The 47,093-nt window shown below is 60.6% G+C and carries 34 protein-coding genes, 1 tRNA gene and 1 riboswitch; of the genes, 16 read left to right on the forward strand and 19 right to left on the reverse strand.

The genetic code is table 11. From position 1 onward, the window contains the following. The 7 genes from ACTO3O_RS05540 to ACTO3O_RS05570 form a co-directional block, all read right to left on the reverse strand. Nucleotides 1–238 (reverse strand): hypothetical protein (locus tag ACTO3O_RS05540; protein ID WP_482596545.1); only part of this gene is annotated, 238 nt, incomplete at its 3' end. A 438-nt stretch (nucleotides 239–676) separates the two neighbouring features. Continuing rightward, the gene (locus tag ACTO3O_RS05545) at nucleotides 677–1,681 is read right to left on the reverse strand and encodes a WG repeat-containing protein (protein WP_294594205.1); all 1,005 of its coding nucleotides are present in this window, start codon (nucleotides 1,679–1,681) and stop codon (nucleotides 677–679) included. A gap of 199 nt (nucleotides 1,682–1,880) precedes the next feature. Continuing rightward, nucleotides 1,881–3,272 (reverse strand): MFS transporter, encoded by a 1,392-nt coding sequence (locus ACTO3O_RS05550; RefSeq protein WP_297831929.1) that lies wholly within the window; start codon nucleotides 3,270–3,272, stop codon nucleotides 1,881–1,883. Between the two features lie 586 nt (nucleotides 3,273–3,858). Further along, nucleotides 3,859–5,901 (reverse strand): tetratricopeptide repeat protein, encoded by a 2,043-nt coding sequence (locus ACTO3O_RS05555; protein WP_297831926.1) that lies wholly within the window; start codon nucleotides 5,899–5,901, stop codon nucleotides 3,859–3,861. Between the two features lie 361 nt (nucleotides 5,902–6,262). Next, the gene (gene mnmL / locus ACTO3O_RS05560) at nucleotides 6,263–7,216 is read right to left on the reverse strand and encodes a tRNA modification radical SAM protein MnmL/YtqA (RefSeq protein ID WP_294593932.1); all 954 of its coding nucleotides are present in this window, start codon (nucleotides 7,214–7,216) and stop codon (nucleotides 6,263–6,265) included. A 15-nt stretch (nucleotides 7,217–7,231) separates the two neighbouring features. Next, on the reverse strand, nucleotides 7,232–7,900 hold the full coding sequence (locus ACTO3O_RS05565) for a DNA alkylation repair protein (protein ID WP_297831922.1): 669 nt from the start codon (nucleotides 7,898–7,900) through the stop codon (nucleotides 7,232–7,234). A gap of 15 nt (nucleotides 7,901–7,915) precedes the next feature. Continuing rightward, a complete protein-coding gene (locus tag ACTO3O_RS05570; RefSeq protein WP_297831919.1) occupies nucleotides 7,916–8,935 on the reverse strand; it encodes a DHH family phosphoesterase in 1,020 nt (339 codons plus the stop codon). A 769-nt stretch (nucleotides 8,936–9,704) separates the two neighbouring features. Here ACTO3O_RS05570 and ACTO3O_RS05575 point away from each other — a divergent pair. The 7 genes from ACTO3O_RS05575 to ACTO3O_RS05605 all read left to right on the forward strand — a co-directional run bounded on the left by ACTO3O_RS05575 (nucleotide 9,705) and on the right by ACTO3O_RS05605 (nucleotide 16,175). Beyond that, nucleotides 9,705–9,908 carry a DUF4492 domain-containing protein gene (locus tag ACTO3O_RS05575; RefSeq protein ID WP_294593938.1) on the forward strand — a complete coding sequence of 68 codons (204 nt, stop codon included), beginning with the start codon at nucleotides 9,705–9,707 and terminating at the stop codon, nucleotides 9,906–9,908. 37 nt (nucleotides 9,909–9,945) lie between these two features. Further along, the gene (locus ACTO3O_RS05580; RefSeq protein ID WP_297832347.1) at nucleotides 9,946–11,469 is read left to right on the forward strand and encodes a cytochrome ubiquinol oxidase subunit I; all 1,524 of its coding nucleotides are present in this window, start codon (nucleotides 9,946–9,948) and stop codon (nucleotides 11,467–11,469) included. 403 nt (nucleotides 11,470–11,872) lie between these two features. Continuing rightward, on the forward strand, nucleotides 11,873–13,021 hold the full coding sequence (locus tag ACTO3O_RS05585) for a cytochrome d ubiquinol oxidase subunit II (RefSeq protein ID WP_297832349.1): 1,149 nt from the start codon (nucleotides 11,873–11,875) through the stop codon (nucleotides 13,019–13,021). Nucleotides 13,022–13,023: 2 nt separating this feature from the next. Next, entirely contained in the window at nucleotides 13,024–13,605 is a 582-nt protein-coding gene (locus ACTO3O_RS05590; protein WP_297832351.1) for a hypothetical protein, read from the forward strand. 146 nt (nucleotides 13,606–13,751) lie between these two features. Further along, on the forward strand, nucleotides 13,752–14,138 hold the full coding sequence (locus tag ACTO3O_RS05595) for a TraR/DksA family transcriptional regulator (protein WP_294593946.1): 387 nt from the start codon (nucleotides 13,752–13,754) through the stop codon (nucleotides 14,136–14,138). Nucleotides 14,139–14,313: 175 nt separating this feature from the next. Further along, nucleotides 14,314–15,582 carry an exo-beta-N-acetylmuramidase NamZ family protein gene (locus tag ACTO3O_RS05600; RefSeq protein ID WP_297832354.1) on the forward strand — a complete coding sequence of 423 codons (1,269 nt, stop codon included), beginning with the start codon at nucleotides 14,314–14,316 and terminating at the stop codon, nucleotides 15,580–15,582. A gap of 119 nt (nucleotides 15,583–15,701) precedes the next feature. Then, a complete protein-coding gene (locus ACTO3O_RS05605) occupies nucleotides 15,702–16,175 on the forward strand; it encodes a hypothetical protein (RefSeq protein ID WP_298081102.1) in 474 nt (157 codons plus the stop codon). A gap of 1,236 nt (nucleotides 16,176–17,411) precedes the next feature. Here ACTO3O_RS05605 and ACTO3O_RS05610 read toward each other — a convergent pair. The 3 genes from ACTO3O_RS05610 to ACTO3O_RS05620 form a co-directional block, all read right to left on the reverse strand. Next, a complete protein-coding gene (locus ACTO3O_RS05610; RefSeq protein ID WP_297831545.1) occupies nucleotides 17,412–18,170 on the reverse strand; it encodes a hypothetical protein in 759 nt (252 codons plus the stop codon). Nucleotides 18,171–18,612: 442 nt separating this feature from the next. Next, nucleotides 18,613–19,830 carry a class I SAM-dependent rRNA methyltransferase gene (locus ACTO3O_RS05615; protein ID WP_297831542.1) on the reverse strand — a complete coding sequence of 406 codons (1,218 nt, stop codon included), beginning with the start codon at nucleotides 19,828–19,830 and terminating at the stop codon, nucleotides 18,613–18,615. Between the two features lie 65 nt (nucleotides 19,831–19,895). Continuing rightward, entirely contained in the window at nucleotides 19,896–20,597 is a 702-nt protein-coding gene (locus ACTO3O_RS05620; RefSeq protein ID WP_297831539.1) for a 3'-5' exonuclease, read from the reverse strand. A 155-nt stretch (nucleotides 20,598–20,752) separates the two neighbouring features. Between ACTO3O_RS05620 and glsB the strand changes: the two genes are divergently transcribed. Next, a complete protein-coding gene (glsB, locus tag ACTO3O_RS05625; protein ID WP_297626362.1) occupies nucleotides 20,753–21,658 on the forward strand; it encodes a glycine N(alpha)-acyltransferase GlsB in 906 nt (301 codons plus the stop codon). 823 nt (nucleotides 21,659–22,481) lie between these two features. Here glsB and ACTO3O_RS05630 read toward each other — a convergent pair. After that, nucleotides 22,482–25,163: a valine--tRNA ligase gene (locus ACTO3O_RS05630; RefSeq protein WP_297831536.1), complete on the reverse strand. Its 2,682-nt coding sequence runs from the start codon at nucleotides 25,161–25,163 to the stop codon at nucleotides 22,482–22,484. Between the two features lie 208 nt (nucleotides 25,164–25,371). Here ACTO3O_RS05630 and lon point away from each other — a divergent pair, with 208 nt between their 5' ends. Further along, a complete protein-coding gene (gene lon / locus ACTO3O_RS05635) occupies nucleotides 25,372–27,795 on the forward strand; it encodes an endopeptidase La (RefSeq protein ID WP_297831532.1) in 2,424 nt (807 codons plus the stop codon). A 1,491-nt stretch (nucleotides 27,796–29,286) separates the two neighbouring features. Here lon and ACTO3O_RS05640 read toward each other — a convergent pair. The 3 genes from ACTO3O_RS05640 to ACTO3O_RS05650 all read right to left on the reverse strand — a co-directional run bounded on the left by ACTO3O_RS05640 (nucleotide 29,287) and on the right by ACTO3O_RS05650 (nucleotide 30,889). Beyond that, on the reverse strand, nucleotides 29,287–29,436 hold the full coding sequence (locus tag ACTO3O_RS05640; RefSeq protein ID WP_482596550.1) for a hypothetical protein: 150 nt from the start codon (nucleotides 29,434–29,436) through the stop codon (nucleotides 29,287–29,289). Between the two features lie 107 nt (nucleotides 29,437–29,543). After that, complete coding sequence (locus ACTO3O_RS05645) at nucleotides 29,544–30,293, reverse strand: DNA/RNA non-specific endonuclease (RefSeq protein WP_298081176.1); 750 nt, start codon at nucleotides 30,291–30,293, stop codon at nucleotides 29,544–29,546. 134 nt (nucleotides 30,294–30,427) lie between these two features. After that, nucleotides 30,428–30,889, reverse strand: coding sequence for a hypothetical protein (locus ACTO3O_RS05650; RefSeq protein ID WP_298081199.1), 462 nt, complete (start codon nucleotides 30,887–30,889; stop codon nucleotides 30,428–30,430). A 1,023-nt stretch (nucleotides 30,890–31,912) separates the two neighbouring features. On the opposite strand from ACTO3O_RS05650, the gene ACTO3O_RS05655 reads away from it, so the two are divergent. Both ACTO3O_RS05655 and ACTO3O_RS05660 read left to right on the forward strand, forming a co-directional pair. Continuing rightward, nucleotides 31,913–33,184, forward strand: a complete 1,272-nt coding sequence (locus tag ACTO3O_RS05655) for an anaerobic sulfatase maturase (RefSeq protein ID WP_294594794.1) — start codon at nucleotides 31,913–31,915, stop codon at nucleotides 33,182–33,184. A gap of 245 nt (nucleotides 33,185–33,429) precedes the next feature. Further along, nucleotides 33,430–34,038 carry a hypothetical protein gene (locus ACTO3O_RS05660; RefSeq protein ID WP_294594796.1) on the forward strand — a complete coding sequence of 203 codons (609 nt, stop codon included), beginning with the start codon at nucleotides 33,430–33,432 and terminating at the stop codon, nucleotides 34,036–34,038. A 1,880-nt stretch (nucleotides 34,039–35,918) separates the two neighbouring features. Here ACTO3O_RS05660 and ACTO3O_RS05665 read toward each other — a convergent pair. From ACTO3O_RS05665 to rsmH, 3 genes are read right to left on the reverse strand one after another with little or no spacing between them, the layout of a single operon-like run. Continuing rightward, nucleotides 35,919–38,114, reverse strand: coding sequence for a penicillin-binding protein (locus ACTO3O_RS05665; RefSeq protein WP_297831401.1), 2,196 nt, complete (start codon nucleotides 38,112–38,114; stop codon nucleotides 35,919–35,921). A 23-nt stretch (nucleotides 38,115–38,137) separates the two neighbouring features. Beyond that, nucleotides 38,138–38,650, reverse strand: a complete 513-nt coding sequence (locus ACTO3O_RS05670; protein ID WP_297831404.1) for an FtsL-like putative cell division protein — start codon at nucleotides 38,648–38,650, stop codon at nucleotides 38,138–38,140. A gap of 34 nt (nucleotides 38,651–38,684) precedes the next feature. Then, nucleotides 38,685–39,608, reverse strand: a complete 924-nt coding sequence (gene rsmH, locus ACTO3O_RS05675) for a 16S rRNA (cytosine(1402)-N(4))-methyltransferase RsmH (protein ID WP_297831406.1) — start codon at nucleotides 39,606–39,608, stop codon at nucleotides 38,685–38,687. A 134-nt stretch (nucleotides 39,609–39,742) separates the two neighbouring features. Then, nucleotides 39,743–39,943, forward strand: a riboswitch (cobalamin riboswitch). Nucleotides 39,944–40,196: 253 nt separating this feature from the next. On the opposite strand from rsmH, the gene ACTO3O_RS05680 reads away from it, so the two are divergent. Both ACTO3O_RS05680 and ACTO3O_RS05685 read left to right on the forward strand, forming a co-directional pair. After that, nucleotides 40,197–41,243: a DUF5074 domain-containing protein gene (locus ACTO3O_RS05680; protein ID WP_367270613.1), complete on the forward strand. Its 1,047-nt coding sequence runs from the start codon at nucleotides 40,197–40,199 to the stop codon at nucleotides 41,241–41,243. Continuing rightward, complete coding sequence (locus ACTO3O_RS05685; protein WP_297831408.1) at nucleotides 41,240–43,312, forward strand: TonB-dependent receptor; 2,073 nt, start codon at nucleotides 41,240–41,242, stop codon at nucleotides 43,310–43,312. Before ACTO3O_RS05680 ends, ACTO3O_RS05685 begins: the two co-directional genes overlap by 4 nt. A 470-nt stretch (nucleotides 43,313–43,782) precedes the next feature. Here ACTO3O_RS05685 and ACTO3O_RS05690 read toward each other — a convergent pair. After that, nucleotides 43,783–43,856, reverse strand: a tRNA-Thr gene (locus tag ACTO3O_RS05690). 151 nt (nucleotides 43,857–44,007) lie between these two features. On the opposite strand from ACTO3O_RS05690, the gene obgE reads away from it, so the two are divergent. Then, nucleotides 44,008–45,018 (forward strand): GTPase ObgE, encoded by a 1,011-nt coding sequence (gene obgE / locus ACTO3O_RS05695; protein WP_294594682.1) that lies wholly within the window; start codon nucleotides 44,008–44,010, stop codon nucleotides 45,016–45,018. On the opposite strand, the gene ftcD is transcribed toward obgE, so the two are convergent. Next, nucleotides 45,004–45,957, reverse strand: coding sequence for a glutamate formimidoyltransferase (gene ftcD / locus ACTO3O_RS05700; RefSeq protein ID WP_297831410.1), 954 nt, complete (start codon nucleotides 45,955–45,957; stop codon nucleotides 45,004–45,006). The genes obgE and ftcD overlap by 15 nt on opposite strands. A gap of 104 nt (nucleotides 45,958–46,061) precedes the next feature. Here ftcD and ACTO3O_RS05705 point away from each other — a divergent pair, with 104 nt between their 5' ends. Both ACTO3O_RS05705 and ACTO3O_RS05710 read left to right on the forward strand, forming a co-directional pair. After that, a complete protein-coding gene (locus ACTO3O_RS05705; RefSeq protein ID WP_297831412.1) occupies nucleotides 46,062–46,208 on the forward strand; it encodes a hypothetical protein in 147 nt (48 codons plus the stop codon). After that, the gene (locus ACTO3O_RS05710; RefSeq protein WP_297831414.1) at nucleotides 46,193–46,408 is read left to right on the forward strand and encodes a hypothetical protein; all 216 of its coding nucleotides are present in this window, start codon (nucleotides 46,193–46,195) and stop codon (nucleotides 46,406–46,408) included. Before ACTO3O_RS05705 ends, ACTO3O_RS05710 begins: the two co-directional genes overlap by 16 nt. Nucleotides 46,409–47,093 lie beyond the last annotated feature (685 nt).

Genomic DNA, 47,093 nt, shown 5'->3' on the forward strand with positions numbered 1-47,093 from the left:
CCGCCTCTACCTCCGTTCTTTGTCCGCGCGCCTTGGGAAATCTTGTCAAAACACGCAAGCGAGTTTTGACGATTTCCCTCTTCAGGCGGCGGCGCGCGATTAGTTTGAGGGTACTGTTCTCTTTGTGAACAACCGACGCTGCCAGCGAATCCAGAGGCCGTTTACGGACTATGGTAAGCGGCAAGGAGGAAAACAAGCGCAGCGCAGTTAGCGAGAACAAAAAAACTTTAGAGTGCATCCCTCCGGGATACTTTGGCCGAGTCTACCCGCATGCACAAAACCGCGGCCTTGTTCTTTGTTCCGCGCGCTGGCGGAAGTCTTATTCAAACGCGAACTACGCGTTTGAATGATTTCCTACTTCAGCGGTCGCGCGCGGTTGAGCTTTGTCCCGCCTGAAACTGCCCTAAGCGGGCGGCGTCCGGGTGACCCCGGCGGGACGGAGCGATACTATGTATCGCTTAATCTGCTCAGCCCGATTCTCTGTCCGCACGCCCCCGCCTTAGGAGGGAAATGCTGTGCATTTCCACTGGCAGCCTCTACCCCGTCCTCTGTTCCGCGCGAGATAGCTATACAAATAACAAAAGCATCCTGCCCCTCCCCCGTAACCCTAAAAAAAGAGTAGCCTGCCGTAAAAACAGCAGGCTACTCGTATAGTCAATATGTGCTAATATCCGTCCTATTTCGAAGTCCCGGCTTTCCGGGTCGAAGCGCCGTCGTCGTTCCGATCCCGTTTCGAAGACTTCACGACGGTCAGGTTTTCGAAAGCCCGGATTGCGTCTTCCCGAGATGCGTAGTTGCACGGAACAACCGTCCGACCCTGGATATCCACGATCCCGAATCGCCCGTTGCTTTCCACGACTGCCAACCCGTTCGAAAATGCGGTCGCGCTGTCATAAATAGTGGTGATGAACTCCTGCCCTAAGGTATTCACAAAGCCGTACCGACCGTTCTTCGATACCCGTGCCACCCCGTCGATGAAGTTCGAAATTTCGTCGTATTGCACCGGAATAATCTCATCCCCCATATAAGAGAGGTAGCCGTATTTCCCATCTCGCGAGGCAAAGGCCAAACCGTTTTCATCGAACGGTGCGATTTCCTTATAAATCGGCTGGGCGATCTGGTTCCCGGCGTTGTCGATCATCCCGAAACGTCCGTCTTTGTAAACCAGGGCGATTTTGTTCACGAATTCGTCGATGGCGTTGTACACGCACGGGGCCAGTTCATAGCCCGACATACTGATCAGTCCGCAACGTCCGCGTTTCCACATCTTGGCCACCCCGTCTTCGAAGTCGGTAATGGCGTCGTAGCTCACACTGGCGACTTCACGTCCCGCGCGATTGATCAAGCCGTAGTATCCGTTTTTCTTGACTTTGGCCACCCCGCTCTGGAACGGAGAGATCGAGTCGTAAACCGGGGCCACCACTTCGAGCCCCAAGGTATTCACGAAACCGTACCGGCCGTCGCGTTTCACTTTCGCGAGACCGTCTTCGAACGGCGCGATACTTTCGTAAATCACCGGAGTGAAGACCCGTTTGGTCACATCCATCAGCCCGTATTTCCCGTTCTGTTTGGTTACGGTAATCCCGTCCTGATAAACGCCCGGCTGCATCAAATCGCCTCCCTGACCATAGGCTGCCACCGCCCCGAAAAGCATGGCCAATGAGAGTAATAGATGTTTCATATTAAAAAACTGTATCTGTTTAGTACTGAATCGGAAACGGGGGTCGAAGATGGTCGTTCGACCGCGCATTCCGAGGGCAAAACACAAGAGGTGGGTTCTCCTCTTTCCCGACAAAAGTAGAAAGGATTTTCCAATAAATCAATATCTGCCAAAAATTTTTGTCGGTCTTTGCATCGTGGGTTCTACTGCGGGGGGAGGATCAGTGGGTGATGTTGGGTTGTTGCAGGCCGTAGCTTTTGCGGCGGTCTTCGCTCTTCAGGAGAAGGCCGAAGAGGACGGCGAGGATGCCTAAACACAAGAAGATCAGCATCGGAAAGGTGTAGTCGTACCGGGCGATCTCTTTGCCGTCCACAAGGACCGGAGGGAGTTTGCCCCACCGGTCGAGCACCCAGCCGATCAGGAGGGGGATGCCGGCGAGGCCCCAGTTCTGCATCCAAAAAATCAGGGCGTAGGCGGTTCCGAGTTTGCTTTCGGGGATGATCTTGGCCACGGAGGGCCACATGGCGGAGGGCACCAGGGAGAAGGCGATGCCCAGCAGAATGACGAGGCCGACGGCGAAGCTCCAGTGGTCGAGCCACGGCAGCGAGAAGCCGAAGTAGACGCCGACGAGCATCAGGGCGCCCCAGATCATCATGGAGGCGCCTTTGCCGCGCCGGTCGTAGATGTTCCCGAAGAGGGGGGTCAGGATCAGGGTGCCGACGGGCAGCAACGAAGGAATCAGGCCGGAGTATTCGCCGGCGACGTGGAATTTCTGGACGACGAGGTCGACGGCGAATTTCACGAAGGGGTGCACGGCGGCATAGAACAAGAGGCACAGGAGGGCGATGTACCAGAAAGCGCGGATCCGGAAGATGGAGAAGATGTCGCGGAAACGGAAGCGTTCGTCGTCGCCCAAGGTCTCTTGTGCGCATTCGCGGTCGAGGCGGCGATCCATGCCGATATAGATCAGAAAGGTCAGGAAGCCGAGCAAAAGCAGCACCATTCCGAAGAGGATCGGGGTGCTGACGGAGTTACCGAAGGCGCGGGCGATGGGCAGCGGCAGGGCCAGGGCGAGGAAGGTTCCCATCCGGGCAAAGGCGAGGTTCATGCCGAGGGCGAAGGCGAGTTCTTTCCCTTTGAACCACCGCACGACGATTTTATTGGCGGTGATCCCGATGGTTTCGTAGCCGACGGCGAAGAGGGCGTAGCCGAGCGAAGCCGTGAGCACTTGGAGTTTCATGGTCTTCGGGCCGAAGAACCAGAGGTCGACCAGGCGGGCGGGATCGATAAATCCGATGGCGTAATATTTGACGGCGATGCCGGCGAGCATCACGCCGACGGAGAGGACGCCGGTGAATCGGGCGCCCATTTTGTCGAGCACCATCCCGCCGAAGATCAGCATGAGGAGGAAGATGTTGAACCAGCCGTAGCCGCTGTTGAAGAGGCCGAAGTCGGTGCTGTCCCACTGGAAGAGCTCTTCGAGCAGCCCTTTCAAGGGGGCGAGCACGTCGGCGAGAAAGTAGCCGCAGAACATGGTCAGGGAGACCATGAGCAGGACGGTCCAGCGGGCACGCTTGGATTCGGAGATGTTTTGTCGTAAGGTGTCTACCATCTTTCGTGTTCTATATTATTGTAGGTTCCGTTTCGTTCGGGCCGCTAACCGGCGTCGGACTCTGGTTTCTGCGGGTATTTTGTGGCGAGGCGGGGTGTTGTCGGCCTCGGCTACTCTGGCCCCGGGCTACCGCTATCATACCTCGGGCGAGTTGGTGAGTGGCGGCCGCAGCGGGTACAGTTGGTCGTCTGCTGCCAGCGGGTCTAATGGCATGGATCTCGATTTCGGTGCGGCGTGGCTCAATCCTCATGGCGCACCGTATCGTACCTACGGTTTTCAGTTGCGTTGCCTCTCGGAATAAACAGGCACCCACAGGGTGTTTTATTGGCCGCCTCTACCCTAAGCAACTGGCGCCCTACTCTACTTTTGTTTGACGTTGGCGGGTCGGACGCCCGGGAGGGACGGCAACTCTCGACGCGGAGCGGCGTGTTGCCTTCGGCTTCCTCGTGCTGCCTCGGCAATTCGCAAACTGCGTTTGCATTGCACTCGCTGGCAGCGTCGGTTGTGAACAAAAGGAACCGAAAAAACTTTAGACGGATGCTGACGCCTCCTCAAGCTACCGACGGTACTAATCTCTGTCCGCGCCTCAACGCCCGGTCTTGATGCAGTAGCGTTTCAACACGTCATAGGCTTCCACCAAGCCCAATTCGCCGGCTTTGCTCAAATCCAAACAGCCTTTCTGGGTGTCCTGCATGAATATCTGAACCAAACCGCGGTTATAATAGGCTTCGGCCAGGTACGGAAACCGCTCGATGGCACGCGTATACTGTTCGAATGCCCCCGGAAGATCGCCGCTCTGGCACAACAGATTCCCTAAATTATAGTATATGTGCGGAAGCTCCGGCATCAGCTCCGCCGCCCGACGCAGGTCGACGATCGCTTCGCTGTAGTCGTAGATGCGGCGGGACGAGGTCTGTAGCAGCTGCGCGGCCGGATCCTCGGAACGCACGGCCACCTGCTGCATCACCCGATTCCCCTCCAGCGAGGCGACGAATTCGATCATCTCGGCCTGGGCTGCACCCCGGTTCAGGTAGATCAACGGATTGTCGACGGCCATCCGCTCGGCGCGGCGATAATAGCTCAACCCGGAAGCGTACTGTCGCAGGGCGGTCTGGGTCAAACCGCGCAGGAAGTTGTCTTCCCACTCGACCGGGGTGTCGTTCCGTGCGTCCCACACAGCCAGACTGTCCTCGGGCAAAGCCGCCTCCGCGGCCGAAGCGGTCGTCATCCCGAACCGCCAGCCGGCGGCCACGGCGGCCCGACCGGAACGGCTCCGGGCCAAGGCGGAGGTGTAGCCCTCCAACCGGGCGTTCCGATAATCCCGCGGATTATAAACCCGTGTCGCAGAGTCTTCGGGCAAGACCCAGCCGATCCGGAAGTTGGGTAGCAGGCGCGCCTCTTTCTGCACGTCGCCCCGCATGGAGCGCAGTTCGTTGTTGCCGAAATCGGCGTCGAAGGAGAGCAGTTTGTCGAACTGACGGCTGGTGTCGGCAAAGGAGGCGAAGGTGCTGTCGCTCAATTTCCGCCGGTAGGTTTCGATCTTCTCTTCGGCAATGCGCCGGTCGCGTTCGGCGCCGCGGAAGTCGCGGAGGAGACTTTTCAGCTGAGATCGGGACAAGTAGGCGTTGGCGAAGTCGGGATAGAGTTCGATGGCGCGGGTGTAGTCGTCGATGGCGCCGCGATAGTCGCCGATCCGAATCTTCACGGAGGCGCGGTTATAAAAGACGAGCACGTTGCCGGGGTTATAGCGTGCCACGCGGTCGTAGTCGTCGATGGCGCGGTTGTAGTCGCCGATCTGGCTCCGCAGGATGGCGCGGTTGAAGTAGGTGACGGAGTTGGTGGAGTCGTAGGCGACGGCGCGGTCGAAGTCGGCCAGCGCGCGAATGGGCTGGGACTGGTTGACGTAGGCGTAGGCGCGATAGAAGTAGGCGATGGACAAGGTGCTGTCGATCCGCAAGGCTTCGGTGAGGTCGCGGATCCCTTCGTCGTTCCGCTGTTGGGCCACTTCGAGCAGACCGCGACGCACGAAGCCGTCGGCTTCGTTGGGGTTGATCTCGATGGCGCGGTTGAAGTCGGCGTATGCGCGGGAGGTGTCTTTCAGGTAGAGGTAGCAGGTGCCGCGATTGGTGAGGGCGTTGACGTCGGCGGGCTTCGAGCGCAGGTAGCGCGAGAAGTCGTCCACGGCGTCGCCGAACTGTTGGCTCAGAAAGTAGGTGACGCCGCGGCTGTAATAGGTGGCGGGCATGTTGGGCCGCAACTCGGCGGCGGTGCGGTAGTCCTGCAAGGCGTCGTTGTAGTTCCCCATCCGAGACCGGGTGATGGCGCGGTACTGGTAGGCCATGGTGTAGACGGGGTTGACGGCGAGGGCTTGGGTAAAGTCGGCTTCGGCGCCGATCAGGTCGTCGAGGTTGTATTTGGCGACGCCGCGCAGAAAGTAGCCTTCGTGCTCTTTGGTCTCGGTGCGGAGCAGGAGGTTGAGCATCTCGATGGCGCCGCGGTAGTCGCCGTCGAGAATCAATTCGCGTCCTTTATAGAAAAAGTAGGGCTTGTTGAGCTGTGCGAAGGACTCGCCGAGGCCGAAACTCAGAATGAAAAACCAGAAAACAACGACGGCGAGATTTCTTTTCATACTGCAAAGATAGGCTTTTCGATTCATCTTTTTCCGCACGCTTTTCACGATTTGCCCGGGAGGGTACTGTTCTCTGTGCCGGATGGAACTGCCGCTTTTTGAAAAAAGCGGCACCAAAAACTTTTATGCTAGCTACGCTACTCCTTAGGCTCCGCAGTCCTCATTCTTCGTGATTCTTTTTGGGTCGGGGTTGTAGCGCGCCTAAGGTTTTGCTCGCATTAGCGCGCTACAACTCCCGGCCCAAAGAAAAGGCCGAGAACTGGGCCGCCGGCAGTTTTAGGATGCGTTAGCATCCGTCGAAAGTCTTTTTGGTTCTTTTTCTGAAGAAAAAGAACAATTCGAGGCGGGGCAATGAACAAGGCTACCGGAAAAGGCGGCCCTGCCAGGTGGAACGCTCTTCGAGCCGGGCTTCGAGCAGCTGCAACAAACGCTCGTTCCGCACAGAACCCCACGGAGAAGGCAGAAAATGGTAACGCGGCGGAGCCTCGCCCGCAAAACGCTCGATCACCAGCTCCGGCCGGAGCCGTTCCAACAGGTCGATAAAAAGATCGATATACTCGGGCAGCGTCCGGAACCGATACTGCTCCGGATGTTCGGCATAGTCTCGGGCCATGGCGGTGTCGCGGAAGAGCTGGAGCTGGTGGAATTTGACGGTGTCGAGCGGCAGAGCGTTGATGACCGCGGCCTGAGCGACGAGCATCTCGTCGCTCTCGCCCGGCAGCCCCAAGATGAAATGGGCGCCGCTGTGGATGCCTCGGGCGGCGGTCTGCTCGATGGCCCGAGCGGCGGCGGCGAAGTCGTGCCCGCGGTTCACGCGCCGCAGGGTCTCGTCATAAACCGATTCGACGCCGTATTCCAGAATCACATAATGCCCCGCCGCGGCGAGTTCGGCGAAATAGTCGAGCTTCTCCGCGTCGACGCAGTCGGGACGGGTGCCGACCACGATCCCCGCGATGGCGGGATGGCGCAAGGCTTCGTCGTAAATCGACCGCAGCTCGGCCAGCGGCTTATAGGTATTGGAGTAGCTCTGGAAATAGGCCAGGTAGCGCTGTGCCCGGGGATAGCGGTTGCGGTGGAAGAGGATGCCTTCGTCGATCTGACGCGAGACGGAGTAGCCGCGGTGGCTGTACGAGGGGCTGAAGGCGTCGTTGTTGCAAAAGGCGCAGCCGCCGGTCGAGAGGGTCCCGTCGCGGTTGGGGCAGGTGAAGCCGGCGTCGATGACGACTTTCTGCATCCGGCCGCCGAACAGACGCCGAAAGTAGGCGGAGTAGCTGTGGAACCGGCGGGTGTCGCCCCATGGAAATGTTTCGGACATACCTATTATTATATACTACGGCAGATATTCGATTTGCCAGCGCACTTCGTCGGCGACGCCGGCCGGAAGACGCTCCAGCACGCCGATCACGGCCGGGCGCAGGGCGGGACGGCGACGCCAGGTCTCGCGCAAGGCATAAACGGCGGAGCGTTCGTCGGTATGCGTGCCGAAAGCGGTCGGGTCGGCGAGCAGGGCAGCGAAATTGGCGTCGGTCGCGGCGCCGGCGGTGGCATCGGCCAGACGACCGACCATAAAGAAGGCGGCCAGACGCCTCAACGGGTCGGACTCGTCTCCTGTGGCTGTCGCCCACCGCACGGCGACTGTCCACGCCGCGGGAGACTGCCAAAATAGCTGCATGGCGCTCTGTTCGGCCAGCTCTGTGGAACCGCGCCAGGCGTCGGCCCACTGCTCCATCCGGTCGGCGTCCAGGGTCTGCGGGTCGTCGATGAAGAGGGCGGCGAGTTTCAGCTCCCGCACGTCCTGACGCCACAACAGGGCGGCGAGCTCGGAATCGGATGCATAGGCCGCGGCGGCGTCCCGGATGGTGGGCAGCGAGACGCCGTAGTTCAGTCCGTAGCCGCTCGGCTGGCCGCCATAAGCGCGCATGGCGTCGGTGACGGCGCCGTTCATCTCGATCCGCAGCCGCCGCAGCAGGGCGACCATCTTGTCATTCGTGGTAGGCATCTCGGGCGGGGAGGGTCAGTCTTCGGGGTGGGTTTCGGCCATGGCTTGCTCGAACCGGGCGACGGCTTCGCTCATCGGGCCGTAATAACGCCCGCCGGCTGCATTCCGGTGGCCGCCGCCGTCGAAATAACGACGGGCGAATTGGTCGACGTCGAAGGTTCCTTTGGAACGGAAGGAGAGTTTGATGCAGTCGAGGGTCTCGATGAACATGGCGGAAAACGAGACGATGTCGATCGAGAGGGGCATGTTGACGATCCCTTCGGTGTCGCCGATCTGGTGGTCGAAGCGGGTCTTCTCGGCGCGGGTGAGGGTGATGTAGGCGGTGTGGATGGGGGCGTGGACGCGCATCTTCTCGGAGAGGAGGTAGCCGACCATCCGGAGCCGGTTCTCGCTCTGGGTGTTGAAGACGGCCTGCGACACTTCGATGGGCCGCACGCCGCGTTCGACGAGCACGGCGACGGCGCGGTAGAGTTCCGGGGTGAGGTTCCCGTAGCTGAAGTTCCCGGTGTCGGTGGTCATCCCGACGTAGAGCGGGAGGGCGATCTCGGGGATAATGGCCTCGACGCCGGCCCAAGCGAGGATCAGTTCGTAGACGAGTTGGGCGGTCGACGAGCTGTCGGTGTCGGAAAAGGCGAGCTCGAATTCGGCGGGGTTGAGGTGGTGGTCGATCAGCACGCGGGGGGCGACGATGTTCTCTTCGACGGCGGTGCTCAGTTTGTCGAGCCGCTCGATGCGGTTGAAGTCGGCGCAGATGATCAGGTCGGCGGAGGAGATGTAGGCCCGGACGGCGTCGCAGGCTTCGTTATAGACTTCCACTCGCTCGGATCCGGGGATGAAGTCCAGAAATTTCGGAAAGCGGTTGGGTACAAAAAAACGGACGTCATGGCCGAGGTTCTGCAAAAAACCGCTCAGGGCGAGGCCGGAGCCGATGGCGTCGCCGTCGGGGTTGGTGTGCGACACGACGGCGATGGTGCGGGCGGCGGCACAAAGTCGCTGAAACTGTATTATTTTTGTGCTGTCAAAGGTATTTTTCATATCTTGCTGATGTTTAAACTTTCGTTTATTTGCATCTTACCGGGGGGGTACTGTTCTCTTTGTTCACAAAGAGAACAGTTTTAGGCGGGTCAAAGCTCGACCCGCGCGCGATCGCTGCAGTAGGAAATCATTCAAAGCGTCTTGCGCTTTGAATAAGATTTCCGCCAGCGCGCGGCCAAAGAACGGGGGTAGAGGCTGCCAGTGGAAATGCGTAAGCATTTCCCGTCCACGGGACGTGGGGCCCGCGCGGCCTGAGCGCAGTACCCTCAAACTAAATCGCGCGCCACGCCTTAGGAGGAAAATCGTCAAAATGCGCTTGCGTGTTTTGACAAGATTTCCCCAAGGCGCGCGAACAAAAACAGGGTCGAGACCCTGCGGTTCGAAGAACCGCGCGGGCCGAAGCCTCCCCCCGTGGAGGCCCGCAACTGACGTTGCTGTTGGGCCCCGCTGGCTTCGACCCACTCCTGCTCCGCTACTTTTTCCCACGCGCCCGCGATGGGCAATTGGGGTAGAGGCTGCCAATAAAGGGTGTGTTCGCGCTCCGGGGGAAATTCTGTTCAAAGCGCGAAACGCTTTGAACGATTTCCCTTTTAAGGCGGCGGCGCGCGTTTGGTTTGAGGGTACTGCGCTCAGGCCGCGCGGGCCCCACTTAGTAAGGCAGAGAAAACCCTAACAAAACACCCAACGGGTGCGGGGACGGGCGAAACTACGTTTCGCTGCGGCAGCCTCGGCCCCCTGTCGAACGCGAAACAACAAATATAAGGCAAAAATGACTTGGTTGCGAAAAATAGCGGAGTTCTACTACGACGGATTCCGTGCCATGACGGTCGGGAAGACGCTCTGGGCGGTGATCATCGTCAAACTGGTCATTCTGTTCTTAGTCCTCAAGCTGTTCTTCTTCCCGGACGCGCTCAGCGGGATGGACGACGGACAAAAGGCCGATTTCGTCAGCCGCGAACTGATCGAAAGATAATCCCTATATTCATACCCGAAAACTAAAAATTCAACATATGACACTACTCGACACGGATCTCGGAGCGGTGGTCGACTGGTCGCGGGCCCAGTTCGCGCTGACGGCTATCTACCACTGGTTTTTCGTCCCGCTGACGCTCGGGCTGAGCTTCCTGATCGCTCTCATGGAGACGGTCTACGTCAGGACGGGGGACGAGTTCTGGAAACGGACGACGCGTTTCTGGATGCGGCTTTTCGGTATCAATTTCGCCATCGGGGTGGCCACGGGGCTCATTCTCGAATTCGAGTTCGGAACCAACTGGAGCAACTACTCCTACTTCGTGGGCGATATCTTCGGCGCGCCGCTCGCGATCGAGGGTATCATGGCGTTCTTCCTGGAGTCTACGTTCATCGCGGTGATGTTCTTCGGGTGGAACAAGGTCTCGAGGGGGTTCCACCTGACGGCGACGTGGCTCACGGCGGTCGGGGCGAACCTATCGGCGCTGTGGATTCTGGTGGCGAACGCCTGGATGCAGTATCCGGCGGGGATGAGGTTCAACCCACAGACGGCGCGAAACGAAATGGTGAATTTCTGGGAGGTGCTCTTCTCGCCGGTGGCGATGAACAAGTTCTTCCACACGGTGACGTCGGCGTTCGTGCTGGCGGCGATCTTCGTTATCGGCGTGAGCGCGTGGTATCTGCTCCGCGGGAGGGAGGAGAAAATGGCTCGGAAGAGTATTCGGATGGCGGCGGTCTTCGGGCTGTTCGGGGCGCTCTTCATGCTCTGGACGGGAGACGGATCGGCGATCCAGGTGGCGCGTTACCAGCCGATGAAGCTGGCGGCGATGGAAAACCTCAGGGAGGGACAGGAGCGGGCGCCGCTCACGATCGTGCCGGGGATCGAGGTGCCGGGGATGCTCTCGGTGCTGGCGCACCACTCGGCGGGGGCGTATGTGATCGGCATCGACGACCTGACGGAGGGGAATCCGGAGCGGGGGCTGCCGTCGGGTGAGGAGATGATCGAGCGGGGACGGCGGGCGATCGAGACGTTCGCGGCGTTCAAGGCGGCTCAAAAGGCGGGGGACACGGCGGCGGAGGACTCCATCGCGCGGCTGTTCGACCCGCAGACGGAGGAGGGAAAGGCGTTCGGTGAGGAGTATTTCCGCTATTTCGGCTACGGGTACCTGACGTCGCCGGAGGAGACGGTGCCGAATGTGCCGCTGGTATTCTGGTCGTTCCGCGTGATGGTGGGGCTGGGTATCTGGTTCGTGGTGCTGTTCGCGGGGATGCTGATCCTCGACCGAAAGGGGGCGCTGGCACGCTATCGATGGCCGCTCAGGCTGGCGCTGTGGTCGATTCCGGCGGCGTATGTGGCGTCGCAGGCGGGATGGGTCGTGGCGGAGGTGGGACGCCAGCCGTGGACGATTCAAAACTTGCTGCCGACGGGGGCGGCGGTCTCCAGAATCGAACCGGGGGCGGTGCAAACGACGTTCTGGATATTCGCGGTGCTCTTCACGATCTTGCTCGTCGCGGAAATCGGGATCATGATCAAACAAATCAAACGGGGACCGGCGGATAACTAATATTCATCGGTTATTTTACCGTGTCTACCCGCATGGAACTGTCGCTTTCTTGAAAGAAAGCGACGCAAAGAACTTTTACAGAGGTCGTCCCGGTGGGCCGACCACGGGTTCTCTCCGCCTTGTTTCGTTGGGCTGAGATTTTCAGGCGCGGCGCGCTTAAAGGTAGTTCGCCACATAATAGCGCGCCCGCCGAAAATCCAGCCCAACCAATCGGGCAGACACGGCCAGAGCATCCCGCAGGGATGCGCTTTGAAGTCTTTTTGGTTCTTTTTGCCCGAAGGCTTCCTCGCGCTAACTCGGCATAGCCCGCAAGCGGTCTCTGCTCAAGTAACGCCGCTCGGCTCTTCAGAAAAAGAACAGTACCCTCCCGATAATAGAAAACCGGATAAAGAAAGCATAAGATATGGATACATTTGAACTGTTGCAACACTATTGGTGGTTTCTCGTTTCGCTGTTAGGAGCCCTGCTCGTCTTTCTGCTCTTCGTGCAAGGCGGGCAAAGCCTGCTCTATCGGTTCGGCCGGACGGCGGAAGAAAAAGAGCGGATCGTCGGGTCGCTCGGGAGGAAATGGGAGCTGACCTTCACCACGCTGGTGACCTTCGGAGGGGCCTTTTTCGCCTCGTTCCCGCTCTTCTACTCCACCAGCTTCGGAGGGGCGTTCTACGTCTGGATGGCCATTCTGCTGGTCTTCGTCGTTCAGGCCGTCTCGTACGAATACCGCGCCAAGGCCGGCAACTTCCTCGGGATGAAGACCTACGACGCATTCCTCTTCATCAACGGATGCTGCGGGCCGCTGCTGATCGGGGTGGCCGTCGGGACGTTCTTCACGGGGGCCAACTTCGCGGTCGATACGGCCAACATCGGAAACACGCAGGCCGCGGCGGCGACGGTGTCGCACTGGACGACGCCGTGGAGGGGGCTGGAGGCGGTGCTCGACTACCGGAACCTGGCGCTCGGGATCGCAGTGCTGCTGCTGGCGAGGGCGCTCGGGATGCTCTACCTGATCAACGACCTCGACGACGAGACGATCCGCCGAAGGGCGCGCAGGGAGCTCAGGATCGAGGGGCCGGCGTTCGTGCTCTTCTTCCTGATTTTCCTCGTCAGCATCCTCTGCTCGGCGGGATGGGCGGCCGAGGCGGGCACCGGGGTGATCTCCATAGAGCCGTACAAATACCTCCGCAACCTGCTGGAGATGCCGGCGGTGCTGATCCTTCTGCTGGCGGGGGTGGCGGCGGTACTGACGGGCCTGATCAAGGGGATATTCACGGACAGCCGCAAGGGAATCTGGTTCGCGGGGGCGGGAACGGTGGCGACGGTGCTGGCGCTGCTGCTGACGGCGGGATGGAACGGGACGGCGTACTACCCGTCGCTGGCGGACATGCAGAGCTCGCTGACGATCCGCAACAGCAGCTCGTCGCTCTTCACGTTGCAGGTGATGAGCTGGGTGTCGCTGCTGATTCCGTTCGTGGTGGCTTACATCTGGTATGCGTGGCGGTCGCTGGCGCGGAAGGAGCCGGCGGAGGGAGCGGCGGTCGAAAAGGAGGGGTATTGAGGATGGAACTTGCCGAAATGGCCGAGGCGTTCGACCGTGAGATCGAACGGACGATCCGGGAAAACGGTCTGGATTTCGAGGTGTTCGAGGGAGCGGAACGGCAGGGACTGATCGAACGGCTCTACGCTACGTTTATATCGAATGCCGGACAACAGGCGCGGCCGGGATTCGTGTGGTGTTATCTGAAATACCGGCCCGACGCGATCGACTGTGGCGGAAAAGACCCGTACTGGTCTTTTCCGGAGGTGTTCGGCGGGGAGCGGGTCATGTATCTCTTCATGCCCGACTTCTGGGACAACGATTTTTATGTCTTCAGGGGCAGGATGGAGGATATCCGCACGTTCGTGGGCGACTGCGGGGAGTTGGACGGAGATTACTGCCTGATGTCGGACGACGGAACGGAGCTTTATTGCATAACGCATCACGACCAACTGTTCCACGTCGATGCCCGGAGGTCGCCGCGCAACGAGGAGGGACGAAGGCGGTGGGAAAAACGGGCGGAGGAGCGCAGGCGAAAAATCGAAGAGGCGCGGGAAATCTTAGCGAGATTCGAAAAATCGCAGGACTCGGGAAACTCGGCCTAATTTTTGTACGATTTCTTGTATCGCCGACTCCGGCATGGAAGAGAAGATAAAAAATATAGTATCTTTGTACTAAGCGGGGAGGAGAAAAGCGGGGATGGGGGCGGGATTACGAAATTAACACACTGAAAATTAGGAAGGAAGTCATTATGTCTGGCACGGAAAAAACTCGCTATTCGGACGCCGAACTGGCCGAATTCAAGCAGATCATACTCGAAAAACTCGAAAAGGCGAAGGCGGATTACGACCTGTTGCGGGCGACGATCACGCACACGTCGAGCAACGGAACGGACGATACGTCGCCGACGTTCAAGATTCTGGAAGAGGGGGCGGCGACGCTCTCCAAGGAGGAGTCGGGACGGCTGGCGGCCAGGCAGTACAAGTTTATCCAAAACCTGGAGGCGGCGCTCGTGAGGATCGAAAACAAAACCTATGGGATTTGTCGCGAAACGGGCAAACTGATCCCGAAGGAGCGGCTGCGGGTGGTGCCGCACGCTACGCTGAGTATCGAGGCCAAGGAGAGCGGGGTCAAATAGGGTGCTGAAGAAAATTTGTTGTCTATCCTAACACGGACGGCCATGAAAACCAAACATCAGATCATCATTGCGATCGGGGCGGCGATTCTCGTCCTGCTGCTGGTCTTCTGGAGTGTGATGGCGGAATTGTAACAAAGGCGATCCGCTCGGACTGAAGGCGGAGATTATTCGAAAGATGAAAAACAAAATTCGGGGTATTGCGGCGGCGATGTGGCTCTCGGTGGGCTGCGTCGCCGCCGCTTCGGTTAAAACGGGGATCGAGATACTGAGGGAACGGGGGTTCGATGTGCTGCGGGGGAAGCGGGTCGGGCTGGTGACCAATCCGACGGGGGTGGACGGAAGGCTGGTCTCGACGATCGACATTTTGGACAGTGCGGCACGGAGGGGAACGTTCGAACTGGTGGCGCTATACGGGCCGGAGCATGGGGTGCGGGGGGATGCGGAGGCGGGGCAGGCGGTGGCGTCGGGGGTGGACAAGCGGACGGGGGTGAGGGTGTTCAGCCTGTACGGGCGAACGACGAGGCCGACGAGGGAGATGCTGGAGGGGGTGGAGGTGCTGGTGTTCGACATTCAGGACATCGGGACGCGGAGCTACACGTACATCTCGACGATGGGACGGGTGATGGAGGGGGCGGCGGAGGCGGGGGTGACGGTGGTGGTGCTCGACAGGCCGAATCCGCTGGGAGGATGCCGGGTCGAGGGGCGGGAGGAGATCGAGGCGGGATACGCGTCGTTCGTGAGTGCGTATCCGATACCGTACATTCACGGGATGACGGTGGGCGAGCTGGCGAGGATGCTCGACGGGGAGGGGATGTTGCGGGGAGGGGCGCGGTGCGGGCTGACGGTGATTCCGATGGAGGGGTGGCGACGGGAGATGGGATGGGAGGAGTGCGGGCTGCCGTGGGTGGCGACGTCGCCGCACGTTCCGACGGCGGAGGGGGCGCTCTACTATCCGGCGACGGGGACGATCGGGGAGCTGGGAACGCTCCATATCGGGGTGGGATACACGTTGCCGTTCCGGACGGTGGCGGCGGGGTGGATCGGGGATGCGGAGGGGTTGGCGCGGAGGCTCAACGGGTTGCCGGAGCTGGCGGGATGTCGCTTCCGGCCGATTCACTACCGGCCGTTCTACGGGGCGGACAAGGGGAGGATGATGCACGGGGTGGAGATTTTCCTGCCGAGGGAGGCGGGGGAGGCTGATTCTCTTCTCTTTACGCTGGTTCCTTTCTACATCCTACAGGAGCTGGCGGCGATGGCGCCGGAGCACAAGCCGTTGGAAGAGGCGGCGGAGGGCCGGTTGGCGATGTTCGATAAGGTGCTGGGAACGCGGCTGTTAAGGCGGTTGTTTCTGGAGGCGGGGTGTCGGGTGACGCCGCAGATCAGGGGGTTCTGGAGGCCGTCGAGGGGGTTTCTCGAAAAACGGGAGAAGTATCTGATATACTGACCTTTATTATTATCCTGAATCTGGCCGCCCCGGGCTTCCGCGAGAGAGCCGATGGCGGGCTGAGCTACGTCGGCAGTCACGGGTTCAGCTATTCGTCGTTTGTGAACGGAAGCAATGGGGTGTACTTGGATTTCTACGTGACGTACCTCAATCCCAGCTACGCGAGCAGCCGCGCTTACGGTCTTCAGTTGCGGTGCCTCCCGGACGCACAGGGGGGTGATGACCGGGCCTACCTTTTTCTTTGGTCTGACTTTACGCGGGACGCCACCACGCCGTTGAATGGGACTTTCCCCTATTACTCGGATGGGGTTGTCGGAGAGACCTATGGATCAGGCCATTACAAGGCTACTAACGGTCGTCTCTACAAGGTAAGCACCTCGGGTGCGGGAACCCCGCTCGCCTGGTACCCCGCACCGGGCTACCGCGGTCACGGCGAGGGAGCTCCAAACGGGATGGGCAGTGGGGGTTACAGCTGGTCGTCCGCTGTCAGCGACCTTAACGCCACGTACTTGAATTTCCATGCGACAGGGTTCTATCCCAGCTACGTCAACCACCGTGCCATCGGTTTTCAGTTGCGGTGCCTCTCGGAATAAACGGGACGCGTGCCCGTGGTGGACAAGGGGCTGGAGTTACCCCTATTTGCGTTTTGAGTTGAAACCTGCGGCTCGCAGAGCCGCGCGGGCCGGAGCCACCCCAGGCGTAGGGCCGCAACGTCGCGATGCTCGTTGGGCCCACGCTGGCTCCGACCCGAATCAATGCCAGACTAATGCCTCCCCAACTTCTGTCGGGTTCGTCCTCGCCCTGTTTGCAGCAGTTCGCCGCCCCGTGTCAGCCTCACTGCGACTCCGCTTTCGCTCCGCCGGTGCCGCTTGGCACCCGAAAGATGGCCGGGTCTACTCCTAAACGTCGCCCGCGGCAATTCTTGCCGGATTGGCTCACCGCCAACCAGCAGAATATGCCCTATTAAGCGGGCGGGCGACGGTTTTTTCGTGCAAGGTCGAGTTTTTTCGCGCGCCGTTTGTTCGCGCGCCGGGGGAAATCTTGTCAAAACGTGCCAACACATTTTGACGATTTCCCTTTTTAGGCGTGGCGCGCGGCTGTCCTACAGGAGGGTACTGCCCTTACGCCGGGCGGGCGCACCCTTCGGGTGATTTAATGGCAGCCTCTACCCCCATTCTTTGTCCGCGCGCTGGCGGAAATCTTATTCAAACGCATCACACGCGTTTGAATGATTTCCTACTTCAGCGATCGCGCGCGGATGAGTTTTGTCCCGCCTGAAACTGCCCTGCGCGGGCGGCGGACGGCTAATAAGGCAAAGACAACCCTAACAAAACGCCCGATGGGCGCACCGGCGGGACGGAGCGATACTACGTATCGCTTAATCTGTTCTGCCCAGTTCTTCGATGCGCGCCGGGGAAATCTTGTCAAAACGTGCAAGCAAGTTTTGACGATTTCCCTTTTAAGGCGTGGCGCGCGTTTGGTTTGAGGGGACTGTTCTCTTTGTGAACAAAGAGAACCAGAAAAACTTTAGACGGATGCTTGCGCATCCTCGAACTGCCGACGACCATAATCTCGGTGCGCGCCTGCGCGATTCATCTATATTCGGCTACCGCCGAAATAGTTGAATCGCTTCTTTTGGCGGCGGCGCGCGGTCTAAGCACGGCCCCGGCTGGAACTGTTCTCTTTGTGAACAAAGAGAACCAGAAAAACTTTAGACGGATGCTCACGCATCCTAAAATTGCCGGCGGCGCAAATCTTTGTGAGGCGGTGACAAAGAACTCGGTTCTGACGCGAATAGCCAAACGAAAATCGATGGTTTTACACTCGTCCTATTGCAGGGTCACGGCGACTTCCAACGGGGGAAGGCTGTCGCGACGAGGCGGACGAGGATGAGGAGGACGAAGTACCGGCAAGGACTGACGGTCGGGTTCGTACTTCGGACGCATGGTCGAACGAATGTTCTCGTCGGTAAAACCGGCCCACGCGGGGGTCTGGTTCCGATAACGACGCTCGGCTTCGGAGCGGGTCATCCCGTAACGCGGCTGTTCGCTCACGGCTTTGCCGTCGCGAATGGCTTGCTGTTGCTCGGAAATGGATTGCCGGGTATTGGCGTCGACGGACTCTTGGTGGAAACCCATCGAGGGAATGTCGGTAGAGGTGCCGGGACGGCCGAAGGAGAAAACGACGGTGCGTTTCTTGGCCGATTTCGAGGCGCGGATCCGACTCATATCGAAAGCGGGGATGCGACGCATCCCTTCTAAAACGGCGTCGCGAAGCCACATCTCGGTGCGGCTTTTCCCTTCAAAAAAACCGGTCCAGCCGTCGGTCTCGTTCTCGATCTCCAGCTGGCGAAGGGCGCCGTCGGGGGCGATCACGAAGGTGCAACGAACGGCGGCGTCGATGTCGCCGACGGTGCGGCCGTCGGGGATGGTCAGAACGAAGTACTGGGCCACGTGCAGCAGGATGGCGTTGTACTCTTTGTCGCCTTTGAGCACGGGACGGGCGCGGATCTGCTGGAGGGCCGAAACGGGCTGGGACAGCTGCTGTAACCCGATGAGGATCAGAAGGATCAAATAACGGCGTTTCATCTTGCTCGGGGCTTTCATGGTAAAACGTGGCGCGGGGGGCGTTTAGTATCTCGCGGTGGGGGTTTTTAGGGGTTGGAAATCAAAATTTTAGGGGGCCGAAAAAAGGCCGGGAAAAAAGCGGAGGGAGGGTTCTCGGGCTCTGCCGGTCGCGGGGGAGGAGGGAGGGCTTCGGATGCCGGGAAAATCGGCAATCTATTACTCTATCTATCAGTCCGTTACACAAGTCGGAACGAAATGGGTCGGGGCGATTCCGTTGCTGCATTATGTTGCATTTTTACAACACAATATTTAAAAGTTACTACATTATATTTAAATTCGATTGAAACTCAAAAAGTGAAATCGCCTCTAAAAGTATCTGCAAGAGGGTTTCGATTTAAAAAGTTACAATAAAATGTATAAAAACCGGTTGAAACACACAGGGGGTGTTCCGAACAAAAAAGGGTCACTCGACGTAGAGGACGAGGCCTTTCAGGTATTCGCCTTCGGGGTGGTAGATGTTGACGGGGTGGTCGGCGGGCTGGGTCAGCTGGTGGAGGATGCGGACGCGGCGGCGGGCTTGGGCGGCGGCGCTGAAGACGGCTAAACGAAACTGTTCGCGCGAGACGGCTTGGGAGCAGCTGAAGGTGAAGAGGAGGCTGCCGGTGGGCATCTTCTCTAGGGCGGCGGCGTTGAGCCGTTTGTAGCCCTGGAGGGCGTTGGGGAGGGCTTTTTGGTGTTTGGCGAAGGCGGGAGGGTCGAGGATCACGAGGTCGTAGGCGTCGGGGGGCATCTGGCGGACGTAGGCGAGGGCGTCGGCGACGAGTTCGCGGTGGGGAACGGTGGGGGTGCTCAGGGCGATGTTCTCGGTGCAGAGGCGGATGGCTTTCTCGGAGCTGTCGACGGAGTCGACGGAGAGGGCGCCGCCGCGAAGGGCGTAGACGGAGAAGCCGCCGGTGTAGCAGAAGGTGTTCAGGACGCGGCGGCCGCGGGCGTAGTGGCCGACGAGGGCGCGGTTGTCGCGCTGGTCGAGGAAGAAGCCGGTCTTCTGGCCGCCTTCCCAGTCGGCGCGGAAGGGGTGGCTGTTCTCGAGCACGAGGCGGGGGTCGAGGGGATGAGGGGTGGGGTCGTCGGTGCGCCAGAGGTAGCTGTCGACGGGGTCGAGGCCGCTCTTGGGGGGTAGGGTGCCGGAGCTTTTGTCGTAGACGGCGTGCAGCCGCTCGGGGCCGTAAACGGCGCGGAGGGCGTGGGCGAGCTGGTGGCGGACGAGGTACATGCCGACGGAGTGGGCCTGGATGACGGCGGTGGTGCCGTAGATGTCGATGACGAGGCCGGGAAGGTTGTCGCCTTCGCCGTGGACGAGGCGGTAGCAGGTGGTGGCGGGGGTGTCGGTCAGGCGGAGGGTCTGGCGCAGGCGGTAGGCGGCCTGGAGCCGGCGGTGCCAGAAGTCGGGGCCGATGGATTCGGCGGGGTCGAAGGTGAGGATGCGGACGGCGATGGAGCCGATGCCGCAGTGGCCGCGGGCGATGAAGTCGCCGGTGGAGGTGTAGAGGTCGACGAGGTCGCCCTCCTGGGGCTGGCGGTCGGCGCGGGAGATGGCGCCGGAGAAGACCCAGGGGTGGCGTCGCTGGAGGGATTGTTCTTTACCGGGTCGAAGGGTCAGACGGGGAAGGGGGTGTGTCATGGTTGTTGTCGGATGTGTTGTGGGTGGAGTGGGAACGGGGGCGGCGGCGGGGGCGGCGGGCGGGTTTACGCCCTACGGCTGCGGCGGCGGAGGCGGCGGGCGGGTTTACGCCCTACGGCTGCGGCGGCGGAGGGTTCGGGACAGATGGGCTGCTGACGGAGGTGCTGTTCCTGAAGGCGTTCCATCAGGCGGGGGTCGTCGGAGCGCAGGCGGAGGTAGATTTCGCGGCAGACCCAGGCGTCGAGGGCGGCGTAGTCTTGCTGGGCGGGGGTGAGGGGGTCGGCGTCCCAGTTGGTGAGGCGTTGGGCTTTGGAGATTTTGCGGCCCAGGACGATGGCGGCCATCTTCTTGACGCTGAGTTCCTGGATGCCCCAGTGGGGGACGAGGGTCTGGAGGTCGAGAAAGCCGGCGGGGAGGAGGTCGGCGACGCGGCGCATGCTGCGGAGGTCGTCGCGGAGGGCGGCGCCGATTTTCAGGACGTCGGGGGAGGAGAGGAGACGGCAGAGGGGGTCGGAGAGGGGCTGGAGACGGACGCGGAACAGGAGGGCGGTGTCGGCGGTGGCGATCTGGATGAGGGAGAGGGGGTGGCGGATGCCTTTCTCAAAGGAGGGGCGGGTCTCGGTGTCGTAGCCGAGGAGGGTGGCGCCGGAGAGTATCCGTTCGGCTTCGAGGAGGGTCTCGGGGCTGTCTACGACGAGGATCCGGCCGGAAAAGTGGCAGAGGGGGCAGGTGTCGAGTTGGTCGGTGCTTATGGTGGGCTGGTACATCGGTACAAAGGTACGCTTATTTTTCGGGATGAGGTGCGGGGGCGGGTTTTCGCGGAAAGTTACGGGGGGTGGGGGCGATTTCTTTCGCGATATGTGATTTATCGTTACTTTTGCGGCACTGAAAACTTATGTTGTAAATCTCTGAGATCATGACGATGGAGCCGATTATCGCCCCTGTGGCGCGGGAGTTGCTGGAGGCGGAGCTGACGCCGGAAAGGGTATGGAGAAAAACGAACAAGGGGGGGAATGTACTCTACACGCTGAGGGCGGAGGAGTGTCCGAATGTGATGAGGGAGATCGGGCGGTTGCGGGAGTTGTCGTTCCGAGAGGGGGGCGGGGGAACGGGAAGGGGGCTGGATATCGATGAGTTGGATACGGTGCAGGGGGGGTATACGCAGTTGATTGCGTGGGACCCGGCGGCGAGGGAGATTATGGGGGGATATCGGTATATCATTCCGAGGTCGAGGTATCCGAAGTTTCTGTCGACGGAGCACTATTTCGAGTTCAGCGAGAGGTTCAGGGAGAAGTATCTGCCGTATACGCTGGAGTTGGGGAGGTCGTTCGTGCAGCCGGCGTATCAGTCGAGGAACAATCCGAAGAGTCTCTTTGCGCTGGACAATCTGTGGGATGGGTTGGGGGCGATTGTGGTGAGGAATCCGGATGTGAAGTATTGTTTCGGGAAGGTGACGATGTATGGGGATTACAACAGGGAGGCGAGGAATATGTTGCTGTTTTTCCTCAAAAAGTATTTCCCGGATCGGGAAAATCTGATCCGGTCGAGGTTCCCGGTGGAGTTGGATATGGATCCGGAGAAGATGGAGGGGGTGTTCGCGGGGGGGGGGTATGCGGAGGATTACAAGATTCTGTCGAGGAAGATCAGGGAGGTCAATGAGACGATTCCGCCGCTGATCAATGCGTACATGAGTCTATCGCCGACGATGAAGGTGTTCGACACGGCGCTCAATCCGGATTTCGGGAATGTGGAGGAGACGGGGATTCTCATCACGCTGAGCGAGTTGTATGTCCAAAAGGTGGAACGACATCTGGCGAATATCGAGTAGAGGGGGCCGGGGCGCCGCCCCGGGCTTCCGCGGCCATATCTATGGGGTGCTGTACAATGTCTGTCTGAGCGGGGGTGGCTGGTCGTCTTCCACAAACGGCATTTACGGCTTGTTCTTGTACTTCCACACGCAAATCCTCAATCCGGGCAACTCGGATGGTCGCGCCTACGGTTTTCCGTTGCGGTGCCTCTCGGAATAAACGGGGGAGTGCTGCATTTTAATTATTTTGGAAATGGCTCCTGCGGCTCGCAGAGCCGCCCGGGCCGGAGCCACCCCAGGCGTAGGCCTGCAACGTCGCGATGCTCGTTTTGCCCACGCTGGCTCCGACCCGCACCGTTTTCGCCCAAATCGTTGTTCCATTCTTTGTCCGCGCGCGGCCTCTACCCTATTCTCTGTTTCGCATTCTCTGTTCGCGCGCCGGGGGAAATCTTGTCAAAACGTGCCTGCACATTTTGAAGATTTCCCTCTTTAGGCGAAGCGCGTTGAGTAGTCTTGTTCGCGCGCCTACGCGATTCATCTATATTCGGCTACCGCCGAAATAGTTGAATCGCTCCTTTAGGCGTGGCGCGCGTCGAGCTCTGTGCTGGACAGAACTGTTCTCTTTGTGAACAAAGAGAACCAGAAAAACTTTAGAGCGCATCCCTACGGGATGCTATGGCCGGGTCGGCCCGATTGAGCTGGATTTTCAGCGGGCGCGCCGGGGGTGCGGCGACCGAAGGGCGGAAAATGGCCTAATACAAAGCTACGGCGACCTAAAAAGGTCGCCGTAGCTTGTTTGGCTGCGTAATACGCGCGGCTCTCTCTTCTCTCCCAAACCCTGGGATCAAGAGAGGGCGGATAATTGCGCTTCCAGGGTGCGGATCTTCGATTCGGCGTCGGACTGCTTGGCGCGCTCGTTGGCGATCACCGAGGCGGGGGCGTTCTGAACGAAACGTTCGTTCGACAACTTCTTCTCGACGCTGGACAAAAAACCGCGCGCATACTCCAACTCTTTCTCGATCCGAGCGCGCTCGGCGGTGGTGTCGACTTGTACCAAATCGCCTAAGGGCAAGAGGTATTCGGTGGTCTTCACGATAAAGGTCGAGGAGCCGGTCGGTTTCTCTGCGCCGGGGGCCAAAGCGTTGACGGAGGAAAGGTTGCCCATCTTCACAAGAATGGATTCGAATTCCGAGGGGTAGTTCTCGTCGGAAACATACAGCATCGACAACGGTTCCTTTTGGGCGATGTTCTTGCTCTTCCGCACGTTACGAATCCCGCCGACGATCTCTTTCACGAGTTCGAAGCGGTCGACGAGACGGGCGCCGGAGGGGGTAACAGACAACGGGGCGTAGCGGCTCACCATAATGGATCCCTGAGGCCCCCGTTCGGCGATGTAGTGCCAGATCTCTTCGGTAATGAACGGCATGTAGGGGTGGAGCTGCTGGAGGAGCTGCTCGAAGTAGCCGATGGTGGCGCGATAGGTGACGGCGTCCATCGGTGTCCCGTAGGCGGGTTTCACCATCTCGAGGTACCACCCGGAGAAGTCGTCCCAGAAGAGTCGATACAGGCTCATCAGGGCGTCCGAAATGCGGAACGCGGCAAAATGTTCGTCGATCTCGGCCACGGTGGCGGCGAGTTTCGCGCCGAACCATTCGACGGCGACGCGGGCGGATTCGGGCTGGGGCAAAGAGGCGCCCTCGGGGGTGTCCCACATCTTAATAAGACGGAAGGAGTTCCAGATTTTGTTCCCGAAGTTCCGGCCTTGTTCGATCAGGGATTCGTCCCAAATAATGTCGTTCCCGGCTGAGGAGCAGAGCATCATGGCCACGCGCACGCTGTCGGCGCCGTACTTGGCGATCAAATCCAGCGGGTCGGGCGAGTTGCCGAGCGATTTGCTCATCTTCCGACGCAGTTTGTCGCGCACGATGCCGGTCAGGTAGACGTTGCTGAAGGGGCGTTCGCCTTGATATTCGTAGCCGGCGATGATCATCCGGGCGACCCAGAAGAACAAGATTTCGGGCGCTGTAACCAGGTCGTTGGTCGGGTAGTAATAGCTGATCTCGGGGTTCCCGGGGTTCAAAATCCCGTCGAAGACCGATTGCGGCCACAGCCACGAGCTGAACCAGGTATCCAGCACGTCGGGATCGCGGGTCAGGTCGGCTTCGGTCAAGGTGTCGTTCCCGCTCTTGGCACGGGCCAAAGCCACCGCCTCTGCGGCGGTCTCGGCGACGACAAAGCCGCCGCCGAACTGTTGCGGAATATAATACGCAGGTATCTGCTGCCCCCACCACAACTGCCGGCTGACGCACCAGTCTTTGACGTTTTCCATCCAGTGGCGGTAGGTGTTCTTGAACTTCGCGGGAACGAGCCGGATGACGTCGTCCATCACGGCGCGCAGGGCGGGCTGGGCGAGTTGGTCCATCCGAAGGAACCACTGCATGGAGAGTTTCGGCTCGATGACGGCGCCGCTCCGCTCGGAGGTGCCGACTTTGTTGGTGTAGGCTTCGACTTTTTCGAGCAGACCGGCCTCTTGTAAATCGGTTTCGATCTGCTGACGCACGGCGAAGCGATCCATCCCGACATAAAGCCCGGCGGCTTCGCTGAGGGTGCCGTTGTCGTTGAAGATGTCGATGCTGGGCAGGCCGTGCTTTTCGCCGAGCATGTAGTCGTTCACGTCATGCGCGGGGGTCACTTTCAAGCACCCTGTCCCGAATTCGATGTCGACGTACTCGTCTTCGATCACGGGAATCGACCGCCCGACGAGGGGCACGATCACTCGCCGCCCCTTGAGCCAGGCGTTTTTCGGGTCGTTGGGGTTGATGCACATGGCGGTGTCGCCCATAATGGTCTCGGGACGCGTGGTGGCCACCACGGCGTATTTGGGCGCGGAGGGATCCGTGTCCGGATTTTCGACCATATAGCGCAGGTAGTATAATTTCCCGTGCTCTTCCTTATAGATGACTTCTTCGTCGGAGATGGCGGTCAGCGCCGCCGGGTCCCAGTTGACCATCCGGACGCCGCGGTAGATCTTCCCTTTATTATAGAGGTCGACGAAGACGTGGATGACGGCCTGCGACAAGCGCTCGTCCATGGTGAATTTGGTGCGGGCCCAGTCGCAGGAGGCGCCGAGTTTCTTGAGCTGTTCGAGGATGATGCCGCCGTGTTTCTCTTTCCATTCCCAGGCGTGGCGAAGGAACTCTTCGCGGGTGAGGTCGCTCTTCTTGATCCCTTCGTTGGCGAGTTTCTGGACGACTTTGGCTTCGGTGGCGATGGAGGCGTGGTCGGTGCCGGGAACCCAGCAGGCGTTGAAGCCCTGCATCCGGGCGCGGCGCACGAGGACGTCCTGGATGGTGTTGTTCAGCATGTGGCCCATGTGCAGCACGCCGGTCACGTTGGGCGGCGGGATCACGATGGTATAGGGCTGGCGGGCGTCGGGTTCGGAGTGGAAGAAGCCGTTCGCCATCCAGTAGGCGTACCATTTGTCTTCTTTCTGGGCGGGGTCGTATTTGGCAGGTATCTCTGTCATTTTGTCCGGTTTTTTAGGGTTCCCTTCGTTTTGCATGCTTTTTGCAAAGCACGCAGAGGGACAAAATTACAAAACTGTTTCCGATTAACCGAACGCTTCGGGGAGGGGGTGGCAAAAAATAAAGCGGAGGGGTTCGGCGTTTTTTTAATATTTTTGCAGAATGCCTCGCTGCGCGGCAGTGGGCCAAATAGTACAGAAAGGTTTGATTATGAGCAAGAAACAAAATACGTGGATCGACCGGTTGTCGGGTATCTCGGATGTGTTGGACGGAAAGAGCCAGGTGATTCCGATCGTGGCGGCGGAGGATGACGAACCGCAGGGGGGGACGCTGCCGGAGTTGTTGCCGATTCTGACGCTGCGCAGTTCGGTGCTTTTCCCGGGGGCGATCACGCCGATTACGGTGGGGCGCGAAAAGTCGATGAAGCTGGTCAAGGAGGTGGAGGAGAATGGGGGGATGCTGGGGGCGTTGTTGCAGAAGGAGGCGGAGGTGGAGAATCCGGGGCCGGAGGATCTCTATGCGGTGGGGACGGCGGCACGGATACTGAAGGTGCTGGAGATGCCGAACGGAAACCTGACGGTGATTCTGCACGGGGTGGAAAAGTTCGAAATCAAGGAGTTCGTCAGCTCGGAGCCGTTCTTCAGGGCGAGTGTCAGGCCGCTGAAGGATGTCACGCCGGAGAAGGCGAATATCGAGCTGGATGCGCTGATCGAGTCGGTCAAGGAGGTGGCGCTCAGGATTATCGGGATGTCGTCGAATATCCCGCAGGAGGCGACGTTCGCGATCAAAAATATCGATAGCAGGAGGGGGTTGATCAATTTCATCAGCTCGAATATCGAGTTGCCGGATTCGGATCGGCAGGCGCTGCTGGAGGCGCCGGGGCTGGTGGCGAGGGCGAGGAAGCTGCTGGAGATTCTGGTGAGGGAGCAGCAGCTGATCGAGCTCAAAAACGAGATCCAAAGCAAGGTGAAGGAGGATATCGATCAGCAGCAGAGGGAGTATTTCCTGCAACAGCAGATTCGGACGATTCAGGACGAACTGGGGGGGAATCCGGCGGAAAGGGAGGTGGAGGAGTTGCGCGAAAAGGCGCAGACGAAAAAATGGAGCGAGGGGGTCAAGGAGGTGTTCTTCAAGGAGCTGGATAAGCTGGAGCGGATGAATCCGGCGGTGGCGGAGTATTCGGTGCAGATGAATTACTTGCAACTGATGCTGGAGCTGCCGTGGGAGGAGGTGACGAAGGACAACCTCGACCTGAAGCGGGCGAAACGCTTGTTGGATGCGGATCATTTCGGGCTGGACGATGTGAAGGATCGGATCTTGGAGCACTTGGCGGTGCTGAAGCTGAAGGGGGATTTGAAGTCGCCGATTCTGTGTCTGTACGGGCCTCCGGGGGTGGGGAAAACGTCGCTGGGGAAGTCGGTGGCGGCGTCGCTCAAACGAAAGTTCGGGCGGATTTCGCTGGGGGGGATGCACGATGAGGCGGAGATCAGGGGACACCGACGGACGTATATCGGGGCGATGCCGGGGCGGATTTTGCAGACGATCCGGCGGGCGGGGTCGTCGAATCCGGTGATTATTCTGGACGAGATCGATAAGGTGGGACAGTCGAATCACGGGGATCCGGCGTCGGCGCTGCTGGAGGTGCTGGATCCGGAGCAGAACAGTACGTTCCACGACAATTACCTGGATACGGAGTACGATCTCTCGAAGGTGTTGTTCATCGCGACGGCGAACAATATCGGGAATATCTCGTCGGCGTTGCGCGACCGGATGGAGATGATCAATGTGTCGGGGTATCTGCTGGAGGAGAAGGTGGAGATCGTGAAGCGGCATCTGCTGCCGAAGCAGCTGGAGGCGCACGGGGTGACGGCGGAGCAGCTCAAGCTGGGCAAGCGGGCGATCGAGAAGATTGTATCGGAGTATACGCGGGAGTCGGGGGTGAGGACGCTGGACAAGCTGATTGCCAAGATTGTCCGCTACAGGGCGAAGGAGATCGGGATGGAGGAGCCGTTCGAGGCGACGGTCTCGCCGGAGGGGGTGGAGAAGATGCTGGGGGTGCCGAGGTTCCTGAACGAGATGTACGAGGGAAATCAGCATGTGGGAGTGGTGACGGGGCTGGCCTGGACGGAGGTGGGGGGGGATATCCTCTACATCGAGTCGTCGCTGAACCGGGGAAAGGGAAATCTCATTATCACGGGGAATCTGGGGGATGTGATGAAGGAGTCGGCGTCGATCGCGCTGGGATGGGTGAAGGCGCATGCGGAGCAGTTGGGGATACGGCAGGAGTTGTTCGAGGAGAACGATATTCACATCCATGTGCCGGAGGGGGCGATTCCGAAGGATGGGCCGTCGGCGGGGATCACGATGGTGACGGCGCTGGCGTCGGTCTTCTCGGGGCGGAAGGTGCAGGCGCGGTATGCGATGACGGGAGAAACGACGCTCAGGGGAAAGGTGTTGCCGGTGGGGGGGGTGAAGGAGAAGATTCTGGCGGCGAAGCGGGCGGGGATTACGGATATCATCCTCAGCGCGGAGAACCGGAAGGATATCGAGGAGATCAAGCCGGAGTATGTCAAGGGGCTGGCGTTCCACTATGTCACGACGCTGGAGGAGGTCTTGAAGCTGGCGCTGGTGTGAGGGGGTGTCTTCGAGGGGGAGGCTATTTGATCGGGAGGCTCTCAGGGGCCTCCTTTCTTTTTCGTTTTTGTGGAGGGCTATTTTTGGGGAGGCCTTTGTTTGTGGCGCTCCATTTTTGGAGGCTGCCCCGGGCTACCGCGGTCAGCGGCACCAATGGCATGCACTTGAGTTTCAACGTGACGTGGCTCTATCCCAGCGGCGCGGACAGCCGCGCCTACGGTTTTCAGTTGCGTTGCCTCTCGGAATAACGGGGACGTCGCTCTTGGGGCCGAGGCTGCCCATTCCGAGTGCCGGGAGGCACCGCCCGCCCGGCGTAAGGGCAGTACCCTCTTGTAGGACAGACGCGCGCCCCGCCTAAAGGAGCGATTCAACTATTTCGGCGCGAGCCGAATATAGATGAAGCGCGCAGGCGCGCGAAAAGGCGGCGGAGCGACAGCGGAGCCGCAGTGAGGCGGACACGGGACGGAGAACTGGGGCGAGCTTTGGGCTGTGCCTGTTCTTCGGGCGCGAAAACCGACTGCGGTTTTCGCGCCGCGCTGGGCCGAGCATGGGGCTGAGATTTGGGCGGTGAGTTGGGCCGAGCTTTGGTCTTTACTTTAGGGCCGAGAGCGAGGAGCTAAGTCCCCGTGGTAACGGTCGGCCCGCAGCCCCCGGATGCGAAGGGGACGCACAGCGTCTTTTACTGGCCGCCTCAGCCTTAATATTCGTTCTCCGCTGGCTGCGGTCGAAAACAAACTCGGCAGATTGGTGATGAATTGGGTGGTGTTTGTGCGACCTTTAGGTCGCCGGCCTCGGCGAGGGCGTCGCTTTAGCGGCGCGTGGGGGGCGCGCCGAGGACGAACCCGGCAGCCTTAGGCGGTGAATGGCGTTGCTCTTGCGGCTCGTAGAGCCGCGCAGTTCGCCGCCACCCTAAGCGGCGGACTGTAACTCGACGGAGCTCGTTGCGCCTCCGCTGGCGGCGAACAGCATCCACAAGGCGCGCCGAGGATGAATAGGCGGAACTTGTAGCGGGTAAAATAGTGCAGGTCGGACGCCCGGGCGGAACGCAACTCTCGGCGCGTGAGCGGCGTGTTGCGGGCCTCCCGTGGGGAGGCGTCCGGCCCGCGCGGTTCTGCGAACCGCAGGAGGCAGTTCCCAAACGAAGTTACCATTAAAAAGACACGGCACTTCCCCCGTTTGTTCCGAGAGGCAACGCAACTGAAAACCGTAGGCACGATGGCTCGCATGGTTGGAAAGGAGGTACTGCGTGTAAAAGTTCAGGTGCATGCTGTTGGCACCGTTGACAGAGGAAGACCAGCTGTACCCGCCGTGGCCGAGGTAGCTCGCGGCACCTGTATCCCGAGGGAGGTAGCCCGGGGCGGGGCCGCTCGGCACGCGAAAGCTGGCCGTGTCTACCCCAAGCAATCGACCTGCCTCGACTTCAAGTGGGGGTCGAGGTTACCGCTTGGGGTAGTTCCAGCCCCTTGCCCACCGCGAGTACTTCTCCCCCGTTTATTCCGAGAGGCAACGCAACGGAAAACCGTAACCGCGACCATTCACGTGGACGGGAAAAAGCCCGTCCATACGGAAATACAAATGCAAACAATTGCTCTCGATGGCCGCAGACGAATAACTGTACCCATACGCGCCGAAAAAATACAAGGTGCCGGAGTTCGTTCCGTGGAGGAAGCTCGGGGCAGTTTACTGGTCATCTCTAACCCAAAACGCACGACAGCAGCAGCGGCGGAGCAATAATCAACGTACACGCGTTACGGCTGGGGAAGAGAGGGAAAAAGATCGAGTCCGGACAAACGTTCCACGCTATCGACGGAAACGGAGAACTCGGTATAATCACGACCGGTCAGCAAGGCGGTGTCGTTCGGCATCACGTACGCGGCCATCTCGAAAACGTCGGCGCGACGGAGGGCGATGGCTTTGAAAAAGAGCTCGGGAACGGCGACGCCTCGACCGATGGTCTCTGGATGAGCCGGCAGCACGGTGCCAACGACGATATAAAGGGTGTCGTAAGCGGAGGTCTGGGCGCGGAGCTGCTCTTCGAGGCGTTTCCAGGGGCCGCGGTTCAGTCGAGGCTGCTGGGGGGCCATGTTGGAGTAGAGAAAGGTGGAACGATTCGAGGCTTCGGAATCGGTGCGATCGGCGGAGGGCAACAGGTGCCCGCGGTCGTAACCGCTGCCGCGGTAGTCGGCATGGGTCGCGGAGGGCCAGCCGTAGGTGCGCAGCCGGGGGTCGGGGGCAAAGGTGTCGCTACGGTCGACGGCGCCGGAGAGGTCGCTGCGGGTCAGTTTATAGGCGACCCAACGCGCGATCTTCCCGGAAGGACGATAGGAAAAGGTGTAGCGGCCGGAGGTGTTGTAAATAAGGGTGTCGGCGGCGTCCAGGGCGGGCAGTTCGAGGTGGGCGGAAGGAACGAAGGAGGGCGAGGAAGGAGCTGCGTCCGACGCTCCGGAGGATATTGAGGGCGACGGAGCGGGACGATGAGAAGCTGAGGGGGCAGACAAAGAGGGGGCTCGGCGAGGGGTCAGCCGGTGTGAACAGGCGATGGCGAGGATCGCTAGAAATAGCCAAAAGAGGCTCCAAAGCCAATACCGACGCGGAATCGAGCTGTTTTTCCTGTATTTTCTGCGTTTTTTCATCACAAATGTAGCATCTGAAAGAGGGGCGTTGCGCTGGGTAGGGGCGGCGGGCGATTGCCGGGGTTAGCTTTCGGGTGGAGGCGGCCTTGTATTTTGGATAGAGCCTGTTTTCGGGCAAGAAGACGCTGTGCGTCCGAGAGGCAACGCAACTGAAAACCGTAGCCACGGTAGTACACGCGGCTAGGATTGAGCCACGTCACGTTGAAACCCAAGTGCATGCCACGGTAGTGGCCGCCCGAATCGTAGGACGTGGAAGCCCAGCTACAACCGTCGTTGCCGACGGCCCACAACGCGCCCGAGGTCGCGTAGCGGTAGCCCGGTGCGGGGTACCAGGCGAGCGGGGTTCCCTCGGTGCCGTCGTCCGTTACCTTGTAGAGACGACCGTTGGTGGCTTTGTAGTTCCCTGCACCGTAAGATTCTCCGACAACCCCATCCGAGTAGTACGGGAAAGTCCCGTTCAAAGGCACATCGGCGTCCCGCGTAAAGTCAGACCAAGGGGGCTTCGTGGGCCTGTCTATTGGCTACTTAAGTCGGGCTTCGGCGGCGCGCCCTTGGGGTGTTTTTATTGGCTGCCTCTACTCCCGTTCTTAGTCCGCGCGCCTGGGGAAATCCAGTCAAAACGCACAAGTGCATTTTGACGATTTCCCTCCTAAGGCGTGGCGCGCGGATGGGCTTTGAACCGTCTTTTCTCACCTTTGTTCGCGCGCCTGTCCTACAGGAGGGTACTGCGCTCGGGCCGCGCGGGCCCCACGTCCCGTGGACGGGAAATGCTGGCGCATTTCAACTGGCAGCCTCGGCCCAGTTCCTCGTCCCATTCTTTGTTCGCGCGCCTGCGCGATTCATCTATATTCGGCTTACCGCCGAAATCGCTGAATCGCTTCTTTAGGCGTGGCGCGCGATTGGTTTGAGGGTACTGCCCTCAGGCCGGGCAGGCCCCGCGTGCCCGCGGTGGGCAAATTGGCAGCCTCTACCCCAAGGCCGCCTCTACCCCTGTTCTCTGGCCGCGCGCTGGCGGAAATCTTATTCAAACGCGAATCACGCGTTTGAATGATTTCCTTCTTCAGCGATCGCGCGCGGTCGAGCTTCGTTCGCGCGCCTTGGGAAATCTTGTCAAAACGCGCAAGCGCATTTTGACGATTTCCCTCCTAAGGCGGGGCGCGCGATGATTTGAGGGTACTGTTCCTTTTGGCTTCGCGTTGCCTTCGGCTTCCTCATGCTACCTCAGCATAGCCCGTAAACGGTCTCTGCTTTCGGAACGCTACTCGGTTCCTCCTCGCCGCTCGGCAATTTGCAAACTGCGTTTGCATTGCACTCGCTGGCAGCGTCGGTTGTGAACAAAAGGAACCGAAAAAACTTCAGAGCGCATCCCTACGGGATGCTTTGGCCGGGTCTAACCGCATACGCAAGGCGCCGGCCCAATCCTCTTCACGCGACGAGGGACACGCTGCTCGAGGTAAGGACGAAACGCCTATCTTTGCAAAGATATGAGAAAAAAAGCTACGCTCACTTTCGCGGATGCGATCAAACGAAAAGGGCCCAGGGCGGTCGGGGCCATGGTCAAACCGGTCGGGGCGACGTGTAACCTGGATTGTACGTACTGTTACTACCTGGACAAGGCGAGGCTGGCGCCGAAGGCACATGCGGCGGAGGTGATGAGCGACGAGCTGCTCGAAAGGTTCGTCAAACAGTATATCGAGGCGAATCAGGTGCCGGTGGTGTCGTTCTGTTGGCATGGTGGGGAACCGCTGCTGGCGGGAAGGGAGTTCTACCGAAAGGCGGTGGAGTTCCAAAAAATGTACAGGGGGGAGAAACGGATCGAAAATTCGATACAAACGAACGGGACGTTGCTCACGGACGAATGGGCGAGGTTCTTTGCGGAGGAGGAGTTTCTGGTGGGGGTCTCGATCGACGGGCCGAGGGAGGTGCATGATGCGAACCGGAGGGATCGGGCGGGGGAATCGACGTTCGACCGGGTGATGGGGGGGATTGAGCGGCTGAAGGAGCAGGGGGCGGAGTTCAATACGCTCTCGGCAGTAGGGGCGGCGAGCGAGGGAAGGGGAAGGGAGATTTACCGCTTCCTGAAGGGGATCGGGAGCCGGTTCATGCAGTTCCTGCCGGTGGTGGAGCATGTGAAACGGATCGAGGGGTGGCCGAGGGAGGTGATTGTGGAACCGGGGGATCCGGAGGCGCACAGGGCGGAGTGGTCGGTGGGGGCGGAGGCCTACGGAAGGTTTCTGAACGATGTGTTCGACGAGTGGGTGACGGGGGATGTGGGGAGCTATTTCGTCCAGATGTTCGACGTGACGCTGGCGGGATGGTGCGGGGTCAGGCCGGGGCTGTGCGCGTTCTGCGAAACGTGCGGGGATGCGCTGGCGGTGGAGCATAATGGGGATGTCTATGCGTGCGACCACTTTGTCTATCCGGAGTACAGGCGCGGAAATATCGCGACGGGGGAGCTACGAACGATGGCGGGATCGGGGGAGCAGTTCCGGTTCGGGCTGGAGAAACGGAATGCGCTGCCGACGGAGTGTCTGAGGTGCGGGTATCTGCACTTGTGTCGGGGGGAGTGTCCGAAGCACAGGTTCGTGCCGTCGGAACGAAATCCGGAGGAGAGGGTCAATGCGCTGTGCGGGGGGCTCAGGGCGTTTTATCGGCACTCGGAGCCGTACATGCTGAAAATGCGGGAGCTGCTGGAGGCGGGGGAGCCGGCGGCGTTGGTGATTCCGTGGGCGAGGCAACGGATGGGCCTATTCTAACGGCTAACCGGAGACGGGGGTATACGAAAAAACGTTCGGTTATTCGAAATCAATTGTTACAAATGTAGCGATAAATGCGGATATACGTATAATTGCGACAGAAAATATTATAACACTGACACATATGTCGCTTAACTTGCGACCGTTTCCGGGCGAAAGGCGGGTTGATTCGAGGGGTTCGAATAACCGAACGGTTTTCCGAACACACGGGGGAACACGGATTAGGGTTTAATTTTGGCGAGCGTATGATACGGGGTTATTTCAGATTCGAACCGGGGGATGCGGAGGCACAGGAGAAAATAGAGGCGCTGATCGAGGCGGGGGTCACGAGCGGAAATATTTTCTTCGAAACGACGGGGGCGGAGGAGCTGAACCGGCTGCTCAGACTGCTCAGAAGGGGGGATACGCTGGTGGTCTCGAGGGCGGCGGATGTCTGTCGGTGCAAGGAGGAGATGGCGCTACTGATCGAAAGGCTGGAACGGAAGGGGGCGGCGATCAGGGCGCTGGACGAACCGTGGCTCGATTTCAACAGAGGGGTCGCGGGGGAGATGCGCTCGAAAAGGGGGATGGAGCTGGGAACGAGACCGGGGGGAACGAGGGGGACGAAAAGACCGGAGGAGGGGATGGAGGATGCCAGGGCGGCGGGGAGGCCGAAGGGGCCGCATCGGGAGATCATGCACAAGCTGGATTTCGCGATCCGGATGTACAACACGAATAATCAGATGTCGGTGAGCGAGATTTGCAAAACGGTGGAGCTCAACGAGCGGACGTTTTATCGGCACTTGGAGCGGGAGGGGATTCAGGTGATACGCAGGCCGAAGGGACGGAAACCGAAAGCGGGGGAGAGACGTTGACGGAAAACAAAATCAAAACGGGCACCGGAGACGGGCGGCCCGTTTTTTCGTTTTATCCGGCTCGGTTTATCTGGCTTTTCATTTTATCCGGCTCGGTTTATCTGATTCGTTTTATCTGGATCGGTTTATCTGGCTCGGGGCGCTGAGCGCCGCCCCGGGCTTCCGCGAGAGAGCCAGTGGCAGGCTGAGCAGCGTCGGCAGCGACGGGTTCAGCTATTCGTCGTCGGTCAGCGGTACCAATGGCATGTACTTGACTTTCCTCGTGACACGCCTCTATCCCAGCGACGCGAACGGCCGCGCCTACGGTCTTCAGTTGCGTTGCCTCTCGGAATAAACGCCGCGGGCCCGCGGGGGCAAAGGGCCGGGTCTACCCTAAAAATAAGGGCAGCCTCTACCCTTTCTTGGTCTGACTTTACGCGGGACGCCGATGTGCCCTTGAACGGTACCTTCCCCTATTACTCCGACGGCGTAGCCGGTGAATCCTACGGCAAAGGAGACTACAAAGCCACCAACGGTCGTCTCTACAAGGTAAGCACCTCGGGCGCGGGAACCCCGCTCGCCTGGTACCCCGCACCGGGCAACCGCGGCAGCAGTACGGGCGTATTGTGGGGCGTCGGCAACCACGGGTACAGCTACTCATCGTCGGCAAACGGGAACAATGGAATGTACTTGAATGTCTATGTGACGGGGCTCTACACCAGCAGCGCGGATCCTCGCGCCTACGGTTTTCAGTTGCGGTGCCGCGCGGAAGAAACGCCGCGGGCCCGTGGTGGGCAAGGGGCTGGAGTTACCCTAAAAATAAGGGCAGCCTCTACCCTACTTTTGTTTGACTTTGGCGGGCCGGAGCCAGCGTGGGCGCAACGAGCATCGCGAAGTGGCGGCCCTACGCCGGGGGTGGCTCCGGCCCGCGCGACTCTGCGAGTCGTAAGAGCAAAGCCCATTCGTCCTCGGCGCGCCCCCCTCGCGCCGCTAATGCGTCGCCCTTGCCGAGGACGGCGATTCCCTTCGGAATCGCGCTATTTGCTCTTGGTTAAAGCGGGTCGCAAAAGCTCGGCCCGGTTCTCCGCCCCGTGTCAGTATCATTGCGGCTCCGCTGCCGCTCCGCCGCGTTTGCCGTCGCCCGCGGCAATTCTTGCCGGATTGGCCGAGTGCCAACCGGCAGAATATGCCCTCTTAAGCGGGCGGGCGACGTTTTTTGCACGAAATCGAGTTTTTTCACGCGTCATTCTTTGTCCGCGCGCCTTGGGAAATCTTGTCAAAACACGCAAGCGCATTTTGACGATTTCCCTCCTAAGGCGTGGCGCGCGTTTGGTTTGAGAGGACTGTTCCTTTTGTTCACAAAAGGAGCCGAAAAAACTTTAGACGGATGCTGAGGCAGCCTCAAACTGCCGACGACCATAATCTCGGTGCGCGCGCCTGCGCGATTCATTCTATTTCGGCTCACCGCCAAAATCGTTGAATCGCTTCTTTAGGCAGGGCGCGCGTCTTTGGCTACAGGAGGGTACTGCGCTCGGGCCGCGCGGGCCCCACGTCCCGTGGACGGGAAATGCTTGCGCATTTCAACTGGCCGCCTCTACCCCCGTTCTTTGTTCGCGCGCTGGCGGAAATCTTATTCAAAGCGCAAGACGCTTTGAATGATTTTCTACTTCAGCGGTCGCGCGCGGATGAGCTTTGACCCGCCTCGAACTGTTCCTTTTGTTCACAAAAGAAGCCGAAAAAACTTTAGACGGATGCTGACGCATCCTCCAGCTGCCGACAGCCCAGTTCTTCGTCTGCGCGCTGGTTAATAAGGCAAAGGTAACCGTAACAAAACGCTCAACGGGCGGAGACGGAAAATGCTAACGCATCCTCGAACGGCCTCAGCCCCAAAACGCACGGTGTTAGCGACGCAAGGTCAGGGTGATCTCGGTGCCGGGGCTGAATGAGGTGCCGGGGGATAAAGACTGGGAGCGCACGGTGCCCATCCCTTCGAATTTCGGCTTCAATCCGGAGCTCTCGGCACGCTCCAGGGCTTCGATCAGGGTCAACCCCCGGAAGTCGGGAACGCCGGAGTCGGTGCTGATCGGAACGGGGGGCGAAACGACGACTCGGCCGCCGCTGTCGATCGCGGCACGACCTTCGTAGGGCAGACGGGGGGCGCCCATCACGTGTAGCTCGCGCAACAGGCTGTCCAGGGCGGTGGCGGAACCGGAAAGGGCGTTCAACATGGGGTCGAAGCTCTGGGGACGGGTCACGACGCGGTTGGTCACGTTGTAGTGCATCGAAAATACGCGGTCGGCGATGGTCTTGAACAGGGGGCCGGCAAGCGAACCGCCGTAGTAGGTCTTCTGGGAGTTCTCGGAGTGGTAGGTCTTCAGGGCGACGACGATCGAATACTTGGGACGGTCGGCGGGCAGGTAGCCGGCGATGGATCCGAGGTAGTGGCGGCCGCCGCTGCGGCTCACGTAGCCGTGGCGGCCGATAGCCACCTGGGCGGTACCGGTCTTGGCGGCGACGCGGTATTTCGGATTCAGCAGCAGGCGGCCGGTGCCGTTGGTCACGGCGCCTTCCATGGCGCGCTGGACGCCCCGAAGGGCGGTCTTCGAGCAGATGGCGGGGTTCAGGGTGTCGGTCGGAAAACGCAGGACGGTCTTGTCGTATTGGCGGAGTTCGCGCACGAACATGGGTTTGACCATCACGCCGTCGTTGGCGACGGCGTTGAAGAGGGTCAGGGTATGGATCGGGGCGAGACGCAGGGCGTAGCCGTAGGACATCATGGTGAGGGTGGTACCGTCCCAGCCGTTCCGGATGGCGGGGTGTTTGATGAGGGGTTTGGCTTCGCCGGCGAGCTGGAGGTCGAGGGGTTTGTGGATGCCGATCCGGTTCAGGGCGTTGACGAATTTGGCGGGCTGGCTGCCGTAGGCGCGGTTCACGGCTTTGGCCATGCCGATGTTGGAGGATTTCTCGAAGACTTGCTGGAGGGTGAGGCTTCCGAAGCCGCCGATGTGGGAGTCGACGACACGGACGGGCCCGATCTGTTCGACGCCGTTGCCGGTCTCGATGGGGGTGGAGAGGGGCATGTGGGCGTCGTCGAGCAGGGCGATCAGGCCGGCGAGCTTGAAGGTGGAGCCGGGCTCCATGCTCATCCCGATGACGTAGTTGTAGTCTTCGACGAGGGTGCCGTCGGAACGCCGGGTGACGTTCGAGAGGGCTTTGATGTCGCCGGTCTGCACTTCCATGACGGCGACGCAGCCCCAGTCGGCTTCGACTTCGACGATCCATTCGCGGAGGGCGCTCTGAACCATGTCCTGCATCTCGATGTTGAGGGTGCTGACGACGTCGTAGCCGTCGATGGGGTCGATGTTGCGGTCGCTGGCGATGGGGGTCCAGAAGTTGCCGGAGATCTTCTGTTTGAGCATCTGGCCGGGTTCGCCTTTGAGGTAGTTGTCGAAGCCGCCTTCGATGCCGAGTTTTACGCCCCACTGGTTGACGAAGCCGAGGGTGCGGCGGGCGAGTTCGCCGTGGGGGTTGACGCGGCGGTTGCTCTCGATGGCCATGAAGCCGCCGCGGTTGGCGCCGAGGCGGAAGAGGGGAAAGCGACGGATGGTCTGGAGTTCGAGGAAGTTGACTTTCCGACGGGTGATCAGGTGGAACCGCTTGCGGGCGGTGTGGGCGTCGAGGAGCTCTTTGCGGTACTCTTCGGGGGTTTTGTCGCCGAAGAAGTCGGAGAGGCAGGTGCTGAGGGAGTCGACTTTGTCGAAGAAGCGTTGCTCGCTGAGGCCGCCGGCGGCCATGTCCATCCGGAGTTCGTAGTAGGGGATGGAGATGGCGAGCAGGCGGCCGTCGTCGGAGTAGATGTTGCCGCGGGCGCCTTCGACGATCTCGGTGCGGTAGCTGTATTTGTCGGAGAGGTCGCGGAGGGTGGCGCCGTCGGTGCCGATCTGGAGCCAGACGATGCGACCGAGGACGGCGAGGCCGGTGAAGAGGAAGAGGACGTACAAGACTTTGACGCGCCGCAGGATGGCCTCTTTGATGGGGCTTCGCTGGGGGGCGACGGGGGTCTCGGGCTCGGCGGTATGGGGGGATTGGCGGGCCATGGGGGTCTTGGGTCTCTGGGGGGTTATTCGTCGATGGTGTGGGGGGAGGTGTGGTCGAGTACGAGCGGGATTCGGTATTCGCGCAGGAGGCGTTCGATTTCGCTCTGCCGGGTGAGGGTCATCCGAACGGCGGAGGAGGTCACGGCGCGGGTCTTGAGTTGTTTGAGCTCTTCGGAGATCCGATCCAGTTCGTTGTGTTTGTGCTGGATGTGGAAGCCGTTGGCGATATAGAGGAGCATCAAAAAAACGACGTAAACGATCACGGGCAGGCGGCGGGTGAACTCTTCCTGGGTGAGGATGCCGCCGGTGAAGAATTGGCCGATCCGGAGGCCGCTGCGTTTCCGGGGCTGAGGGGGGGTGTCGTCGCCGGCACGGGAGGGGGTTTCGAGAGGGGATTCTTCGGCGATGTCCGGGTCTTCCTCTTCGGGGCTGGGCGGGCTGTCGGGTTCGCGCCAGTCGTCGGGCATGGTGCCGCGGGCCGGACGGTAGTTCCGGTCGGAAAACTCGGGGGAGGTGTATCGGGAGGGGCGTCTCATCGCTGGGCGGCACGGGGCCGGGGGAAAAACGGGTTCAGGGGCGGATTTGTTGTCCGGTGCGCTCGGCGACGCGCAGTTTGGCGCTCCGGGCGCGGGGGTTGCGGTCGATTTCGGCGGCGGTGGGGAGGATCACTTTGCCGACGGGGACGACGGGGGTGGAACTCTGGCCGTAAAAGTCGCGCTGGACGATGCCGTCGGGGGTGCCGCTCCGCATGAAGTTCTTGGCGAGGCGGTCTTCGAGGGAGTGGTAGGTGATGACGCTGAGCCGGCCGCCGGGACGAAGGAGCCGGATGGATTGGGAGAGCATCATTTCGAGGGCTTGCATCTCGCCGTTGACTTCGATGCGGAGGGCCTGGAAGAGCCGGGCGCGGAAGCGGGACTCGCTGCCGCGGGGGGTGACGCTCTCGGTGGCGCGCAGCAGGTCGTCGATCCGGGCGAAGGGCCCGGCGGTCTCGCGGTAGCGCACGATGGCGTTGGCGACGCGGTAGCACTTGTCGAGCTCTCCGTACCGCCCGAAGAGGGTGGCGAGCCGGGCGGGGTCGTAGGTGTTGAGCAATTCTGCGGCGGTTTTGGAGCTGCCGTGCTGGTTCATCCGCATGTCGAGGGGGCCGTCGAACCGAAAGGAGAAGCCGCGGGAGGGGGTGTCGAAGTGGTGGGAGGAGACGCCGAGGTCGGCGAGGATGCCGTCTACGTGGTCGAATCCGGCGGCGCGAACGCAGCTGCGCAGGAAGCGGAAGTTGTTATGGATCAGGACGAGGCGGGGGTCGTCGGGGGCGTTGGCCAAGGCGTCGGCGTCTTGGTCGAAGGCGAGCAGGCGGCCGCGACGGCCGAGGCGGTCCAGCAGGGCGCGCGAGTGACCGCCGCCGCCGAAGGTGACGTCGACGTACACGCCGTCGGGACGGAGGGCGAGTCGGTCGAGGCTCTCGTGGAGCAGGACGGGTTGGTGGTATTCGGACATGGGGCTCTCGGGCTGGGTGCGATTCCGTTTAAAGTGACAAAGTTACGCTTTTTTAACGAGGTGGGGAGGGGCGGCGGGGAGATTTCTTCGGGGGACGGGGGCGGGGTTTGGTTTTGTGGGGAAAGGTCTCTATTTTTGTCGCGATCGTTTCGGGTAGCCGGGTCGTAGTTCGTACGGTGCGGCTGAAAAGGGAACCCGGTGGAAGTCCGGGACAGTACCTGCTGCTGTGAGTCCGCTGAACGGTCTGTCGCACTCTTGGCCACTGGCGCGTCGGCGCGCCGGGAAGGCGCGGCGGACGGGACGAGTCAGAAGACCTGCCGAAAGGATGTTTTCAACGTGATTTGCACCTGCGGGGTTTTCGGGTGGAGATCGGGCATGCGACGACAAGAGAAGGGACGGCCGGGCGGGATTCCCGGGAAAGTCGGAAATTCCTCTTCGGCGGCGGAGGGGTGGTTTTGCGGCGGAGCGCTGCCCTACTCTATTCAGTTTCTCTTTTTCGAACTCTCCCCCCCTCGGCCGGTGCGGTTTCTGACGATGATGAAAAAAACAAGGGGACATATCCGGGCACTGGGGCTCGCGGCGCTGGCGATGACGCTGGCGATGGGCGGCTGCATGAAGTGGGACTATGGGGCGACGGAGGAGGTGGCATTGCCGGAGGGGGGGCTGTTCGTCCTCAACGAGGGCAATTTCCAGTATGGGAATGCTTCGCTGTCGTATTACGATCCGAAGACGGGAAGAGGTGAAAACGAGCTCTTTGTCCGCGCGAACGGAATGAAGCTGGGGGATGTGGCGCAGTCGATGGTGGTCAGGAAGGGGGTGGGATGGATCGTGGTGAACAATTCGCATGTCGTTTTCGCGATCGATGTGCGGACGTGTCGCGAGGTCGGGCGCATCACGGGCTTCACGTCGCCGAGGTACATCCATTTCGTGTCAGACGAGAAGGCGTATGTGACGCAGTTGTGGGACAATCGCATCTTTATCGTGAATCCGAAGCGGTTCGAGATTACGGGATATATCGAGTGTCCGGGGATGACGATGGAGACGGGGTCGACGGAGCAGATGGTGCAGGCGGGGAGGTATGTCTATGTCAACGGGTGGTCGTACCAAAACCGGATTCTGAAGATCGACGCGGAGCGGGATGTGGTGGTGGACGAGCTGGCGGTGGGGATTCAGCCGACGTCGCTGGCGATGGACAGGTACGGCAAGCTGTGGACGATTACGGACGGGGGAATGGAGGGGAGCCCTTACGGGTATGAGGCGCCGGCGCTCTATCGAATCGATCCGGAGGGGTTTCGGATCGAGCGGAGGTTCGAGTTCGGGCGGGGAGACCGGGGGTCGGAGGTGCAGCTGAACGGAACGAGGGATACGCTGTACTGGATCAACGAGGATGTCTGGCGAATGCCGGTGACGGCGGAGGGGTTGCCGGAGGGACCGTTCCTGGAGGAGGCGGGGACGATCTATTACGGGCTGACGGTCGATCCGATCCGGGGCGATGTCTATGTGGCGGATGCGATCGATTACCAGCAGCCGGGAACGATCTGCCGCTATTCGGCGGGGGGGAAGCTGATCGACCGGTTTTACGCAGGAATCACGCCGGGGGCTTTTTGCTGGTGGATAAACGGAGGGGGGCGATGAGGGGAAAGGGTCGGATACTTGGAATACTCGGGGGGCTGGCGGGGCTGGCTCTGCCGGCGGCGGCGCAGAACGGAACGGAGGGGGAAAAGGAGCGGCTGCTGAGGACGGAGGTGGTGACGGTGAGGGGGCGGAGGCCGCTGAAGGAGATCGGGATACAGCGGACGAGGTTCGACAGTGCGGCGCTCAGGGGAAATGTGGCGCTCTCGATGGCGGATGTGCTGACGTTCCATTCGTCGATCTTCGTCAAGAGCTACGGACGGGCGACGCTCGCGACGGTGGCGTTCCGGGGGACGTCGCCGTCGCATACGCAGGTGACGTGGAACGGAATGAGGATCAATAATCCGATGCTGGGGATGACGGATTTCTCGATGATTCCGGCGTTCTTCATCGACGAGGCGTCGCTGCTCCACGGGACGTCGTCGGTCGACGAGGCGGGCGGTGGCTTGGGGGGGGCGGTGAGGCTGGGAACGGGGCCGGCGGGAACGGAGGGGGTCGGGTTGCAGTATGTTCAGGGGATCGGGTCGTTCCGAACGTTCGACGAGTTCCTGAGGCTGACGTATGGGGCGCGGAGGTGGCAGGTGTCGACGCGGGCGGTCTGCGCTTCGTCGCCGAACGATTACAAGTACCGGAATCGGGACAAGAAGGAGAATATCTACGACGAGGAGATGAATATCGTGGGGCAGTATTACCCGACGGAGCGGAACCGGAGCGGGGCGTATCGGGACATACATGTGTTGCAGGAGGCGTACTACACGGCGGAGAACGGGGATCGGGTGGGGCTGAGGGGGTGGTATCTGAATTCGAACCGGGAGCTGCCGATGCTCACGACGGAGTACGGCGACGAGACGGAGTTCGAAAACAGGCAGCGGGAGCAGACGTTCCGGGGGGTGGTGTCGTGGGAGCGGAGACGGGAAGGATGGAAGGCGGAGGCGAACGGGGGGTATCTCTACACACGGATGGCGTATGACTACAAACGAGATGTGGGAAACGGGACGATGGCGGCGATGACGCGCTCGCGGAGCCGGGTACAGACGCTCTACGGACGGGCGAGGGGGGAGTATTACGGGGGAAGGAAATGGCTGTTCGCGCTCGATCTCTCGGCGCATCAGCACTGGGTGGAGAGTGCGGACAAAAATATCGTCACGCAGGAGGGGGAGCGGGCGACGGTGGGGTACGACCGGGCGCGGATCGAGCTGGCGGGGGTGGCGTCGGTCAAATGGCGGCCGACGGAGCGGTTCGGGATGGGGGCGACGCTGAGGGGGGAGATGTGCGGAACGGAGTGGGCGCCGCCGATTCCGGCGTTGTTCGTGGAGGGGGTGGTGTCGGAACGGGGGGAGGTGACGGCGAAGGCGTCGGTGTCGAGGAATTTCAGGTTCCCGACGCTCAACGACCTCTATTTCATGCCGGGGGGAAATCCGGAGCTGCGCAAGGAGAAGGGGTGGACGTATGATGCGGGGCTGAGGTTCGGGGTGGGACGGGAGGAGGGATGGAGGTTCGCGGGGTCGGCGACGTGGTTCGATTCGAGAATCGAGGACTGGATCATCTGGCTGCCGACGGTCAAGGGGTTCTTCTCGCCGAGGAACATCCGCCGGGTGCATGCCTACGGGGTGGAGGCGGAGGGGGAGCTGAGGGGATGGCTGGCGAGGGGTTGGAAACTGGAGCTCAGGGGGTCGTTCGCGTGGACGCCGTCGATCAACCAAGGGGAGCCGATGGGGCCGGGAGATCGGTCGGTGGGAAAACAGCTCCCATACGTGCCGGAGTTCGCGGCGAATGCGACGGGGGAAATATCCTGGCGGGGATGGTCGATGGCGTACCAGTGGTGCTGGTACAGCGAACGGTTCACGATGTCGAGCAATGAGTTGACGCTCACGGGGAGGCTCCCGGCGTACTACATGAACAATGTGACGCTGGGAAAGGGGATCTCGCTCCGGTGGGCGGAGCTGGAGCTGAAGGGGACGATACGGAATCTATTCGACGAGGAGTATCTATCGGTGCTGGCAAGACCGATGCCGGGGATCAATTTCGAAATCTTCATCGGCATCAAACCCAAATGGGGGGCAAAAAATTAATTTCTCGTACTATTTTTAGCCGGGAGGGTACTGTTCTCTTTGTGAACAAAGAGAACCAGAAAACCGACGCTGCCAGCGAGAGCAATGCAAACATAGTTTGCAAATTGCCGAGCGGCGAGGAGGAAGGCGAAGCCAAACTTTAGAGCGCATCCCTGCGGGATGCTCTGGCCGTGTCTGCCCTTGGGTTGGGCTGGATTTTCGGCGGGCGCGCTAATAATGGGCAAGAACCCCATGCGCGCCTCGCCTGAAAATCTTAGCCCAACGAAACAAGGCGGAGAGAACACGTGGTCGTCCCATGGGGACGACCTCTGCAAAAGTTCTTTGGGTACCTTTCTTTCAAGAAAGGTACGGTTCCGGCCAGCTCAAAGAACAGCGTGCGAAAAATCGATTTTTACCTAAAATCCGACGGAGATGAAAAAACTCGGGCGCTCCCCTATTCGAGAGGAGCGCCCGAGTCGTCAATATGACTGAGCCGATGGAGGGATTCGAACCCCCGACCAGCTGATTACAAATCAGCTGCTCTGGCCAACTGAGCTACATCGGCGGGTAATAAACCGGGGCAAAGATAGGGAACTTTTCCGGTTCGGACAAGAGCTGCGGGGGACGAATCGTGGGGAATCGGCGAAAAAGTGTATTTTTGTCTCGAGCGGCGGCACGGGGTTTGCCGCTCTCTTCAAAAAAATACCGATTATCTTATGGCTTCTTCCAATTTCGTAGATTATGTCAAAATTTACGCGCGCTCGGGTAACGGGGGGCCGGGTTCGAGCCACTTCCGACGCGAAAAGTTCGTCGAGTTCGGGGGGCCGGACGGAGGGGACGGGGGACGGGGCGGACATGTGATTCTGCGCGGGAACAGCCAGTACTGGACGTTGATCCACCTCAAATACCAGCGTCACCAGATGGCGGAGAACGGAGAGGGGGGGCACGGGGCGAAGAGTCACGGGCGGAACGGGCGGGATATCGTGCTCGAGGTGCCGCTGGGGACGGTGGCGAAGGATGCGGAGACGGGCGAGGTGGTGGCGGAGGTGACGGAGGAGGGGCAGGAGGTGATTCTGGTGCGGGGGGGACGCGGGGGGCTGGGAAACTGGCACTTCCGGACGGCGACGAATCAGGCGCCACGGTATGCGCAGCCGGGGGAGCCGATGCAGGAGGGGTGGTTCGTGCTGGAGCTGAAGGTGTTGGCGGATGTGGGGCTGGTGGGGTTTCCGAATGCGGGGAAGTCGACGCTGCTGTCGGTGGTGTCGGCGGCGAAACCGAAAATCGCGGATTATGCGTTCACGACGCTGGAGCCGAATCTGGGGATTGTGGAGGTGAGGGACGGACATTCGTTCGTGATGGCGGATATCCCGGGGATCATCGAGGGGGCGCACGAGGGAAGGGGGATCGGGACGCGGTTCCTGCGCCATATCGAACGCAATTCGGTGCTGTTGTTCATGGTGCCGGCGGATGCGAAGGATATTGTGAGGGAGTACGGGATTTTGCTGGAGGAGCTGAGGCTGTACAATCCGGAGATGCTGGACAAACGGCGGCTGCTGGCGGTCACGAAGTGCGATATGCTGGACGAGGAGCTGACGGAGGGGCTCCGGGCGGAAATAGAGGGGGCGGAGACGTTGCGGGGGGTGCCGTATCTCTTTATCTCGTCAGTGGCGGGGCTGCATATCCGGGAGCTGAAGGATCTGCTCTGGGAGACGTTAGTACGGGAGTAGGCGTTCGATGATCTTCCGGTCGGGATCGAAGGGACGACCGAAGGGGCGGAGGCTGTCGAGGCCCAGACGTTCCGTGTCGACGTCGGCCACGACCCATTCGGGCAGCAGGCCGATCACTTCGGTGCCGACCACTCGGGCGCGGTGGCGGAGGGCGGCGGCGGAGACGGCATCATAGGCGGCGCCCAATCCGGTGGCGTGCAGGTCGGTCAGGTTGGTGGAGACTTGGGCCATGCCGTACTCTTCGATCCACCACCCGATGGCTTTCACGCCGGGCAGCGACCAGGGGCCGCGGGTGGCTGCCCGGATCTCGCGGGCGATGGCTTTGGCGGCGGCTATATCTTTCGCCGGATCACCGCTGGGGGCGAGGTTGAAGTTGACGGCGCCCAGAAAATCCCGGGCGCCGATGACGCTGGCGCCGGTGCGGGCGACGGTGTCGCTCCACTCCTGTGGGCCGTAGTCGGGGTTCCACCGGGGGTCGGACATCTTCTCGCGCAATCCTTCGTACTGGCCGCGGCGGCAGGCTTCGAGGCTTTTGCGCTCGGGCGAGGCGGCGGCGGATTCATAACAATAGACGGGTATACGGAGCTCCTGCCCTACCCGCTCGGCGAGCTGCCGGGCGAGACGGGCGGCGGTCTCCAGGTCGATCCCGCGAACGGGGACCAGGGGCAGCACGTCGGTGGCGCCGATACGAGGGTGTTCGCCGTGCTGGTGCCGCATATCGATCTGCTCGGCGGCGGTGCGCACGGCGCGGAAGGCGGCTTCGACGACTGCTTCGGGGGCGCCGGCGAAGGTCACGACGGTGCGGTTGGCGGCGATGCCGCTGTCGACGTGCAGCACATAGGCGCCGGGCACGCTCCCGGCGGAATGGACGATGGCTTGGATGGTCTTTTCGTCGCGCCCTTCGCTGAAGTTGGGCACGCATTCGAGCACGGGGGTCATGGTTTCTTACTCTCTACGGGGTGAATAACTGTTGCTTTTTCGGACTGTCTCGGCCTGCCCCGGGCTTCCGCGACGGGGGGAACTTTGGGGGTTTGGGCGATCTGATGTACGTTGGCCGCGACGGTTACAGCTGGTCTGCGACGGTCAGCAATGCCGATGGCATGAATTTGAATTTCCACATACCGTGGCTCGTTCCCAACCATGCGAGCAATCGTGCCTACGGTTTTCAGTTGCGTTGCCTCTCGGAATAAACGAGAGGGAGAATCCCGCCCCGGGCTTCCGCAACAACATCTCTGGTGTGTCGGGCGGCGTCGGCTACAGCGGATTCAGCTACTCATCGTCCGTGAGCGGCAACCTCTGCTTGGATTTGTATTTCCATTCGCAGCATCTCAACATCAGCATCTCGGACAACCGCGCTCACGGTCTTCAGTTGCGTTGCCTCTCGGAATAAACGGGCGAAGTGCTGTGTCTTTTTAATGGCAACTTCGTTTGGGAACTGCCTCCTGCGGTTCGCAGAACCGCGCGGGCCGGACGCCTCCCCCTCGGGAGGCCCGCAAACTCACGATGTTCGTTGCGTTCCGCCCGGGCGTCCAACCCGCCCCAAAGAACAAGCCAATTCTCTACCCCTTTCTGTTGAATTCATCCTCGGCCTATAATAGCCCGCCGCGTGGGGTGGCGGCGAACTGCGCGGCTCAAAGAGCCGCAGAAGCTCAGCTCATTCACCGCCCCAATTCTGTCGGATTCGGGCCGCGCGCTACCATTTATCACCACCTTCCATCTGGTTCGGCCTGTCGCCCATCCCCCCGAGGCGCTCCGCGCCTGGGCGACAAGGCCGGCGATTCTGCGAATCGCGCTACTCACTCTCGGCCCAAAGCCCGGCAAAAAGCACTGCCCAAATCCAAACCCCATGCTCGGCGCGGCACGGCTCGAAAACCGTAATCGGTTTTCGAGCCCAAAGAACAACACAGCCCAAAGCAGAACCCAGTTCTCCGACTCGTGTCCGCCTCACTGCGGCTCCGCTTTCGCTCCGCCGCGTTTTCGCGCGCCTGGGCGATTCATTCTCTTTCGGCTTGTCGCCGAAAGAGTTGAATCGCTTCTTTAGGCGGGGCGCGCGTTTTAGTTTGAGGAAACTGCGC

The organism is Rikenella sp. (assembly GCF_056799795.1).

What these genes read in the sequence shown, in the direction of transcription:
- ACTO3O_RS05545 (WP_294594205.1), bottom strand. Translation starts at nt 1,681, where the DNA reads ATGAAACATCTATTACTCTCATTGGCCATGCTTTTCGGGGCGGTGGCA.
- ACTO3O_RS05550 (WP_297831929.1), bottom strand. Translation starts at nt 3,272, where the DNA reads ATGGTAGACACCTTACGACAAAACATCTCCGAATCCAAGCGTGCCCGC.
- ACTO3O_RS05555 (WP_297831926.1), bottom strand. Translation starts at nt 5,901, where the DNA reads ATGAAAAGAAATCTCGCCGTCGTTGTTTTCTGGTTTTTCATTCTGAGT.
- mnmL (WP_294593932.1), bottom strand. Translation starts at nt 7,216, where the DNA reads ATGTCCGAAACATTTCCATGGGGCGACACCCGCCGGTTCCACAGCTAC.
- ACTO3O_RS05565 (WP_297831922.1), bottom strand. Translation starts at nt 7,900, where the DNA reads ATGCCTACCACGAATGACAAGATGGTCGCCCTGCTGCGGCGGCTGCGG.
- ACTO3O_RS05570 (WP_297831919.1), bottom strand. Translation starts at nt 8,935, where the DNA reads ATGAAAAATACCTTTGACAGCACAAAAATAATACAGTTTCAGCGACTT.
- ACTO3O_RS05575 (WP_294593938.1), top strand. Translation starts at nt 9,705, where the DNA reads ATGACTTGGTTGCGAAAAATAGCGGAGTTCTACTACGACGGATTCCGT.
- ACTO3O_RS05580 (WP_297832347.1), top strand. Translation starts at nt 9,946, where the DNA reads ATGACACTACTCGACACGGATCTCGGAGCGGTGGTCGACTGGTCGCGG.
- ACTO3O_RS05585 (WP_297832349.1), top strand. Translation starts at nt 11,873, where the DNA reads ATGGATACATTTGAACTGTTGCAACACTATTGGTGGTTTCTCGTTTCG.
- ACTO3O_RS05590 (WP_297832351.1), top strand. Translation starts at nt 13,024, where the DNA reads ATGGAACTTGCCGAAATGGCCGAGGCGTTCGACCGTGAGATCGAACGG.
- ACTO3O_RS05595 (WP_294593946.1), top strand. Translation starts at nt 13,752, where the DNA reads ATGTCTGGCACGGAAAAAACTCGCTATTCGGACGCCGAACTGGCCGAA.
- ACTO3O_RS05600 (WP_297832354.1), top strand. Translation starts at nt 14,314, where the DNA reads ATGAAAAACAAAATTCGGGGTATTGCGGCGGCGATGTGGCTCTCGGTG.
- ACTO3O_RS05610 (WP_297831545.1), bottom strand. Translation starts at nt 18,170, where the DNA reads ATGAAACGCCGTTATTTGATCCTTCTGATCCTCATCGGGTTACAGCAG.
- ACTO3O_RS05615 (WP_297831542.1), bottom strand. Translation starts at nt 19,830, where the DNA reads ATGACACACCCCCTTCCCCGTCTGACCCTTCGACCCGGTAAAGAACAA.
- ACTO3O_RS05620 (WP_297831539.1), bottom strand. Translation starts at nt 20,597, where the DNA reads ATGTACCAGCCCACCATAAGCACCGACCAACTCGACACCTGCCCCCTC.
- glsB (WP_297626362.1), top strand. Translation starts at nt 20,753, where the DNA reads ATGGAGCCGATTATCGCCCCTGTGGCGCGGGAGTTGCTGGAGGCGGAG.
- ACTO3O_RS05630 (WP_297831536.1), bottom strand. Translation starts at nt 25,163, where the DNA reads ATGACAGAGATACCTGCCAAATACGACCCCGCCCAGAAAGAAGACAAA.
- lon (WP_297831532.1), top strand. Translation starts at nt 25,372, where the DNA reads ATGAGCAAGAAACAAAATACGTGGATCGACCGGTTGTCGGGTATCTCG.
- ACTO3O_RS05655 (WP_294594794.1), top strand. Translation starts at nt 31,913, where the DNA reads ATGAGAAAAAAAGCTACGCTCACTTTCGCGGATGCGATCAAACGAAAA.
- ACTO3O_RS05660 (WP_294594796.1), top strand. Translation starts at nt 33,430, where the DNA reads ATGATACGGGGTTATTTCAGATTCGAACCGGGGGATGCGGAGGCACAG.
- ACTO3O_RS05665 (WP_297831401.1), bottom strand. Translation starts at nt 38,114, where the DNA reads ATGGCCCGCCAATCCCCCCATACCGCCGAGCCCGAGACCCCCGTCGCC.
- ACTO3O_RS05670 (WP_297831404.1), bottom strand. Translation starts at nt 38,650, where the DNA reads ATGAGACGCCCCTCCCGATACACCTCCCCCGAGTTTTCCGACCGGAAC.
- rsmH (WP_297831406.1), bottom strand. Translation starts at nt 39,608, where the DNA reads ATGTCCGAATACCACCAACCCGTCCTGCTCCACGAGAGCCTCGACCGA.
- ACTO3O_RS05680 (WP_367270613.1), top strand. Translation starts at nt 40,197, where the DNA reads ATGACGCTGGCGATGGGCGGCTGCATGAAGTGGGACTATGGGGCGACG.
- ACTO3O_RS05685 (WP_297831408.1), top strand. Translation starts at nt 41,240, where the DNA reads ATGAGGGGAAAGGGTCGGATACTTGGAATACTCGGGGGGCTGGCGGGG.
- obgE (WP_294594682.1), top strand. Translation starts at nt 44,008, where the DNA reads ATGGCTTCTTCCAATTTCGTAGATTATGTCAAAATTTACGCGCGCTCG.
- ftcD (WP_297831410.1), bottom strand. Translation starts at nt 45,957, where the DNA reads ATGACCCCCGTGCTCGAATGCGTGCCCAACTTCAGCGAAGGGCGCGAC.
- ACTO3O_RS05705 (WP_297831412.1), top strand. Translation starts at nt 46,062, where the DNA reads ATGTACGTTGGCCGCGACGGTTACAGCTGGTCTGCGACGGTCAGCAAT.